This is a genomic window from Arthrobacter sp. 'calajunan' (genome assembly GCF_046940185.1).
Lineage (GTDB): Bacteria > Actinomycetota > Actinomycetes > Actinomycetales > Micrococcaceae > Glutamicibacter > Glutamicibacter soli.
Window position 1 is genome coordinate 57,672 of sequence record NZ_JBKZDY010000005.1, and the last position, 54,306, is coordinate 111,977.

Annotated in this window: 60 protein-coding genes, 1 pseudogene and 1 riboswitch (2 of these 62 running past the window's edge); of the genes and pseudogenes, 23 read left to right on the forward strand and 38 right to left on the reverse strand. The window is 66.3% G+C overall.

Annotated elements, in window-relative coordinates; translation table 11 throughout:
- Positions 1-496 carry the 5' portion of a PHP domain-containing protein gene (locus RF641_RS09360; protein ID WP_424573042.1) on the reverse strand. Its footprint begins 356 nt before the window's first position, so only the first 496 of its 852 coding nucleotides appear in the window; its start codon is at positions 494-496; its stop codon lies beyond the left edge, outside the window.
- 68 nt (positions 497-564) lie between these two features.
- Between RF641_RS09360 and RF641_RS09365 the strand changes: the two genes are divergently transcribed.
- A complete protein-coding gene (locus tag RF641_RS09365) occupies positions 565-2,112 on the forward strand; it encodes an aminopeptidase P family protein (protein WP_424573043.1) in 1,548 nt (515 codons plus the stop codon).
- Between the two features lie 84 nt (positions 2,113-2,196).
- On the opposite strand, the gene RF641_RS09370 is transcribed toward RF641_RS09365, so the two are convergent.
- Positions 2,197-3,096: a general stress protein gene (locus tag RF641_RS09370; RefSeq protein WP_202605319.1), complete on the reverse strand. Its 900-nt coding sequence runs from the start codon at positions 3,094-3,096 to the stop codon at positions 2,197-2,199.
- Between the two features lie 144 nt (positions 3,097-3,240).
- Between RF641_RS09370 and RF641_RS09375 the strand changes: the two genes are divergently transcribed.
- The 3 genes from RF641_RS09375 to RF641_RS09385 all read left to right on the forward strand — a co-directional run bounded on the left by RF641_RS09375 (position 3,241) and on the right by RF641_RS09385 (position 6,279).
- Entirely contained in the window at positions 3,241-4,479 is a 1,239-nt protein-coding gene (locus tag RF641_RS09375; protein WP_424573044.1) for a magnesium transporter MgtE N-terminal domain-containing protein, read from the forward strand.
- A gap of 88 nt (positions 4,480-4,567) precedes the next feature.
- Positions 4,568-5,170 (forward strand): DUF1003 domain-containing protein, encoded by a 603-nt coding sequence (locus RF641_RS09380; protein ID WP_047119558.1) that lies wholly within the window; start codon positions 4,568-4,570, stop codon positions 5,168-5,170.
- Between the two features lie 2 nt (positions 5,171-5,172).
- Complete coding sequence (locus RF641_RS09385) at positions 5,173-6,279, forward strand: Mrp/NBP35 family ATP-binding protein (RefSeq protein ID WP_424573045.1); 1,107 nt, start codon at positions 5,173-5,175, stop codon at positions 6,277-6,279.
- A 140-nt stretch (positions 6,280-6,419) separates the two neighbouring features.
- Here RF641_RS09385 and ltrA read toward each other — a convergent pair whose 3' ends face one another.
- From ltrA to sigE, 3 genes are all read right to left on the reverse strand, one after another.
- Positions 6,420-7,763, reverse strand: a complete 1,344-nt coding sequence (ltrA, locus tag RF641_RS09390) for a group II intron reverse transcriptase/maturase (protein WP_424573046.1) — start codon at positions 7,761-7,763, stop codon at positions 6,420-6,422.
- A 629-nt stretch (positions 7,764-8,392) separates the two neighbouring features.
- Entirely contained in the window at positions 8,393-8,794 is a 402-nt protein-coding gene (locus RF641_RS09395; protein WP_047119560.1) for a sec-independent translocase, read from the reverse strand.
- Positions 8,795-8,859: 65 nt separating this feature from the next.
- On the reverse strand, positions 8,860-9,483 hold the full coding sequence (gene sigE, locus RF641_RS09400; RefSeq protein ID WP_424573047.1) for an RNA polymerase sigma factor SigE: 624 nt from the start codon (positions 9,481-9,483) through the stop codon (positions 8,860-8,862).
- Between the two features lie 148 nt (positions 9,484-9,631).
- Between sigE and RF641_RS09405 the strand changes: the two genes are divergently transcribed.
- Positions 9,632-10,282 (forward strand): O-methyltransferase, encoded by a 651-nt coding sequence (locus RF641_RS09405; protein WP_424573048.1) that lies wholly within the window; start codon positions 9,632-9,634, stop codon positions 10,280-10,282.
- An 81-nt stretch (positions 10,283-10,363) separates the two neighbouring features.
- Here the strand turns inward: RF641_RS09405 and RF641_RS09410 are convergent, their stop codons facing one another.
- The 3 genes from RF641_RS09410 to RF641_RS09420 form a co-directional block, all read right to left on the reverse strand.
- Positions 10,364-10,531 (reverse strand): DUF3117 domain-containing protein, encoded by a 168-nt coding sequence (locus RF641_RS09410; protein ID WP_082123932.1) that lies wholly within the window; start codon positions 10,529-10,531, stop codon positions 10,364-10,366.
- A gap of 123 nt (positions 10,532-10,654) precedes the next feature.
- A complete protein-coding gene (locus RF641_RS09415) occupies positions 10,655-11,005 on the reverse strand; it encodes a DivIVA domain-containing protein (RefSeq protein ID WP_053798454.1) in 351 nt (116 codons plus the stop codon).
- 4 nt (positions 11,006-11,009) lie between these two features.
- Positions 11,010-11,792 carry a TIGR00730 family Rossman fold protein gene (locus RF641_RS09420; RefSeq protein ID WP_053798455.1) on the reverse strand — a complete coding sequence of 261 codons (783 nt, stop codon included), beginning with the start codon at positions 11,790-11,792 and terminating at the stop codon, positions 11,010-11,012.
- A gap of 135 nt (positions 11,793-11,927) precedes the next feature.
- Here RF641_RS09420 and RF641_RS09425 point away from each other — a divergent pair, with 135 nt between their 5' ends.
- The 4 genes from RF641_RS09425 to RF641_RS09440 all read left to right on the forward strand — a co-directional run bounded on the left by RF641_RS09425 (position 11,928) and on the right by RF641_RS09440 (position 15,168).
- A complete protein-coding gene (locus RF641_RS09425; RefSeq protein WP_053798456.1) occupies positions 11,928-12,701 on the forward strand; it encodes an amino acid ABC transporter ATP-binding protein in 774 nt (257 codons plus the stop codon).
- A 29-nt stretch (positions 12,702-12,730) separates the two neighbouring features.
- Complete coding sequence (locus tag RF641_RS09430; protein ID WP_047119565.1) at positions 12,731-13,561, forward strand: glutamate ABC transporter substrate-binding protein; 831 nt, start codon at positions 12,731-12,733, stop codon at positions 13,559-13,561.
- Between the two features lie 102 nt (positions 13,562-13,663).
- Positions 13,664-14,344, forward strand: coding sequence for an amino acid ABC transporter permease (locus tag RF641_RS09435; protein WP_047119566.1), 681 nt, complete (start codon positions 13,664-13,666; stop codon positions 14,342-14,344).
- A complete protein-coding gene (locus tag RF641_RS09440) occupies positions 14,341-15,168 on the forward strand; it encodes an amino acid ABC transporter permease (RefSeq protein ID WP_053798457.1) in 828 nt (275 codons plus the stop codon). The genes RF641_RS09435 and RF641_RS09440 overlap by 4 nt, the downstream gene beginning before the upstream one ends.
- A gap of 75 nt (positions 15,169-15,243) precedes the next feature.
- On the opposite strand, the gene dapE is transcribed toward RF641_RS09440, so the two are convergent.
- The gene (gene dapE / locus RF641_RS09445; protein ID WP_424573049.1) at positions 15,244-16,329 is read right to left on the reverse strand and encodes a succinyl-diaminopimelate desuccinylase; all 1,086 of its coding nucleotides are present in this window, start codon (positions 16,327-16,329) and stop codon (positions 15,244-15,246) included.
- 73 nt (positions 16,330-16,402) lie between these two features.
- Here dapE and dapD point away from each other — a divergent pair, with 73 nt between their 5' ends.
- On the forward strand, positions 16,403-17,359 hold the full coding sequence (gene dapD / locus RF641_RS09450) for a 2,3,4,5-tetrahydropyridine-2,6-dicarboxylate N-succinyltransferase (protein WP_047119569.1): 957 nt from the start codon (positions 16,403-16,405) through the stop codon (positions 17,357-17,359).
- Positions 17,360-17,440: 81 nt separating this feature from the next.
- Here the strand turns inward: dapD and RF641_RS09455 are convergent, their stop codons facing one another.
- From RF641_RS09455 to fdxA, 4 genes are all read right to left on the reverse strand, one after another.
- Positions 17,441-17,992 (reverse strand): hypothetical protein, encoded by a 552-nt coding sequence (locus tag RF641_RS09455; RefSeq protein ID WP_047119570.1) that lies wholly within the window; start codon positions 17,990-17,992, stop codon positions 17,441-17,443.
- Positions 17,993-18,197: 205 nt separating this feature from the next.
- The gene (locus RF641_RS09460; RefSeq protein WP_047119571.1) at positions 18,198-19,478 is read right to left on the reverse strand and encodes a citrate synthase; all 1,281 of its coding nucleotides are present in this window, start codon (positions 19,476-19,478) and stop codon (positions 18,198-18,200) included.
- A gap of 98 nt (positions 19,479-19,576) precedes the next feature.
- Positions 19,577-20,692, reverse strand: a complete 1,116-nt coding sequence (gene dapC, locus RF641_RS09465) for a succinyldiaminopimelate transaminase (RefSeq protein WP_424573050.1) — start codon at positions 20,690-20,692, stop codon at positions 19,577-19,579.
- A gap of 10 nt (positions 20,693-20,702) precedes the next feature.
- Positions 20,703-21,026, reverse strand: a complete 324-nt coding sequence (fdxA, locus tag RF641_RS09470; protein WP_047119573.1) for a ferredoxin — start codon at positions 21,024-21,026, stop codon at positions 20,703-20,705.
- Between the two features lie 211 nt (positions 21,027-21,237).
- Here fdxA and RF641_RS09475 point away from each other — a divergent pair, with 211 nt between their 5' ends.
- From RF641_RS09475 to RF641_RS09485, 3 genes are all read left to right on the forward strand, one after another.
- Positions 21,238-21,486, forward strand: a complete 249-nt coding sequence (locus RF641_RS09475; RefSeq protein WP_047119574.1) for a putative acetyltransferase — start codon at positions 21,238-21,240, stop codon at positions 21,484-21,486.
- A 102-nt stretch (positions 21,487-21,588) separates the two neighbouring features.
- Positions 21,589-22,863, forward strand: coding sequence for a nucleotide disphospho-sugar-binding domain-containing protein (locus RF641_RS09480; RefSeq protein WP_424573051.1), 1,275 nt, complete (start codon positions 21,589-21,591; stop codon positions 22,861-22,863).
- 77 nt (positions 22,864-22,940) lie between these two features.
- A complete protein-coding gene (locus RF641_RS09485) occupies positions 22,941-23,450 on the forward strand; it encodes a helix-turn-helix domain-containing protein (protein WP_053798461.1) in 510 nt (169 codons plus the stop codon).
- A 61-nt stretch (positions 23,451-23,511) separates the two neighbouring features.
- Here the strand turns inward: RF641_RS09485 and RF641_RS09490 are convergent, their stop codons facing one another.
- The 7 genes from RF641_RS09490 to thiO form a co-directional block, all read right to left on the reverse strand.
- The gene (locus RF641_RS09490) at positions 23,512-23,946 is read right to left on the reverse strand and encodes a hypothetical protein (RefSeq protein ID WP_113606502.1); all 435 of its coding nucleotides are present in this window, start codon (positions 23,944-23,946) and stop codon (positions 23,512-23,514) included.
- Entirely contained in the window at positions 23,927-25,834 is a 1,908-nt protein-coding gene (gene typA / locus RF641_RS09495; protein ID WP_047119578.1) for a translational GTPase TypA, read from the reverse strand. Before typA ends, RF641_RS09490 begins: the two co-directional genes overlap by 20 nt.
- Before the next feature lie 154 nt (positions 25,835-25,988).
- Complete coding sequence (locus RF641_RS09500; protein ID WP_424573052.1) at positions 25,989-26,525, reverse strand: GNAT family N-acetyltransferase; 537 nt, start codon at positions 26,523-26,525, stop codon at positions 25,989-25,991.
- A 36-nt stretch (positions 26,526-26,561) separates the two neighbouring features.
- Positions 26,562-27,722: a ThiF family adenylyltransferase gene (locus RF641_RS09505; RefSeq protein WP_424573053.1), complete on the reverse strand. Its 1,161-nt coding sequence runs from the start codon at positions 27,720-27,722 to the stop codon at positions 26,562-26,564.
- The gene (locus RF641_RS09510) at positions 27,719-28,516 is read right to left on the reverse strand and encodes a thiazole synthase (protein WP_047120814.1); all 798 of its coding nucleotides are present in this window, start codon (positions 28,514-28,516) and stop codon (positions 27,719-27,721) included. Before RF641_RS09510 ends, RF641_RS09505 begins: the two co-directional genes overlap by 4 nt.
- Positions 28,517-28,577: 61 nt before the next feature.
- Entirely contained in the window at positions 28,578-28,820 is a 243-nt protein-coding gene (thiS, locus tag RF641_RS09515) for a sulfur carrier protein ThiS (RefSeq protein ID WP_424573054.1), read from the reverse strand.
- The gene (thiO, locus tag RF641_RS09520; RefSeq protein WP_368733661.1) at positions 28,817-30,013 is read right to left on the reverse strand and encodes a glycine oxidase ThiO; all 1,197 of its coding nucleotides are present in this window, start codon (positions 30,011-30,013) and stop codon (positions 28,817-28,819) included. The genes thiS and thiO overlap by 4 nt, the downstream gene beginning before the upstream one ends.
- Positions 30,001-30,105: riboswitch (TPP riboswitch) on the reverse strand. Its footprint overlaps the gene before it by 13 nt.
- Positions 30,106-30,331: 226 nt before the next feature.
- On the opposite strand from thiO, the gene RF641_RS09525 reads away from it, so the two are divergent.
- Positions 30,332-30,628 (forward strand): Fe-S cluster assembly protein HesB, encoded by a 297-nt coding sequence (locus RF641_RS09525; protein ID WP_120989515.1) that lies wholly within the window; start codon positions 30,332-30,334, stop codon positions 30,626-30,628.
- A gap of 200 nt (positions 30,629-30,828) precedes the next feature.
- Here RF641_RS09525 and RF641_RS09530 read toward each other — a convergent pair whose 3' ends face one another.
- The 5 genes from RF641_RS09530 to RF641_RS09550 all read right to left on the reverse strand — a co-directional run bounded on the left by RF641_RS09530 (position 30,829) and on the right by RF641_RS09550 (position 34,310).
- Positions 30,829-31,260 carry an OsmC family protein gene (locus RF641_RS09530; RefSeq protein WP_120989188.1) on the reverse strand — a complete coding sequence of 144 codons (432 nt, stop codon included), beginning with the start codon at positions 31,258-31,260 and terminating at the stop codon, positions 30,829-30,831.
- 4 nt (positions 31,261-31,264) lie between these two features.
- Entirely contained in the window at positions 31,265-31,729 is a 465-nt protein-coding gene (locus RF641_RS09535) for a GNAT family N-acetyltransferase (RefSeq protein ID WP_424573055.1), read from the reverse strand.
- Between the two features lie 145 nt (positions 31,730-31,874).
- Entirely contained in the window at positions 31,875-32,690 is an 816-nt protein-coding gene (locus RF641_RS09540) for an alpha/beta fold hydrolase (protein ID WP_424573056.1), read from the reverse strand.
- Between the two features lie 57 nt (positions 32,691-32,747).
- On the reverse strand, positions 32,748-33,479 hold the full coding sequence (locus RF641_RS09545; protein WP_424573057.1) for a lysoplasmalogenase family protein: 732 nt from the start codon (positions 33,477-33,479) through the stop codon (positions 32,748-32,750).
- Between the two features lie 129 nt (positions 33,480-33,608).
- On the reverse strand, positions 33,609-34,310 hold the full coding sequence (locus tag RF641_RS09550; protein ID WP_424573058.1) for a VOC family protein: 702 nt from the start codon (positions 34,308-34,310) through the stop codon (positions 33,609-33,611).
- A 367-nt stretch (positions 34,311-34,677) separates the two neighbouring features.
- On the opposite strand from RF641_RS09550, the gene RF641_RS09555 reads away from it, so the two are divergent.
- The 3 genes from RF641_RS09555 (at position 34,678) to RF641_RS09565 (ending at position 38,476) form a co-directional block, all read left to right on the forward strand.
- Positions 34,678-36,789: an oxidoreductase gene (locus tag RF641_RS09555; RefSeq protein WP_424573059.1), complete on the forward strand. Its 2,112-nt coding sequence runs from the start codon at positions 34,678-34,680 to the stop codon at positions 36,787-36,789.
- A gap of 286 nt (positions 36,790-37,075) precedes the next feature.
- Positions 37,076-37,918: a DNA/RNA non-specific endonuclease gene (locus RF641_RS09560; protein ID WP_053798471.1), complete on the forward strand. Its 843-nt coding sequence runs from the start codon at positions 37,076-37,078 to the stop codon at positions 37,916-37,918.
- 51 nt (positions 37,919-37,969) lie between these two features.
- A complete protein-coding gene (locus RF641_RS09565; RefSeq protein WP_424573060.1) occupies positions 37,970-38,476 on the forward strand; it encodes a mycothiol transferase in 507 nt (168 codons plus the stop codon).
- Positions 38,477-38,501: 25 nt separating this feature from the next.
- Here the strand turns inward: RF641_RS09565 and RF641_RS09570 are convergent, their stop codons facing one another.
- From RF641_RS09570 to RF641_RS09585, 4 genes are all read right to left on the reverse strand, one after another.
- Positions 38,502-39,587: a tellurite resistance/C4-dicarboxylate transporter family protein gene (locus RF641_RS09570; protein ID WP_120989183.1), complete on the reverse strand. Its 1,086-nt coding sequence runs from the start codon at positions 39,585-39,587 to the stop codon at positions 38,502-38,504.
- Positions 39,588-39,639: 52 nt separating this feature from the next.
- Positions 39,640-39,762, reverse strand: coding sequence for a hypothetical protein (locus RF641_RS09575; protein WP_424573061.1), 123 nt, complete (start codon positions 39,760-39,762; stop codon positions 39,640-39,642).
- A 247-nt stretch (positions 39,763-40,009) separates the two neighbouring features.
- Entirely contained in the window at positions 40,010-41,305 is a 1,296-nt protein-coding gene (locus RF641_RS09580; RefSeq protein ID WP_424573062.1) for a DUF1254 domain-containing protein, read from the reverse strand.
- Positions 41,306-41,393: 88 nt separating this feature from the next.
- Entirely contained in the window at positions 41,394-42,728 is a 1,335-nt protein-coding gene (locus tag RF641_RS09585; RefSeq protein WP_424573063.1) for a condensation domain-containing protein, read from the reverse strand.
- 47 nt (positions 42,729-42,775) lie between these two features.
- Between RF641_RS09585 and RF641_RS09590 the strand changes: the two genes are divergently transcribed.
- The gene (locus RF641_RS09590) at positions 42,776-43,558 is read left to right on the forward strand and encodes an alpha/beta fold hydrolase (RefSeq protein WP_424573064.1); all 783 of its coding nucleotides are present in this window, start codon (positions 42,776-42,778) and stop codon (positions 43,556-43,558) included.
- A 37-nt stretch (positions 43,559-43,595) separates the two neighbouring features.
- Here the strand turns inward: RF641_RS09590 and RF641_RS09595 are convergent, their stop codons facing one another.
- A complete protein-coding gene (locus RF641_RS09595; protein WP_424573065.1) occupies positions 43,596-44,378 on the reverse strand; it encodes an alpha/beta fold hydrolase in 783 nt (260 codons plus the stop codon).
- Between the two features lie 186 nt (positions 44,379-44,564).
- Between RF641_RS09595 and RF641_RS09600 the strand changes: the two genes are divergently transcribed.
- A complete protein-coding gene (locus RF641_RS09600) occupies positions 44,565-44,858 on the forward strand; it encodes a DUF4287 domain-containing protein (RefSeq protein WP_161449800.1) in 294 nt (97 codons plus the stop codon).
- A 24-nt stretch (positions 44,859-44,882) separates the two neighbouring features.
- Here RF641_RS09600 and RF641_RS09605 read toward each other — a convergent pair whose 3' ends face one another.
- On the reverse strand, positions 44,883-45,719 hold the full coding sequence (locus RF641_RS09605; RefSeq protein ID WP_424573066.1) for an MBL fold metallo-hydrolase: 837 nt from the start codon (positions 45,717-45,719) through the stop codon (positions 44,883-44,885).
- Complete coding sequence (locus RF641_RS09610; RefSeq protein ID WP_424573067.1) at positions 45,716-46,561, reverse strand: GNAT family N-acetyltransferase; 846 nt, start codon at positions 46,559-46,561, stop codon at positions 45,716-45,718. The genes RF641_RS09605 and RF641_RS09610 overlap by 4 nt, the downstream gene beginning before the upstream one ends.
- A gap of 93 nt (positions 46,562-46,654) precedes the next feature.
- Here RF641_RS09610 and RF641_RS09615 point away from each other — a divergent pair, with 93 nt between their 5' ends.
- From RF641_RS09615 to RF641_RS09625, 3 genes are all read left to right on the forward strand, one after another.
- Entirely contained in the window at positions 46,655-47,071 is a 417-nt protein-coding gene (locus tag RF641_RS09615; protein WP_424573068.1) for a GNAT family N-acetyltransferase, read from the forward strand.
- Between the two features lie 147 nt (positions 47,072-47,218).
- Positions 47,219-48,187, forward strand: a complete 969-nt coding sequence (locus tag RF641_RS09620; protein ID WP_424573069.1) for a tocopherol cyclase family protein — start codon at positions 47,219-47,221, stop codon at positions 48,185-48,187.
- Positions 48,188-48,954: 767 nt separating this feature from the next.
- Positions 48,955-49,425, forward strand: coding sequence for an FABP family protein (locus RF641_RS09625; RefSeq protein WP_113606515.1), 471 nt, complete (start codon positions 48,955-48,957; stop codon positions 49,423-49,425).
- Between the two features lie 192 nt (positions 49,426-49,617).
- Here the strand turns inward: RF641_RS09625 and RF641_RS09630 are convergent, their stop codons facing one another.
- From RF641_RS09630 to RF641_RS09655, 6 genes and pseudogenes are all read right to left on the reverse strand, one after another.
- A complete protein-coding gene (locus tag RF641_RS09630; RefSeq protein ID WP_342352840.1) occupies positions 49,618-49,866 on the reverse strand; it encodes a YtoQ family protein in 249 nt (82 codons plus the stop codon).
- 103 nt (positions 49,867-49,969) lie between these two features.
- Positions 49,970-50,059 (reverse strand): annotated as a pseudogene (locus RF641_RS09635) (YtoQ family protein); the annotation flags it as partial.
- 150 nt (positions 50,060-50,209) lie between these two features.
- Positions 50,210-51,109 (reverse strand): RluA family pseudouridine synthase, encoded by a 900-nt coding sequence (locus RF641_RS09640; protein ID WP_424573070.1) that lies wholly within the window; start codon positions 51,107-51,109, stop codon positions 50,210-50,212.
- 455 nt (positions 51,110-51,564) lie between these two features.
- Positions 51,565-52,152 (reverse strand): hypothetical protein, encoded by a 588-nt coding sequence (locus RF641_RS09645; protein ID WP_113606517.1) that lies wholly within the window; start codon positions 52,150-52,152, stop codon positions 51,565-51,567.
- Positions 52,145-53,110, reverse strand: a complete 966-nt coding sequence (locus RF641_RS09650) for an endonuclease/exonuclease/phosphatase family protein (RefSeq protein ID WP_424573071.1) — start codon at positions 53,108-53,110, stop codon at positions 52,145-52,147. Before RF641_RS09650 ends, RF641_RS09645 begins: the two co-directional genes overlap by 8 nt.
- Positions 53,013-53,855: a glycosyltransferase gene (locus tag RF641_RS09655; protein ID WP_237562418.1), complete on the reverse strand. Its 843-nt coding sequence runs from the start codon at positions 53,853-53,855 to the stop codon at positions 53,013-53,015. Before RF641_RS09655 ends, RF641_RS09650 begins: the two co-directional genes overlap by 98 nt.
- Before the next feature lie 159 nt (positions 53,856-54,014).
- Between RF641_RS09655 and RF641_RS09660 the strand changes: the two genes are divergently transcribed.
- On the forward strand, positions 54,015-54,306 hold the beginning of the coding sequence (locus tag RF641_RS09660; RefSeq protein ID WP_424573072.1) for an MSMEG_4193 family putative phosphomutase. The gene runs 401 nt beyond the window's last position; only the first 292 of its 693 coding nucleotides appear in the window; the start codon lies at positions 54,015-54,017; its stop codon lies off the right edge, out of view.

Sequence of the window (54,306 nt, forward strand, 5' to 3'; positions counted from 1 at the left end):
ACACGTAGTAGCGCGAGCGCGAGGACAGGATGTTGGCGAACGCCTCGTTCCGATGGGCCACCACCCCTGCGGTCACCAGCGCGTCGGCGATATGCGGTCGGCCCACCGTGGCCCCGGGCTGGCAATGCTCGGTGACCAGCTCCCAGCTGATCGGGTAGTCCTCGGCCAACCGTTCCACGATGCGCTGGGCGCGCACGATCCGCGAATTCAGCGACACGGCCAGCTCGTCGAGCAGCGGCTGGTAGGACGGGTCGTGCAGGTAGGACAGCAGGTGCACGCTGATCCCGTGCGAATCCTGGCAGGTGATCTCCATGCCGGGAATGAACCCGATCCCCAGTTCCTGCGCGGTAACACGTGCCTGGTCCCACCCGCTGGTCTGGTCGTGGTCGGTCAGCGCCACCACGTCCAGCCCCGCCGCGGCCGCCGCGGTGATCAGCTCGGCCGGGGTTTCCGTGCCGTCGGAAACGTTGGAATGGGTGTGCAGGTCGATTCGCATACTCCCTAGAATATCGAAGTGCACACGTTCTTTGGTGGCGCATAGCTGATGGTGACACACTTGAAGTTATGACCAATCAAGTTTCATCGCCTTCGGGCAGCGACCAGCCATTGGAAGACCGCGTGAACAACCGTTCGCAGCGTCCGACCTCCGAATCCTTCAAGCAGTTCATGGCCTCGAACTGGGCCGCCGACACCTCGGCTCTGCCGGACGCCGATCCGTCCGCAGACTACGCGGCCGCCCGCCGCGCCAAGCTCTCCGCCGCCTTCCCGGGCGAGCGCCTGGTCATCCCCGCCGGCCCGCTGAAGGTCCGCTCGAATGACACCGACTACCGCTTCCGCCCGCACTCGGCCTTCGCCCACCTCACCGGCCTGGGCGTCGACCACGAGCCGGACGCAGTGCTGATCCTGGAGCCGACCGACGACGGCGCCGGCGACAACGGCAGCAACCACTCAGCCACCTTGTACTTCGCCCCGATGGCGGGCCGCGATTCCTCGGACTTCTACCTGGATTCGCGTTCCGGCGAGTTCTGGGTGGGCCCGCGCCCGACCCTGAGCACCATGTCCGCCCGCACCGGCATGCCCACCGATTCGCTGGAGCAGCTGGAACTGGCGATCACCAAGAACTCCGGCCCGCAGGCCATGGGCGGCATCCGCATCCGCCTGGTGCGCCAGGTGGACCTGAACGTCGAGGCGCTGGTGGACACCAGCCGCATCAACACCTCGCAGGATCTGGAAGCCTCCGACGCGCTGGACAACGAGCTGGCCGAGTTCGTCTCCGAGCTGCGCCTGGTCAAGGACGACTACGAGATCGCCGAACTGCGCAAGTCGGTGGCGGCGACCATCAACGGCTTCGAGGACGTGGTGCGCAACCTGGATTCGGCCATCGCCCACGAACGCGGCGAACGCATCGTCGAAGGCTCGTTCTTCGCCCGCGCCCGCCTGGAAGGCAACGACCTGGGCTACGACACCATCGCCGCCTGTGGCAACAACGCCACCATCCTGCACTGGATCCGCAACAACGGCGCCGTGAACGAGGGCGAGGTGCTGCTGCTGGACGCCGGCGTCGAAGCCGACTCGCTGTACACCGCGGACATCACCCGCTCCCTGCCGGTCTCCGGCAAGTACACGGACGTCCAGCGCCGCGTCTACGAGGCGGTGCTTGACGCCGCCGACGCCGCCTTCGCCGCGGTCAAGCCGGGCCTGAAGTTCCGCGACCTGCACCAGATCGCCACCCGCGTGCTGGCCGAGCGCCTGGCCGACTGGGGCATCCTGCCGGTCTCCGTGGACGAGGCCATGAGCCCCGAGGGGCAGCAGCACCGCCGTTGGATGCCGCACGGCACCAGCCACCACCTGGGACTGGACGTGCACGACTGCGCCCAAGCCCGCGCGGAACTGTACCTGGATGCCGAGCTGGAAGAGGGCATGGTCTTCACCATCGAGCCTGGCCTGTACTTCAAGAACGAGGACCTGGCGATCCCGCAGGAGTACCGCGGCATCGGCGTGCGCATCGAGGACGACATCCTGGTCACCGCCACCGGCGGCGAGTCGCTGAGCGCCTCGCTGCCGCGCACCGCCGACGACGTCGAGGCCTGGATGGCCAAGCTGCGCGGCTAAGCACCCCGGCTTAAAGACCGCTGGCCTTCATCCGCCCCGAGGGGCTGGCTGAAGGCCAGCGGTCTTTCGTGTTGCCGCTTGCGGCTAGGAGTTCTTGTCCTGGCGGGTTTCCTCCGGCGCGTCCGCAGCAGAGTGCTGCTGCGCTGGCTCATCCGTGCCGTCCTGATCGGAGGCCTGGTCCTGGTCCTTGCGGCGGCCGATCTCAACCGTCGGCTCGACCTCGGACAGGTTCTGGGCCGGGGAGGCAGGCTGGGCCTGCTGGGTTGCTGCCGGCTGCCCGGTTGCCGGCGGGGTCGGCTGCACGCGTACGCCGTAGCGCGGGCGTCCATCCGGAAGGTCCGGGAACTGGCCGCTCGGGGCGTCGGCGGAAGCCGGGGCCGGCTGCTGGGCTGCGCCCGGAGCCTGCACGGTCGCCGGAGCCGCCGGCTGGACAGGGGCGGTCGGCTGCATTTGCTGCCCTGGAAGATTCGAGCCCGGGATGTTCGGGGCCGGAGCGTGCGGACGCATCGGCAGCTTGGAGGCGAGCTGGCGGGCGGCCTGCGCGTTCTCGAAGTCGACGACCACGTCGAAGCTGGTGGCCACGAACTGGCTGGAGGAGGCGAAGTCGCGCTTGCCGCGGCGGGTCGAGTAGCTGATCACCCCGGCGATCATCCAGATGGCCATGCCCAGGCCGATGGCGGACAGGATCTGGTAGATGCCGTTGCCGCCGCCGAACAGCGAGAGCAGCAGGCCCACGAACAGACCCATCATGGCACCCTGCGCGGCGCCGGCCAACGCGACCTTCGGGTAGGACAGCTTGGCGGTCACGCGCTCAACGGTGCGCACGTCGTTGCCCACGATGGTCACGGAGGCCACCGGGAAGTCGTTGTCGGCCAGGTAGTCCACGAGCTTCTGGGCGTCGAGATAGCTGGTGTAACGCCCCAGCAGCTCGCCGCGCGGCAAGCCGTTGGTGCTGATCGAATTTACTCCTTGTGGCGAGGTCATATCTATATTGTGCACGGTGATGCTGTGTTTGCACCCAGTAGTGAAGCGGGGATCACTGAGGGCGAAAGAATCCGCGCCGCGGGTGTGTCACCGCGCACCGCGCGAAGGCACCGGGCACGATAACCTAGAAGGGTGAGCTCACAAGTGTCTAAAATCTTCGTCGCCCGGCTGCTCGGGCTGGACGTCTTCGACCCCCTGGGCGACCGCCTGGGACGCTTGCGAGACGTCGTCGTGGTCTCCCGCGGACCCAAGAAGCCGCCGGCCTGCGTCGGCGTCGTGGTCGAGGTCCCCGGCAAGCGCCGCGTCTTCGTGCCCATGACCCGCATCCAGTCCATGGAATCCACGCAGATCATCTGCTCGGGCCTGGTCAACATGCGCCGCTTCCAGCAGCGCGGCCAGGAGCTGCTGGTCGTGGCCGAGCTGTTCGACCGCACCATCACCTTCACCGACGGCTCAGGCCGCGGCGTCATCGAGGACATCGGCCTGGCCCAGACCCGCCGCGGCGACTGGGAAATCAACCAGTACTACGTGCAGCGCGGCGTGGCAGCGCCAGGACTGCTGGGGCTGCGCAGCCGCAAGCGCGACAAGGTGCTGGTCTCCTGGGAGGACATCCGCCACGGCAACCAGAGCGAGCCGCAGTCAGCCGACACCTTCGTGGCCACGCACGACGACATGAAGGCCGCCGACTTCGCCGACGCGCTGCATGAGATGAACGAGAAGCGCCGCCTGGAAATCGCCGCGCACCTGCAGGACGAGCGCCTGGCCGACGTGCTGCAGGAGCTGCCTGACCGCGAGCAGGTGGAGATCCTCTCCGCGCTGGGCCTGGAGCGCGCAGCCGACGTGCTGGAGGAAATGGACCCGGACGACGCCGCCGACCTGCTCTCCGAGGTCTCCGAGGAAACCAAGCACCAGCTGCTGGAACTCATGAACGAGGAGGAGGCCAAGGACGTGCGCCGCCTGCTGGCCTACCCGGAAGGCACCGCCGGCTCGGTGATGACCCCGGTTCCGGTGATCCTCACCCCCGAATCCACCGTCGCCGAGGCGCTGGCCTCGGTGCGCATGGAGGAGCTCTCCCCCGCCCTGGCCTCCACCGTGTACGTGGTGCGCCCGCCGCTGGAGACCCCCACCGGCCGCTACCTGGGCCAGGTGCACATCCAGGCGCTGCTGCGCGCCGCCCCGCCCGAACCGCTGGGCGACATCCTGGACACCGAGCTGGAGCCGATGTCCGACCTGGCGAACATCTCAGAGGTCGTGCGCCACCTGGCCACCTACAACCTGACCAGCGTCGGGGTGACCAACAAGGAGGGCCGCCTGGTCGGGGCGATCACCGTGGACGACGTGCTCGACCACATCCTGCCCGACGACTGGCGTTCGCAGGACTAAGAACTTTGGAACCGGCTCGCCGGTTCACCCGGCCCCGGCGCAGCCCGGAGCCGAACGACACAGATCAGTAGCAAAGGAGTTCACCACCATGGCTGAACAGCGCAAGACCAGTGGCCTGGACACTCCCCTTGCAGCCCGCAAACGCTTCTGGCCGAAGTTCTCCCCGGACCCCGACGCGTTCGGCTCCACGACGGAGAAGTTCGCGCGCTTCATGGGCACCCCGCAGTTCCTGCTCTACATGACGATCTTCTGCGCCTTCTGGCTGATCTGGAACTCCGTGGCCCCGGCGGCCTGGCGCTTCGACGACGCCTCCATCGGCTTCACCGCGCTGACTCTGATGCTCTCGCTGCAGGCCTCCTATGCCGCGCCGCTGCTGCTGCTGGCGCAGAACCGCCAGGACGACCGCGACCGTGTGTCGCTGTCCGAAGACCGGGCGCGGGCCGAACGCAACCTCTACGACACCGAGTACCTCACCCGCGAGCTGGCCAGCCTGCGCCTGGCGCTGCGCGATGTCGCCACGCGCGACTACGTGCGCTCGGAGCTGCGCAACGTGCTGGAGGAGCTGCTGGAGACCGCCGACGGCGAAGAGCTGAACCTGCGCGCCAAGCGCAAGTCCAAGGGCGGCAACCCGCAGACCGGCCTCATCGACACGGTGCAGCCGGGCCAGAATTCCAACCGAAAGAACATCTAGTCGTGAGTTCGAACGAAGCACTGTTCACGGCGCTGGCCACGGTCATCGACCCGGAACTGCGCCGGCCCATCACCGAGCTGGGCATGGTGGGCGGCGCTCGGTTGGACGGCACCCGCGCCGAGGTTACCATCCTGCTGACCATCGCCGGCTGCCCGCTGCGCTCCACCATCGAGGCCGACGTGCGCGCGGCCCTGCTGCCGCTGCCGGGCGTGGACCAGGTCGAGGTGGTCCTGGACGTGATGGATCCGCAGCAGCGCGCGGCCCTGCGCGAGCAGCTGGCCAGCCGCCGCACCCCGTTCTCCGATCCCGCCTCGCTGACCCGCGTCATCGCGGTGGCCAGCGGCAAGGGCGGGGTGGGCAAGTCCTCCATCACCGCCAACCTGTCCACCGCGTTGGCCGCCCGAGGCTTCAAGGTCGGGCTGATCGACGCCGACGTGCACGGCTTCTCCATCCCGTCGCTGATGGGCATCAACCAGAACCCCACGCGGGTGGATGACATGATCCTGCCGCCGGTGGCCCACGGGGTGAAGGTCATTTCCATCGGCATGTTCCTGGATTCGAACCAGCCGGTGATCTGGCGCGGGCCCATGCTGCACCGCGCGCTGGAGCAGTTCCTGTCCGACGTCTACTTCGGGGATCTGGACTTCCTGTTCCTGGACCTGCCGCCGGGCACCGGGGATATCGCGATCTCCGTGTCCCAGCTGCTGCCCAACAGCGAACTGATGGTCATCACCACCCCGCAGTCAACCGCCACCGAGGTGGCCGAGCGCGCCGGCACCATTGCCTTGCAGACCAAGCAGAAGGTCATCGGCGTGGTGGAGAACATGAGCCACCTGCAAATGCCCGACGGCAGCAGGATGGAAATCTTCGGCTCCGGCGGCGGCGCCAAGCTCAGCGAATCGCTGAGCGACCAGCTGGGCTACCCGGTGCCGCTGCTGGCGCAGCTGCCCCTGGAGGAAGCCCTGCGCGAAGGCTCGGACCAGGGCACCCCGGTGGTGCTCTCCGCCCCGCAATCCCAGAGCGCCATCGAGCTGTCCGCGCTGGCCGAATCGTTGGGCCAGCGTCCCCGCGGCTTGGCCGGGCGCAGCCTGCCGATGTCAATCCAGTAGCGACCGGCGGATATTCCAGCGCTGTCCGCGCGAAACGCGCCGGAGCCTGGCGAATAGGGCAAAATCGAGTAGGTGGGGGTGTCTAACCCCCACCTCTCACACCACCGGACATGCGGGCCCGCATCCGGCGGTTCGCCAAGTCATTGAAACCGATCCCACGCCCGGCGAAAGAACACCACACCCAGATCCTCCCAATAAGTGGTAGGCAAGGCACGATGGAGAATCGGGGACTTCGCCACACGCCAATACGCGCGCGAACTTTCCCCCCACTGATAGGCCATATCCTTCACAATCCCGAGGCGACGAAGATTCGCCACCCGAGTGCGAGGAAGCTTCCATTCCTTCCAGCGAATCTGACGCAACCGACGCCTGAACCATTTGTCCAGGACGGTGAACCTCTTGCTAGTCATCGCCAGCCGGAAATAGCCCATCCAACCCCGAACACATTTGTTCAGTTCACCGATGCGGTAGCCCATCGACACACTCCACCGCCGAGACGTCAGATCACGGATCCGTCTCTTCATGCGCAACCACGCCTTCGGAGCAACCCGAATCCCGACCTTCCGTCCTTTGACGAAGTAGAAACCAAAACCCAGCAAAGTAGCTACATTCGCCGGATTGATCACTGATTTCTGCCGATTCACCCTCAGCTTCAAGCGCTGTTCAAGGACTTTCGTCGCCTGATCCAGCACCCGTTCGGCAGCACGCTTCGACTTCACGAACACCCTAATATCGTCCGCATAACGGACAAAACGGTGCCCCCGAGAGGCGAATTCCTGATCAAAGTCATCCAGCATGATATTCGAGAGCAACGGCGATAACGGAGACCCCTGCGGGGTACCCTCGCTCGTTTCCCTCCGAACACCCTGGGCCATGATTCCGGCCTTCAAATACTTCCGGACCAGCTTCAGGACTCGCTTGTCTTTCACCTTCCGCGCAACCCTGGACATGAGCACGTCATGATTCACCCGATCAAAGAATGCATCAAGGTCAACCTCGACCACCCACCGATAGCCCTGCTCAATGACCGTACGAGCCACGACCACGGCTTGATGGGCGCTCTTGCCCGGCCGGAATCCATAGGCCACCGGCACGAACCCCTCATCGAAAATCGGGGACAAGACTTGCGCGAGAGCTTGCTGGATCAACCGATCCAGCACGGACGGAACGCCCAGCATCCGTTGACCGCCGTCAGGCTTCGGAATCATCACCTGACGCACCGGCAACGGCGCATACGTTCCTGCATCAAGCGACTTCCGGGTCTCTATCCAGTGCTCATGGCACCATTGGCGCAGTTCATGCGCTTGGAGTCCATCGACACCGGCAGCACCTTTATTCCGCTCAACACGTTTCAATGCAACCAGCAAGTTGCCCCGCGAGAACACCTGCTCCCACAAGTCAACTCCCTGATCCCTGAGCTCCTCCCCACCGACCACCGGTTCACTACTACGCACAGAAGAAGACGAAGAGACCAAAGGTTCCATCGAGCACTCCTAAATTTCTTCCGCCCCACGAAAAATGGGCGACTGCGATTACAGCAATGAACACGAGCATCAATGCTTCAGATACTCAATTCCCAGCGTTCAGCCCTTCCCTGCCTCCGTCATCGACCACAACAGGTCTCGGGCTTACGCTCGGGCTCCTCGCCCGAAGTGAATTCCCAGACAGGTACTATGACCTCTGCTGACTTCTGTCCCATCAATCCCGCCCTCACGGACAAGATCGCTTCACCAGCATTGCTGATAACGCACTGGGACAGACCTCCCCAGATAAGAACATCCACTTTCCCCCTGCGCCTGCCACATTTACACATCCGCCGTTTGTTGATGGAACAAAACCGATGGGACGGGCTTCACCATCTTTTGCTGGCTTACCCCGACGAACATGCCTTCTATGTGGTTCGTGTTCCTCAGTGCAGAGTTTTGCCTCCAGCTTCCTTCCCACCCCACCTCGCGGTGACGCAGTTGCCATTGGCTAGGCCTTAAACCATCTTCCCGGCCAGAGGACTTTCACCTCCAAGTAGATGCCCATGCTGGGCGTACAAAATCCCCGGTCCTGCAGTTCGAGAACTGCAGGACCGGAGATCTTCTGCCGTCTATGGTGGCTTGCTGGTCTAGGTGGCTTCGTCGTCGAATGGGGCGCTCTCGTTCACGCCCAGCGGAGCCTGGGTGGCGGTATGGGTGGCCACGGGGGTGCGCACCGGGGCTGCCTCGACCGAGGAAGGCTTGCCCTTGGCCACGTTGACCGCGTCGTCGAATTCGTCGATGAGCGCTTCCTTGATGATGCGCCGAGGGTCGTATTGGCGCGGATCCAGCTTGCGCCAGTCCATGTCGGCAACTTCGTCGCCGACTTCCTCGCGCAACTGCTCCTTGGCTCCGTTGGCCATGCGGCGAATTTCCTTGACGAGGTTCGCCAGCTTTTTGGCGTATTCAGGAAGCTTCTCGGGGCCGAGCACGACGACCGCGATAATGGCGAGAATAACGAACTCGCCGCCATTGATACCTAGAAAATCCACAACACCAAGATTACCTTGTCCGAGACCAACTCACTAAGCCACCGGCGTTGCGGCCGAAAGGTGTCCTAGCCCTGCGCTGCAGTGCGGCGGCCCAACGGAATGCGCGGCAGCGACATGGTCTTGGCCGGCTTGTTGGACGGGTTGCGGTGCGCCAGGGCATCGCGCAGCATCGCCCGTCCGCGGTGGATGCGTGAACGCACGGTGCCAAGCTTCACGTCCAGGATGCGGGAAACTTCTTCGTACGAAAACCCTTCCATGTCACATAGGACGATTGCTGCCCTGAATTCCGGGGTCAACGCCTTCAGCGCCGCTTGAACATCCACGTCGAGATTGTGGAATTCAAAGTAGCGCTCCGGGGAGAGCACCTCTCCTGGAAGCCGGTCCTCGGAGCCTTCGGCAAACCGGTCAAAGCGAATCTTGCTCTTCCGGCGCGCCTGGTCGAGGAACAGGTTGGTGGTAATGCGGTGGAGCCAGCCGCCCATGGTGCCCGGGGTGTACTTGTCCAGGGCCTTGAACGCACGGACGAATGCCTCCTGCGAAAGGTCCTCGGCATCCTGGCGGTTTCCGGTGAGCCGGTAGGCCAGCCGGAAGACGCGCTCACCATGCTCGTGAACCATCTGATCCCAGGACGGAACCACAGTCTCGGGGACTGCCAGGGTGGCTGTTGAGTCATTTTGTGCATCATTCACACTTAAAGTATGTGCGCCGAAGCTGAGCTACAGCTAAGAATCGCCTGCGCGGAGGATATCAAGTTCTGCGGGGCAATGCCGGTCGTGTGGGTAACATTGGTGTTGTCCCGATACGCACGATCCCTAGGACTTGTCCCCGATGCCTTCCATGAATCCAGAACTTCTTGCGAGCTGGAGCTATGCCCAGACCCAGGTCCACGAGAAGGAGCACGTGGCGCTGGTTCGCGAGCGCTCTGCCGATCTGGGGGTGCGCTGCATCGATCCTGCCGGTCGCTCGATGCTGCAGGTGATCTGTTCCCTGCGCCAGCCGCGCAACCTCGTGGAGATCGGCCCCGGTGTCGGTGTGGCGTCGCTGGCGATGCTCGAGGTCCTCGGACCGGAGAGCACCCTGACTGCGATCGAGTCCAACCTTGAGCACGCCAATGCGATGCGCCAGTCGCTGCGCGAGGCCGGAGTTCCATCGGCCCACGCCCGCATCATCAACGAGCGGGCCGAGAACGTGCTCTCACGCCTGGCGGACCACGCCTACGACCTGGTGCTGATCGACGCAGGTGCCGAGCTGCTGCTGGAATACGTGGCCGAAGCCAAGCGGCTCGTCGGCCCGCGCGGGGTCATCATCATCAACAACGCGTTCGACGAGCACCGGCTGTCCAAGCCGGCCGTGCGCCGCCCGTCCACCGTAGCCACCCGCGACGCGCTGCGTTTGCTGCGTGAGGACCCGAAGATCCAGACCCATTTGCTGCCCAGCGAGCAGGGGCTGTTCGTCGCTTCGGTGCTGCCGGCGGCCCGGGTGCGCTAGGAATCTTCCGCAACCACAAAAAGGACCGACAGATTGTCGGTCCTTACTTGTTTCGGCCGGCTTGCGAACCGGCGGCTCTAGCTATTCGGTGACATCAACCAGGCAGTTGCGCAGCTCAGTTGCTTCATCGTTGTTCAGCTCGACAACGAGGCGTCCACCGCCGTCAATAGGCAGCCGCAGGATCAGGCTTCGCCCCTCCTTGGTGACTTCCATCGGACCGTCACCGGTGCGTGGCTTCATCGCAGCCATGTAAGCAATTCCCTTCGTCCGTGGCTGGTACGGGGCGGCAAGTTCATTCGCCGTCCGCACAACCGCATGCCTGGCCCATCTTCAGGTGTAATTCATCTCTGATTAGGGGCCACTTGTCTCCTATTATTGCGAATTTTCCGCCGTGTCGCTAATCACACGCCGTGACTCGATGTCACGAATCACATTTTCCAGCCGGGTGATTTCCGCCGCGAGGACATCCAGGGTGTCGTCCACCTGGTCGCAGCGATAGCCGCGAAGACCCAGCGAGAAGCGCACCTTGTCGACATCGGTGGCCCGCGGATGCTCGGGCAGCAGCACCGGCGGCAGCGAGGCTTCCGGCTCCGCCAAACCCACGATGGGTTCGGGAACCGCTTCGAAATGACGCCCCGCATCGGCGGCCCGACGACGCCCGGAAAGCAACAGGGCGGTCCCGCCGACGACTAGCAGCGCAAGGAAAACCAGTACAAGCGGCATCCAGCTAGCTCCTGTCCATTGACGGGCGCTTGGATGCCGCACGCCCTGCGTTCAGCACGATCTGCACCGCCTCGTCCGGATCATCGGTCACCGTGAACAGGTCGAGGTCGGTTTCCGAAATGCAGCGCTCCCTGGCCACCGTGTCCTTGAGCCACTGCACCAGGCCGCCCCAGTACTCGGTGCCCAGCAGGACGATCGGGAAACTAGTGATCTTCTGCGTCTGGACCAGCGTGAGCGCCTCGAATAGTTCATCCAAGGTGCCGAAACCGCCGGGCAGGACGATGAAGCCCTGCGAGTACTTGACGAACATGGTCTTGCGCACGAAGAAGTAGCGGAAGTTGATGCCCTTGTTCACCCAAGCGTTCAGCCCGGTTTCAAAGGGCAGTTCGATTCCCAGACCGATGGAAATGCCTTCGGCGTCAGCCGAGCCCATATTCGCGGCTTCCATGGTTCCCGGACCGCCGCCGGTAATCGTGGTGACGCCGGCCTTCGCCAGCAGCTCCCCCACGCGGTAGGCCTGTTTGTAGTAAGGACTGTCGGGATCCGTGCGCGCCGAACCGAACACGGCAACGGCAGGGCCGGTGCTGGACAGGGTGCCGAAACCGCTGACGAACTCGGACTGGATGCGCAACACGCGCCACACATCGGTATGCGTTACATCCGGTTGCGGGCTCTCAAGCAGGTAGCGGTCAAGCTGCTCTTCGGACTTCTTGCCAGGCCAGCTCGCCTCGACGTGCCTCCGTCCGCCAGCACGAGCACTCTCTTCACTCTTACGCTTATGAACCATAGCTTCACTCTATCTGCTGCGTGTCGCGTTCCACGTCAACCTTGGGGACGGTATTTAAGAACAGTTTGATAACAACTTGGTGTGACCTGAACGAATAGTCGCGTAGGGTGCGTCACATCGAGTAATGTCGAGAACATGAAAAGCGATCATCAGGCTCAAGCTTCTTCTGATGGCCCCATTGTCCGTCTGGTTGGGGTCAATAAGCACTTCGGTGCGCTGCACGTCTTGAATGACATCAACCTGGATGTCGTGAAGGGCGAGGTTGTCGTGATCCTCGGCCCTTCGGGCTCCGGCAAGTCAACCCTGTGCCGCGCCATCAATCGTTTGGAGACGATCGACGACGGCACCATCACCATCGACGGGAAGAAGCTTCCCGAAGAAGGCAAGGCGCTGGCCCGGCTGCGGGCCGATGTCGGCATGGTGTTCCAGTCCTTCAACCTCTTCGCGCACAAGACCATCCTTGAGAACGTGACCCTCGGGCCGATCAAGGTCAAGGGCATGAAGAAATCCGCGGCGGACAAGCTGGCCATGCAGCTGCTCGAACGCGTCGGCGTCGCCAACCAGGCAGCCAAGCTGCCGGCTCAGCTCTCCGGCGGCCAGCAACAGCGTGTAGCCATCGCGCGCGCCTTGGCCATGCGGCCGAAGGTGATGCTGTTCGACGAACCGACCAGCGCGCTGGACCCGGAAATGATCAACGAGGTCCTGGACACCATGGTCTCGCTCGCCCGTGAAGGCATGACCATGCTGGTGGTGACCCACGAGATGGGTTTCGCCCGCAAGGCCGCGGACCGCGTGATTTTCATGGCAGACGGGCAGATCGTCGAACAGGCCACCCCGGAAGAATTCTTCACCAATCCCCAGAGTGCGCGAGCCAAGGACTTCCTCGGCAAGCTCATCACCAACCACTAGCTCTCATCACCCACTCACCAGGAGGAACAATGCGGAAAAATCGTTTTGGCGCAATTGCTGCAATGGCGGCCGTCGCGGCTCTGACCCTGACCGCCTGCGGCGGCTCTGACAACGCCGGCGACGAAGGCGGCGACAAGGTTCGCATCGGCATTAAGTTCGACCAGCCGGGCCTCGGCTTCCAAGACGGCAGCTCCTACACCGGCTTCGACGTCGATGTCGCCAAGTACGTGGCCAACGAGCTGGGCTACTCGGAAGACAAGATCGAATTCGTCTCGGCCCCGTCGGCCAACCGCGAAACCCTGCTGGAGACCAACCAGGTCGACATGATCTTCGCGACCTACACCATCAACGACAAGCGCAAGGAACGCGTCGCGTTCGCCGGCCCGTACTTCATCGCCGGCCAGGATCTGCTGGTCCGCGCCGATGACAGCTCGATCACCGGCAAGGACTCGCTGAACGGCAAGAAGCTGTGCTCGGTCACCGGCTCGACCTCGGCCGAGAACGTCAAGAAGGACGTACCCGGTGTGAGCTTGGTTGAGCAGCAGGGTTACGCAGACTGCTTGGGCCTGCTGGAGACCGGCAGCATCGACGCCATCACCACCGACGACATCATTCTCGCCGGCCTGGCAGCGACCTCCGCCAACAAGGGCAAGTTCAAGGTTGTCGGCAACCCATTCTCCGAGGAGCCGTACGGCGTGGGTCTGAACAAGACCAACGACAAGTGCGAGTCCATCAACACGGCGATCAAGAAGATGATCGATTCCGGCGAGTGGCAGAAGGCCTTGGACAAGAACACCGAGGGCACCGGCTACAAGGCCTCGGATCTGAACCCGCCAACCAAGTTCGAAGCCTGCAGCTAACTTCTTAGCTAGACCCCCGACCTGCGGTGCTGCACCGGACTGCGAAGCCCGGGTGCAGCACCGCAGGCAACCAGCTCATCCATCTACCAAGGAGAACAAGCCGTGCAAGGCTATTTGAGTCTTTGGGATGAATACGGTGCGCGCATCATGGAGTCCTTCTGGGCCAACCTGCAGCTCACCTTCTGGGCGTTTATTGCCTGCGCAATCCTGGGCACGATTCTCGCAATCATGCGAATTTCGCCAATCCCCAGCCTGCGAGCATTCGGCACCGCCTATGTAAACATCTTCCGAAACACCCCGCTGACCATCATCATGACCTTCGGCGTCCTGGTCTTGTTCGGCGTCTTCCAGCTCCAGCTGTCCGATGATTTCAATTTCAACTTCTTCCAGATCGCCATCATCGGCCTGACCATCTACCATGCGGCGTTCTTCTGCGAAGCCATCCGCTCGGGCGTGAACACCGTTCCGCTGGGCCAGGCCGAAGCCGCCCGCGCCATCGGCTTGGGCTTCCTGCCGGCCGCGCGGCTGGTCATTCTCCCGCAGGCATTCCGCGGGGCCATCGTTCCCATGGGCAACGTGCTCATCGCATTGATCAAGAACACCACGGTCGCCCTGGCAGGCTCCGTGGCCGAGATCTCGGGCCTCATGAAGACCATGATCGAGTACCGGGCCGATCAGGGCATCCTGATCTTCCTGACCATCGCCCTCATGTTCGTGGTCATCGTGGTGCCGATCGGCATACTGGTGACCTGGCTGTCCAAGAAGCTGGCGGTGGCACGATGAGCGCGGCAAAGCAGTCGGTCCTCTTCGACGCCCCGGGGCCCAAGGCCAAGCGGCGCATCCTGCTGATCAACATCCTCGGTGTGCTCGCCCTGCTGGGGTTGCTCGTCTATCTGGTCCTCGGCCTGAACTCCGCAGGACAACTGGCACCGGAGAAATGGAATGTCTTCCTCAAGGGCGGGGTCTGGAGCAACTTCATCCTGCCGGGTCTGCTCAAGACCCTGCAGGCGGCCGCGATCTCCATCGTGACCTCGTTGATCTTCGGCTTCATCTTCGGCATGGGGCGCCTGTCCCACAACAAGGTGATCGACTGGATCAGCACGATCGTCGTCGAGTTCTTCCGTGCGGTCCCGGTCCTGCTGATGATGCTGTTCCTGTGGATCATGCTCGCCCGCTCCGGCTGGGTGGAACCGCAGGATTCGCCGTTCTACGCGGTGGTCATCGGCCTGACACTGTACAACGGTTCCGTCATTGCCGAGCTGATCCGCTCGGGCGTGCATGGGCTGCCGCGGGGGCAGCGCGAGGCGGGCATCGCCATCGGCCTGACCCGCAGCCAGAGCTTGCGCCTGATCGAGATCCCGCAGGCGTTGACCGCCATGCTGCCGGCCTTGATCAGCCAGTTCATCGTGATCCTGAAGGACTCCGCGCTGGGCTACATCATCAATTTCAACGAGCTGCTGTTCAACGGCAAGCTGGTGGGTACCGGCAACTCGAACATGTTCCAGTCGCTGGTCATCGTTGCGGCGATCTTCATCATCCTGAACTTCGCCCTGTCCAAGCTGGCTTCCGTGGTGTCCTCGCGGCTCAGCTCGCGTGGCCAGCTCTGATTCCTCGCCGACAGCACAAAGACCTCGGGTCGCGTTCCCTTGCGGAACGTGACCCGAGGTCTTTAATCTTCGCGCCTAGCCGAGCCAAGAGCGCAGCGAGGACAGGCAGTCCCGGATCGCCTGCTGCGGCACGTGTTCATCGTCCGAGTGCGCCAGCAGCGCATCCCCGGGGCCGAAGTTCACCGCGGGAACGCCGAGGGCGGAGAAGCGGGCGACATCGGTCCAGCCGTACTTCGGCTTGGGCTCCTGGCCCAGGATGGAGATCAGCTCGGCGGCGATCTGTTGGTCCAGGCCCGGGCGGGCGCCGTTGGAGCCGTCGGTGCGTTCGATGTCGAAGCCGTCGAACAGCTCCAGCACCACGGCTTCGGCCTGCTCCAGGGTCTTGTCCGGGGCGAAGCGGTAGTTCACCTCCACCTCGCAGTGGTCCGGGATCACATTGCCGGCCACTCCCCCGGCGATGCGCACCGCGTTCATGCCCTCGCGGAATTCCAGGCCTTCGACGTTGATGGTCTGCGGCTGATACTCGGCCAGCCGGCGCAGCACCTGAGAGGCATCGTGGATCGCGTTGTGCCCCATCCAGGCGCGGGCCGAATGCGCGGCGGTGCCGTGGGTGCGGATCACGAAGCGGCTGGTGCCGTTGCATCCGCCTTCCACCGTGCCGTTGGTGGGCTCGAGCAGTATCGCAAAGTCGGCGGCCAGCAGCTGGGGGCTGTTGCGGGCCAGGCGTCCCAGGCCGGACTTGGATGCGGCGACTTCCTCGTGGTCGTAGAAGATGTAGGTGATGTCGTGCTTCGGCTCGGTGAGCTCGGCGGCCAGCGCCAGCTGCACTGCGACCCCGCCCTTCATGTCGGTGGCGCCCCGCCCGTAGAGCACCCCGTCGATCACCTGCGCCGGGACGGTGCCCCTGGCTCCGTCGGTGCGTGGCAAGGGCACGGTGTCCAGGTGTCCGGCCAACACGACGCGGCGGTCGCGGCCCAGGTTGGTGCGGGCGACGATCGAGTCCCCATCACGATGCACCTGGAGGTGGTCGAATTCCAGCAGCGCGGCGTGCACCTTGTCGGCCAGTTCCTGCTCATCGCCGGAGACCGAATTGATGTTCATGAGCTGCTCAGTCAGCACTGCAACGTCCTGCCGCAGGTCTAGGTCGTTCACGGTATTCATGGTCCTACAATCATCGCTTCACTAGCTTGTCATCTAACAACGTTACCTTTCCCATCAGCGATACGATCAGTGTATGACTTCAGAACCTGTGACCTCATCCAGCGAATCCTCCGTACGATTGGCATCAGGCCACGGCCTTGCCACCATCGCCGCCGACGGCACCGTCCTGGACGTGTGGTACCCGGCACCTACGCTCGGTGAACTCGCAGCAGCAGAACAGCTCGCCGGCGAACTGGCCGCCGCCGCGGCCGACGATGCCGCCCGCGGCACCACGCAGAAGGTCGTGTCCCTGACCATCAACCTGGACGTCGCCCCGGCGGATACCGCCGATGTGTGGCTGCGCCTACACCTGCTTTCGCACCGTTTGGTGCAGCCGAACACCATCAACCTGGACGGCATCTTCGGCCACCTGGCCAACGTGGCGTGGACCAACTTCGGCCCGTGCCAGGTCGAGAACTTCGAAATGACCCGGCTGAAGCTGCGCAGCCGCGGCAACGTCGACGTGTACGGCGTGGACAAGTTCCCACGCATGGTCGACTACGTCATGCCATCGGGTGTGCGCATCGCCGACGCTGACCGCGTCCGCCTCGGCGCGCATCTGGCCGCGGGCACCACCGTGATGCACGAGGGCTTCGTGAACTTCAATGCCGGAACCCTGGGCGCTTCCATGGTCGAGGGCCGCATTTCCGCCTCGGTCGTCGTGGGCGACGGCTCGGACGTGGGCGGCGGCGCGTCCATCATGGGCACACTCTCCGGCGGCGGCAAGGAGCGCATCGTCATCGGCGAACGTGTGCTGCTCGGAGCCAATGCAGGCGTGGGTATTTCCATCGGCGACGACTCGGTAGTGGAGGCCGGCCTGTACGTCACCGCCGGCACCCGTATCGCCCTCGGCGGGAAAACCGTCAAGGCCCTGGAGCTTTCCGGCGTGCCGAATCTGCTCTTCCGCCGCAACTCGATTTCCGGAGCCGTCGAGGCCCTGCCGCGCGCAGGCCAGACTGTGGAGCTGAACGACGCGCTGCACGCCAACTAGGCTGGCGCTGCACCGAATATCGAGGCCGGAAAACCCCACCATGCGGGTTCTCCGGCCTCTTTTCTCCTGCAGCGCATTCCGCTAAATCGGAAAGATGATGGTGACCATGGGCTGGAGAAAACCCTGGAATGCCGTTGAGTCGCGCAGGAGCGCCGAACTGGCCAGGATCGTGGATCCTCCGGTCAGCCAGGCCCTCGGCTCCTTCAGGGGCACCTCAATCACGTTGATCTGCTTTTCTTCCGCAACCGGCGCATGCTCGATGCCCCGTTCGATCAGCAGCTGTTCAATTTCGTCCATGCGGTCCGGGATGTAGTCCTGGCTGCGCCGCTCGAAGTCTTCGGCATGCTGGTGGGCGAACAACGTTGCCTGGCCGTAGTGCGGCCGGGCCAGCCGGGCTAGCTCGGGATACCCGTTGACCTCAAGCCACTCCAAGAGATTATCAGGAACCTGGACCGGAGTTTGCGGGGAGGTATCGCGAGTTGTCAGCGAATCCCACCATGAGCTCCATTCCTGCTTGATCTGCCCATGCTCTGAATGCGAACCGGTGCGTTCCTTCACGTCCGGTTCGAGTCTGCAGTTCGGACCTACCTCGGCGGGATTCACGCCTGCCAGCTCCCGCAGATACAGGGCCATCAGCAGATGAGGATCTGTATATATGCTCAGCGACCAGTTATTACCACGACGAAAATACATCCAAACCACCTGACATGCCGACGTGTCGAAAGCATCCCCATAACGACACAATACGCCTGATTCCGGGGTTAAAACAGCGTTGGGCCGGGACCCCATTGCGGATGGAGTCCCGGCCCAACGGCTGGGTACAGGCTACCTGGCGGTCTTAGACGCCCGGGTAGTTGCGGGCGGTTTCGCCCATATACAGCTGGCGCGGACGGCCGATCTTGGTTTCCGGATCGCTGATCATTTCGCGCCACTGGGCAATCCAGCCCGGCAGGCGGCCGATGGCGAACAGCACGGTGAACATCTTCTCCGGGAAGCCCATCGCGGTGTAGATCAACCCGGTGTAGAAGTCCACGTTCGGGTAGAGCTTGCGCGAGATGAAGTAATCGTCGTTCAGTGCCTTCTCTTCAAGGCTCATCGCGATATCGAGCAGCTCGTTGTTGCCCTGCTTGGCCAGCAGGTCGTGGGCGGTCTGCTTGATGATCTTCGCGCGCGGATCGTAGTTCTTGTACACGCGGTGGCCGAAGCCCATCAGGCGGACGCCGTCTTCCTTGTTCTTGACCTTCTCCATGAAGGTCTCAGGAGCGATGCCCTGGGCCTTGATGTCGCGCAGCATGCGCAGCACTGCCTCATTGGCGCCGCCGTGGGCGGGGCCGGACAGGGCGTGGATGCCTGCGGACACCGAAGCGAACAGGTTGGCGTCCGAGGAGCCGACCAGGCGAACGGTGGAGGTAGAGCAGTTCTGCTCGTGGTCTGCGTGCAGGATCAGCAGCAGGTCAAGTGCCTTGACCATTTCCGGATCCAGCTCGTATGGCTCGGCGGCGGTGCCGAAGCACAGGCGCAGGAAGTTCTCGACCATGTTCATCGAGTTGTCCGGGTACAGCAGAGCCTGACCGATGGACTTCTTGTGGGCGTAGGCCGCCAGCACCGGCAGCTTGGCCAGCAGGCGCAGGGTCGAACGCTCAACCTGTTCGTTGTCTGATGGGTCCAGCGAATCCTGGTACCAGGTCGACAGGGCCGAAACGGCCGAGGACAGCACCGGCATCGGGTGTGCATCGCGCGGGAAGCCGCCGAAGAAGCCCTTGAGCTCTTCATGCAGCAGGGTGTGGCGGCGCAGGCTGCCATCGAAGTTTGCCAGCTGCTCAGGGGTCGGCAGTTCACCGTTGATCAGCAGGTAGGAGACCTCGGTGAAGCTGGAGTGCTCTGCCAGCTGCTCGATCGGGTATCCGCGGTAACGCAGGATGCCGGCATCGCCATCGATGTAAGTAATTGCGGACTTGGTAGCCGCGGTGTTCATGAAGCCAGGGTCGTAAGTGACGTTACCGGTGGTCTTCAAAAGTGGTGCTACGTTGAATCCATTGTTGCCCTCGGTAGCCGGGATAACCGGCAGTTCGAGATTGGACCCGTTGAATTGTAGCTGTGCAGACGTCGTGTCTGTCATTGCATCTCCTAACCGGAAAGCGTGTAGTTCCGAAAGGTCAGTCGTCATCCTAGAACATACCGTGATATGTCCCCATGGCGCTAATCAGGGTGTCATGTTCAGCGGTTGACGGAAGAATTCAAGCGCTCAACGGCAGCGGCGATCCTCTCATCGCTGGCCGTCAGTGCGACGCGTACGTGCTGCTCGCCGGCGGTGCCGTAGAAAACACCGGGACCTGCGACAATTCCCAACTCAGCCAGGCGCTGGATGGTTTCGAAGCTTGGCCGTTGCTCGGTGCACCAGAGGTACAGGCCGGCGACCGAATCATCAATCTGCAGTCCGAAGTTCCGCAGCGCCGGCGCCAGCGCTTCGCGGCGCGCCCGATAGATATCGTATTGCACCCTGACATGCTCTTCATCGCCCAGGGCGACGACCATTGCGTGCTGGATCGGGCCCGGGACGATCATCCCGGTATGCTTGCGGCTGTTGACCAGCTCAGGCATGAGATTCGGCGCACCGGCGATGAAGGCCGCGCGGTAGCCGGCAAGATTCGACTGCTTGGACAGCGAGTACAGGGCGAACAGGTTATCGAGGTTTCCCCCATTGACGCGAGGGTCAAGGATGCTCGGCACCTGGCCGCGGACGTCGTCCCAGCCCAGTTCGGCGTAGCATTCGTCCGAGGCCACCACGGCGCCCAGCTCGCGGGCCTGCCGGACGATGTCGGCCAAATCCTGCACATCGCGGACCTTACCGGTCGGGTTGCCCGGGGAGTTCACCCAGATGAGCTTGACCTTGGCCAGCTGCTCGTCGGTCAGTTCAGACAGGTCGTCGGTCGCGACGGGGGTGGCGCCCACCAGCTGCGCGCCGATGTCGTAGGTCGGGTACGCGATCTTCGGACGCACCACGATGTCGCCGGCCCCGAGGCCTAGGAACAACGGCAGCCAGGCCACCATTTCCTTGGAGCCCACGGTGGGCATCACGTCGTCCAGTCCCAGCCCGGTCACGTTGCGGCGGCGGGCGAACCAGTCGACAATCGCCTGGCGGACTTCGGTGGTTCCGTGGGTCGTCGGGTAGCCGTGGGAATTCGCGGCCGAGGCCAGCGCGTCCTGGATGATCTGCGGCGTGTCGTCGATCGGCGTGCCGATGGACAGATCCACGACCCCGCCTGGGTGTTGCGCCGCCAGCTCGCGGTATGGCGCGAGCTGGTTCCAGGGGTAATCGGGGAGCTGAAGCATGAAGCGAAACCTAGCCTTGGTTCTGTGGTGGCAAGGCGCCGATCAGCGGGTGATCGGTGCCGGTGTTTCCAATCTTAGCGGCGCCGCCCGGCGAGCCAAGCTCGTCGAAAAATTCGACGTTTGCCTTGTAATAGTCGGCCCACTCGTCCGGCACGTCGTCTTCGTAGTAGATGGCCTCCACCGGGCACACCGGCTCGCAGGCGCCGCAGTCCACGCATTCGTCCGGGTGGATGTAAAGCGAACGGTCGCCTTCGTAAATGCAATCAACCGGGCATTCTTCGACGCACGCCTTGTCTTTAACGTCGACGCACGGCTGAGCGATGATGTAAGTCACGGGAGCTGCGACCTTTCCTTGCACAAAGTGGTTTCAACAAAAGCCTGTTGGATCACAAGATGCTCATTGAATCCGGGACAAGCTCAAACTACAGTCTAGTCCTGTTGCCAAGACAACCAAGACCCCCTCGTTCACCTGTGACGTAACCGACGATTCACATTTCGGCTAGCATCGCGGTAGATGAATTCTTTTTACGGATCGTGACTCCAAAATGCTGAATTTCAACGAGTTGACCACCGACGATCGCATTGTGCTGCGCTACCGGCTCGCAACGCAGACCGATGCGGGAGAGTCGCTGACCGACGCCTTGGGAACGGTCCTGCAGGTCTCCGACACCCAGATCGTCCTGCAGACCCGCAGTGGCCCGGTCGCTGTGCGGCGTTCAGCCATCACGCACGCCAAGCGCATTCCGCCGGCTCCGGTGCGGCGCAGCCGCTCGCCCAGGACTCCCGGAGCCTAGCAACCCTCCGAGCTCCGCGGTACCCTGTGATTCCAGCGGGAGCCCGGCGCAGCGCCTCCAGCTCCTTGCCGCCATCCAGGATCCGGAGGCCGAAAGCAGAGCATGGCGCATATCCTCGTGGCGTCCTCGCCGTTCGCCGGACATGTCCGCCCCGCCCTCGCAGTAGCCGAGGCGCTGCTCCTGCGCGGGCACCGGGTCACCGCCTATACCGGACGGCGCTACGCCCGGGACTTCGAAGCGCTGGGCTGCCGCATCCTGCCCTGGCAGTCGGCCACCGACTACGACGAGCGCAACCTCGCCGCGTCCTTTCCCCAGCTGCCATCCACCGGCCGCAGAGCGGTGTTCGCCAATCTGGAGCACGTGTTCATCGGCAATGCCCCTGGCCAGCTCGACGATCTGCGACGGGCCCACGCCGCGAGCCCCTTCGACATCCTGGTCAGCGAGCAGATGATGCTGGGCGCCGGAATGCTGGCGGAACTCCAGTCCCTGCCGTGGGCCAGCCTCTCGGTGCTTCCCCTGTCGCTGCCCAGCCGGAACCTGCCGCCGTCGGGGTTGGGCTTGCAGCCGTTGCCCGGAGCCCTTGGCCATGCCAGGGATGCGCTCGTGCGCCGGGTCACCCGCCGGGTGATGCGCCCGTTGGACGCCGCCCTGGCCGAAGTGCGCAAGCAAGCCGGGCTGCCGGAGCGCCAGCTGTTCGAACAGGCAGGATTCTCCACGCAGCTGACGATCGCCCATGGAGCGCCCGGCATCGACTTCCCCCGCCCGGATCTTCCCGGGTACGTGCACTACGCGGGGCTGCTGGCCCGGCCGATAGTTTACGCCGGCCCCGAGCCGGACTGGCTGCGGGAAGTCCGGTCCTTCAAGGGGCCCGTGGTGCTGGTGGCCCAGGGGACGCTGAACACCGACCCGCAAGAGCTGCTGCAACCGGCCCTGGACGCGCTGCGGGACGAGGACCTGCTGGTGGTGGCCAGTTCGGCGGGCCGGAGCGTGCAGCGGATCCCGCCGAACGCCCGGGTCCACGAGTTCCTGCCGTTCGGTGACCTGCTGCCGCTGGCATCCTGCGCCGTCACCAACGGCGGGTGGGGCGGGGTGCTGCAGATGGCCGCCGCGGGCGTGCCGATGGTGGTGGCCGGCGGCACCCTGGACAAGCCCGAGGTCGCAGCCCGCGTCGCCTGTGCTGGCCTGGGTCTCGACTTGCGCACCGGAACTCCCACGCCGCGGAAGATCCTGAGGGTGGTGCGCTCGATTCTCGCCGAACCAGGCTTCCGGACCAGGACCGCCGCCGTGGGCGACCAGCTGCATCGGCTGGGCGGGGCGCCGAGGGCCGCAGGGCTGATCGAGTCGCTCGCGCCGGGCGCATCCCCGCGGGTACCGTAGGCCGCAGGCTTGGCCCGCTGCGCGACATGTGATTTGAAACTGCCAATCACTGAGCGGTTTTCGCGTATGCTGGCATCATGCCAACCGATGAGCTTGTCCAGGCCCGTGCACGCGCGCTCAGTTCCCCGCTGAGACTGCGGATCCTGCGCCTGTGCCTGCACGAGTCGCGGACCAACAAGGAAATCGCGGACCTCCTCGAACTGAATCCGGCGACCTCGCTGCACCATGTGCGCACGCTGGTGAGCAACGGCTTCCTGGAAGCCGAGGAGCCGCGCAAGGGCAACCGCGGCGCCAAGGAAGTCCCCTACCGCAGCACCAAGCTTTCCTGGGGCACCCGCATCCCGGACGCGGCCCCGCTGCTGGTGGATACGTTCCTGCAGGAAATCAACGGCCTGACCCCGCAGGAGATGCAGGTGGTCCGCGTGGGGCTGAAGCTCGGCGAGAAGTCTCAGAAGGAAATGATGGCCCGGCTGCGCGCGGTCATCGAGGACTACGCGATGCGCGAGCCAGAAGAAGACGGTGTGCCCACCTCGCTCTTCCTGGCCCATCACCTGGATCTGACGGGCAACAGCCGCACCGAGAATTAGACGCGGATTAGCCGCCAAAAAGAAAAATGGTGTTCCTCCCGAGGGAAGGAACACCATTTTTCTATGCCTTGCGGTTGGCTTTGCGCAGCACCCGCAGCGCGCTCATCAGGGCGATGACCGCAGGGATGACCATGCCGTACATCCACAGCAGCGACGCGAGCGTCGGGCCCGGCAGGAACTTGAAGTATCCCGCGCTGAGCAGCATCTGGTCGTTGCCGACGTAGGAGATCACTCCCACCGTGACATAGCAGCCGATGAATGCCACCGCTCCGGCCCACATCTTGCCCGAGGCCACGACGGCCCAGTAGACCAGCAGCCCCAGCAGCAGCCAGGCCAGGCCGACACCCCAGATGATCGGGGTGTCGCCCGCGTAGAACAGCGAGGCGTGGATGCCGGTGCCGAACAAGCCGGCCGCGAGGGCGGCAACCACCGCGCGCCACAGCGCGCCGAGGCTGCCGCCAGTGGCAGGTCGCTTGCTAGGCGCGAGCGCGGGCACGGGATGCCTTGGCGCGATCGTTCGCGTTCAGCAGCACCTTGCGGATGCGGATGGCCTCCGGGGTGACCTCGACGCACTCGTCTTCGCGGGCGAATTCGAGCGACTCTTCAAGGGTCAGGGTCTGCGGCGGGGTCAGGTTCTCGAACGAGTCCGAGGAAGCCGCACGCATGTTGGTGAGCTTCTTTTCCTTGGTGATGTTCACGTCCATGTCATCGGCGCGCGAGTTCTCGCCCACGATCATGCCCTCGTAGACCTCTTCGGTCGGCTTCACGAAGAAGCTCATGCGCTCCTGCAGGTTGATCATGGCGAACGGAGTCACCACGCCGGCGCGGTCGGCGACGATCGAGCCGTTGATGCGGTACTCGATCGGGCCTGCCCATGGCTCATAGCCTTCGGCCAGGGAGGAGGCGATGCCTGCGCCGCGGGTTTCGGTCATGAAGCGGGTGCGGAAGCCGATCAGGCCGCGGGCTGGAACCATGAATTCCATGCGGACCCAGCCGGTGCCGTGGTTGGCCATGTTGGTCATGCGGCCCTTGCGCGAAGCCATCAGCTGGGTGATGGCGCCCAGGTACTCTTCCGGCACGTCGATGGTCATGTGCTCCATCGGCTCGTGGACCTTGCCGTCGATCATCTTGGTGACAACCTGCGGCTTGCCCACGGTCAGCTCGAAGCCTTCGCGGCGCATCTGCTCCACGAGGATGGCCAGGGCCAGTTCGCCACGGCCCTGGACTTCCCAGGCATCCGGACGCTCGGTCGGCAGGATGTTCAGCGATACGTTGCCGATCAGTTCCTTGTCGAGGCGGTCCTTGACCTGGCGTGCGGTGACCTTGGCGCCCTTGACCTTGCCGGCCAGCGGCGAGGTGTTGATACCGATGGTCATGGAGATTGCCGGCGGGTCGACGGTGATCAGCGGCAGCGGCTTCGGGTTCTCCAGATCGGTGAGGGTCTCGCCGATCATGATGTCCTCGATGCCGGCGACTGCGACGATCTCGCCCGGGCCGGCCGATTCGGCTGGAACGCGGGTCAGGCCCTTGGTGGCCAGCAGCTCGGTGATCTTGACCTGCTTCTGGGTGCCGTCCTGGCGGGCCCAGGCAACCTGCTGGCCCTTGCGCAGGGTGCCGTTGAAGATGCGCAGCAGTGCCAGGCGGCCGAGGAACGGCGAGGCGTCCAGGTTGGTCACGTGGGCCTGCAGCACTTCGCCCTCGGTGTAGGTCGGGGCAGGAACGTGCTTGATGATGGTCTCGAACAATGGCTCGAGGTCCTCGTTGTCCGGCAGCGAGCCGTCGGCTGGCTGGTTCATCGAGGCGTAGCCGGCCTTGCCCGAGGCGAAGACGACTGGGACGTTCAAGATGGCGTCCAGGTCCAGGTCAGGTGCTTCGTCGGCCAGGTCGGAGGCCAGGCCCAGCAGCAGGTCCATGGAGTCGGAGATGACGCCGTCGATGCGGGCATCCGGGCGGTCGGTCTTGTTGACCACGATGATCACCGGAAGGTTTGCGGCCAGGGCCTTGCGCAGCACGAAGCGGGTCTGCGGCAGCGGGCCCTCGGAAGCGTCAACCAGCAGCACCACGCCGTCAACCATGGACAGGCCGCGCTCGACCTCGCCGCCGAAGTCGGCGTGGCCCGGGGTGTCGATGATGTTCATGGTCATCTGCTTGCCGTTGGCGGCCGGGCCGCTGTAGAACACGGTGGTGTTCTTGGCGAGGATGGTGATGCCCTTTTCGCGCTCCAGCTCGCCCGAGTCCATCACGCGGTCTTCGGTTTCACCGTGGCTGTCGAAAGCGCCGGTCTGCTGAAGCATTGCGTTGACCATGGTGGTCTTGCCGTGGTCGACGTGCGCAACGATTGCTACGTTGCGCAGTTCTTCGCGGCTCGTGATGTTATCTGACATGCGTGAAGGCTCACTTCTGCTCGAGTTAAGGGTCAATGGAGTCGGGGCCAAAGTCGACCCAGCTATTTATTCTACGCTCTCATGGCAAGCCAACCGGCGAGGTGTGTCAAAACATACAGAAAAAAGTACGCAACATCCGGGTGAACCCGCGGGTTCAGGCGGTCGGCACCCAGAATCGCAGCTGGGCGGTTCCGTCCCCGTCAACGACTTGAGGGCGTTGCGCGTCGGGAACTCCCCCGCAGCGCAGGATGGTGGCGCGCGATCCGGCGTTGCCGGCGGCGCAGGTGATCAGCGCCCTCTGGACCCCGGCCGCGAGCAGCTCGTCCAGCCCGAAACGGCACAGCGCCCCGGCGACTCCCTGCCGGCGCGCCTCGGGCAGCACCCCGTAGCCGAGGTGCCCGCCCAGATTCTCCAGGGAGGAGTTCAATGCGTAGCGCACCGATACCCGTCCCAGGAGCCAGCCGTCCTGGTCCACCGCGACGAACAGGGCCGAGCGGACCCAGCCCTCGGGAACGTGCTCCCCGCGCCGCCCGGCATTCATCCGGTACACGTAGTCAGCCCAGTTTCCCTTCTCCGTCCAGGAGGGCAGGAATTCAAAGTCGTCGGCCAGCAGCGCGTGGTGCGCGTCGATGGCCTGCTGCTCGTCGGCGTCGGTGAGTTCGCGAAACGCCAGTTCGCCCAATACGTCCATGGATCCAGTATCCCAGCCGGCCGCTGGCCCGCGTCGTCAGTAGGCCAGCGCCTCGCCGCGCACCTGCTGGTACCATTCCAGGGTGCCGCCGGACAGGTTCAACACCTGCGCCCCGGCCGGCTGCGGGCCCAGCGCCTGGGCGGCGCGCAGCGAACGGGCCCCGCTCTTGCAGGCGAGCACCACGTGGGTGGCGCCCTGGGCGGGGATCGCGTCCCAGCCGCGGGAGAGCACCTGATCCAGCGGCACGTGCACACTGCCGGTGATGGCGGCGATTTGCCGTTCCCAGTCCTCGCGCACGTCGATGACCAGCACCCGGCCCGGCGCCGTTTGGCTGCCTCGCAGGGTTTCCAGCTCTGCCGCGCCCAACTGGCCAACGGCCGGGGCCAGGGCGCAGGATTCCTGCGCGTAGTTCTCCAGCTTGCGCACCCGGGCACGCCGCGGGTCGCGTTCGAAGGACAGGGTGCGCACCCCGGCGCTCAGCGCGTCGTAGAGCCAGAGCTTGCCGGAGAGGGTTTCACCGGTTCCGGTGATCAGCTTCAGCGCCTCGACGGCCATGATCGAGCCGACCACCCCGCACAGGGCGCCGAACACGCCGCCCTCGGCGCAGCTGGGTACCGAGTCCGCGTCCGGGATCTCCGGGAACAGGTCGCGCAGCATCGGCCCGGTGCGCGGGTCGAACACCGAGACCTGGCCGGAGAACTGGAACAGCGTGCCCCACACCAGCGGGGTTCCGGTCAGCTCGGCGGCGTCGTTTGACAGGTAGCGGGTGGCGAAGTTGTCGCTGCCGTCGATCACCAGGTCGTAGCCGGCGAACAGCTCCAGCGCGTTGTCCGGGGTCAGCCGCTGCCCCAGGGGAACCACCAGGACCTGGTCGTTCAGCTGCGCCGCCAGCCGGGGCACCGAGTCGACCTTGCGCGCCCCGACGTCCGACTGGCGGTGCATGATCTGGCGCTGCAGGTTGGACAGCTCCACGGTGTCGTCGTCCATGACCGCCAGCGTGCCCACGCCGGCGGCGATCAGGTAGCTGGAGATCGGGCTGCCCAGTCCCCCGGCGCCGATGACCAGCACGCGCGCGGCGGCGATGCGGCGCTGGCCTTCCTCCCCGACCCCGGGCAGGGTCAGGTGCCGGGAATAGCGGGCCAGCTGGGCAAGGTCCAGCGCGGTGCGCGGTGCGACCAGCGGTGCGCGGCCGCTCACGAGAAGTCCCCGATCAGCGCCTGCATCATTCCCTCGCCCGGGGAGGAGGCCAGCGCGGTGTCGCGCACCGGGATGCGCCCCGCCAGCCGGGCGGCGCGTCCGGCGCGCACGGCGTCGCGCATCGCGGCGGCCATCAGCGGGGCGTTGTGGGCGCGGGTCACGGCGCTGGCCAGCAGCACCGCGTCGCAGCCCAGCTCCATCGCCTTCGCGGCGTCGGAAGCGGTACCCACCCCGGCATCCAGGATCACCGGGACGGTGGCGCGGGAGACGATGGTGGCGATGTTGTGCGGGTTCAGGATGCCCAGCCCGGAGCCGATGGGCGCCCCGGCCGGCATGACCGCCGCGACCCCGGCGTCCTGCAGCCGGGCGGCCAGCGCAGGGTCGTCGTTGGTGTAGGCGAAGACCTCGAAGCCGTCGGCGACCAGCTGCTCGGCGGCGGCGAACAGCTCCAGCGGGTCGGGCAGCAGGGTGTGCTCGTCGGCGATCACCTCCAGCTTCACCCAGTTCGTTTCCAGCGCCTCGCGCGCCAGATGGGCGGTGAGGATCGCGTCGCGGGCGGTGAAGCAGCCAGCGGTATTCGGCAGCGCGGCGATGCCGTGGCGCTGCAGCAGCTCGTACACGCTGGCCGAGCCGCCGGCCGAGTAGTGCCGGATGGACACCGTGGTCAATTCGGTGCCAGAGAGCGCGAGCGCCTGCTCCAGGGTGCTCAGCGAGGTGGCCCCGCCGGTGCCCAGGATCAGCCGGGAGCCGAAGCTGCGCCCTGCCACTTCGAAGGCGTCGTTGACGGCATCCAGCTCGGTGAGGTCCGCGGCGGTGGTGGTTTCAGTGGTGTTCTGCGTGCTGCTCTGCACTGGTTCAGCCTCCCTGGGCGGCGGTGACGAGTTCGACGGTGTGGCCGGCGGCCAATTCCCGCTGCGCCCAGGCGCTGCGCGGGACCACCGCGCCGTTCACGGCGACGGCCAGGCCCAGCTTGGTGCCGTCGGCGGCCTGGCCCTGTTCGTCAAGTTCGCGGCCCAGGTGCGCGGAGACCAGATCGCGCAGGGTGGAACCCTGCTGGATCGTGGTGGGGGTTGAGTTCAGCGTGATGTCGATGGTCATCGGTGCAGCTCCATTCGGGTCGGTGCAAGTCGTGAAGGGTCGGTTCGGGAAGTTTCAGCTCGGGAAAGTCCTGCCGGGTCCGGCGCACTCCCGCCGCTGAAGCGCGCGGGGTCCACGGCCCGGGCGTGCTCCGCGTGCGGCGGCTGGCCCAGGACCAGGTCCGCGGTCAGCGAGGAGCCGAACGGGGTGAGCAGCACCCCGTGGCGGGAATAGCCGGTGGAGAGCACCATTCCGTCATCCAGCCGCCCGATCAGCGGCCGGTCGTCGGGAGTGCCGGGCCTGGCGCGGGCGATGACCTCGTTCAGCGAGCAGTCGACGATCCCGGGCACCAGGCGGCGGGCGTTGTCCAGCAGCTTGTGCATCTGCCCGATGTTGACCGCCTCGTTGCCGTCCTCGCGGCTGCTGGCGCCCAGCACCAGCGAGCCGTCCGCGCGCGGCACCAGGTAGACCGGGTCGCGATGCACGATCCCGCGCACCGTGTGCGTGAGCAGCCGCGGGCCCGCAGGGCCCTGCAGCCGGAAGATGTCCCCGTAGACCGGGCGCAGCGGAAGTTCCGGCGTCCCGGCTACGGTGCCCAGGCCCGCGGCGAGCACCACCTGGTCCGCCTCGATGATCCGGCCGCTGCCGGTGCGCACCGCGTGGGTGGTCCCGGCACGCTGCAGCAGCTCGACGGCCGGTTCGCGGACCAGCTGGGCGTCCAGGTGCCCGGCCAGGATCGCCACCACGGAGCGCGGGTCGATCTGGTGGTCCCCGGCGCAGCGCACCGCGCCGGCGATGTTGCTGGCCAGCGCCGGTTCCAGCCGGCGGGCGGCGCTGGGCAGCAGGGTCTGCGCGCTGAAGCCCAGGGACGTCTGCAGCTGCACCAGCTCGTGCAGGGCGTCGCGGTCGGCCGGTTCGGCGGCGACCACCAGGGTCGCATTCTCCAGGTAGTCCGGGCGCCGTCCGGTGGCCTGCTCGATGCGCTGCACGAAATCCGGGTAGGCCTGGTTCGAGGCGCCGAGCAGTTCATGCAGGATTCCGTGGCCCCAGGTGGTTTCGGCGGCCGGGGCGAGCATGCCGGCGGCGGCGCGGCTGGCCCCCTGCCCGGGGTCGGGGTCGATGACGGTGACTTCGCAGCCGCGCCAACGCAGTTCGAAGGCGGTGGACAGGCCGATGATCCCGGCCCCGATGATGGCAACGTGCAACGAAGGCACTTCCTTCCTACGGCGGCATGACCCGCATCAGGTGTAGCGGTCGGCTCGGTGCCCTCTCAGCCTGGTCGGTTCAGGCTCCCGCGGAGTTGAAGCGATTATAGGCATGAGCTGCACCACAAATGCCAACTGTGCGCCGCGGGCGCGTCATCTTTGCGCGCGGCGGCGGCGGTCCGGGGGTCCTGGGCGCGTCGTTCCAAGGTGCCGGATGGGTAAATCCTCAAAGATCCATGAATTCATTTGCCCGCGCCCCGGCCCGTAGGGAAGCGTGGCGTGAAGGCGCCCGGAACCGGGCGGCACCGCAACCGGAAGGAGAACACAGTGCTGACACTGACCGATCAGGCCGATGCGATCGTGACCTCGCTGGTCACCAACCAGACGGAGGACACCGAGGCGGGGCTCCGCATCCAGCCCGCCGAGGAGACCGACGGCCAGCAGACCGAGCGTTTCGCCGTGCGGGTCGTCGACGGCCCGCAGCCGGCGGACCAGGTGATCCAGGGCGAGGGCAGCCCCGTCTTCCTCGACGAGCTGGTCACCGACGCCCTGGATGACAAGGTGCTCGACGCGAACGTGGATGCCGAGGGAACCATCACCTTCCAGGTCCTGGCCCAGCGTTAGGCTTGCGCCATCCGCAACCTGGGGCTGGTCCCCGGCGCGGCGGCGCACGCGCAACTGCCCGGGCAGCGCTCGTGCGGATCCGGTCTTCCCGAATCCGCATCCAGAGCCGCTGCACCGGGCAGTTGCATGTTGGCTATGTTGTGATGCGGCGTAGTGACGCGCCGGCTCCCTGCCGGCTTCCCGCCGCGGTTGGATGTCCGCTAGTCGACGATCTCGCTGGCGACCTTGGCCCCCAGCTCTACGGTGCGCGAGACCGTGCAGTACTTGTCATGGGAGAGCTTCACGATGCGCTCGACCATGCCGGCGGCCTTGCGGCCCTCGTCGGTGTCGGGGAACTTCAGGTCGAAAGACATCGTGATGTCGTCCATGCGCCCGGCGCCGTCCTCATTTAGCTTGTAGCCGCTGGCGGCGACCTCGAACTTCTCCGGTTCGCTGCGCCGGGTGGTGGCCACGTCGACGTCAATGGCCGAGCAGCCGGCGATGGCCGCCAGCAGCAGCTCCACCGGGGTCAGCAGCCCCTCGCCCTGGCCGAACTCCAAACTGGCGCCGCTCTCGGCGCTGGTCGCCCGGTACTTCCTGGACTCGACTCGTTCGACTTTGACTTCACGCAGTTCACGGGTGTTTTCGCTCATGGATCTATCGTGACACGTCCGGGGCGGAAAGCTGGACATGGCGCAGCTGGATCCGGGCCAGCGGGTCGGTGTGCTCGGCTTCCCTTTCAACCTCGAAACCGTGGTCGAGGAAAAACGACAGGGTGCTCGCGTTCTGCCCATTGATCTGGATGCAGGTCGCCGGGCACAGCGTGAGGATGTCCTTCAGCAGCGCGCTGCCCACGCCGTGGTGGCGGTCGTGGTGGCGCACCCATAAGAGCTCGATCTGCGTTTGGCTCCAGGCGGCGAAACCGACGATCTCCTGGCCCAGCTGGGCGATCCTCACCGAGACGCGCTGGGAGTAGACCGCTTCGAGGGCGTTGGCGACGGCGTCCACATCGGCGGCCGAGAGGAAGTCGCGTCCTCCCTCCACCGAGTTGCGCCAGACATCCAGGAGTTCAGGGACTTCCTCCACGCTGGTCCAATTGCGAAGAACGAGCATCTCAGACATTGCCACTCCTCCCAGCTGCGGAATACTCCGCGTGTTGTCTCGTTATTTTCTCCTTGTGAGATGCCACAGAGAAGCACGGATAGGTAACAAGTAACGACTCATCTGCGCCGTAAAAGCGGGCCCGGGGATCTCGGACTGTCACAACTCACGACACAGCGAAGGCAGAAACCGCCTTGGCCCAGCCGGTAATTTCCTCTGCCACAATATCTGGTTGGTCAAGGTGCACGTTGTGCCCCGCCGCAGGAACAACAACGATTTCGGCCGATGGATACCTCGCCGCGAGCCTGCGCGGATCGGCGAAACCGGTGACGTGGTCATGTTTCCCGCACAGCATCAGCACCGGGCAGCGCAGCTGTCCGGTGCGCTCGACCGGCAGCTCGTCCAGGAAGTAGCGCTTGGACAGCTTGGCCAGCGAACGCAGGTTCACCGCGCGGATCCCGGGCAGTGCATGGGCGCGGAAGCGTTGCCAGTTCTCCACGGTCTGGAGCACCGACATCTGTTTGTAATGGTCGGCATCCTGCGCCGGCAGCCCGGCCAGCAGCTCGGGATCCTGCAGCAGGATTTCCCGCGGAGGCACGGTCCGCTGCGAATGCGCCAGATACACCAAGGGCGCCAGCATGGCGATGCCCATCACCTGGGCGCCGAAGCGGTCGCCCATCTCCTGGGCCAGCAGCGACCCGAGCGAGTTGCCGATCATCGCGAATGGCCGGTCCCCGCACTGCCGACGGATCAGCTGCTGAAGCCAATCGGCGATCTCCGGCAGGCCGGCGGCGCCATCCAGCGCAGCAGTGCCTCCCATGCCGGGAAGGTCAACGTAGATCCGCTGGAATATGCCGGTCGCCGCCAGCACCTCGTCCAGCGCCAGGAGAATCCGGTGGTCGACCCCGTGCCCGTGAACCAGCACCAACGGGATCCCGTGGCCGGCAACTTTCTGCACGCCGTCAATGTGGTGCTGGTTCATGCTCAGGGGCCATTCCTTCGAGGCTGGGGCGTCATCTCGGCGCGGGCCTCGAACGGATCATCGTCCGGCGGCTTGTTGCCTCGCGGCTCCGATGGCCGCGTTGTCCTTGTCCAAAATAGCGCTCACCAGCAGAAACTGTCCAAGAATGTAGGTGAGCATGATCCAGAAGTCCTGGGCCGGAACATCGATGTCGGTGAACGAGCGCAACGCGATCAGCGAGTCGGAGAAGAAGAAAATTGCCCCGCCCAGGCCGCCCTTCAACCCGGTCCCGGTCGAGAGCACCGCCATCGTCACCAGCGCCAGCCCGTAGACGATTACCGGCACCAGCAGCGCGTCGGCCGACGGGGCGCACAGCACCACCAGCCCAGCGAGCACCAGCAGATACGGCAGCAGCCAGACCGGGCGGCGGAGCACCGAGCTGCGCCACCACCGGCGCAGGAGCACGATATAGAAAACCTGCGCCATCAGGAAGGATCCGACCATGCTCAGGAATCCCGGATCTCCATGAAGCACCCGAGGGATCGAATCCCCAAGCCAGGAGAAGAACACCGCGACCAGCGCCAGCCTGACCAGGCTGCTCCGAGGAGCCGGCGTGCAGCCGAGAACGTACCCGCCGAGCATCGGCATCAGCAGAACCTGAGTGACCTCACCGAGCAGCTGCCCCGGGGCGAGCAGCTGCGACACCAGGTGGATCAGCGAAACCGCCAGCAGCAAGGCCAGGAACACCCGCGCCAATGGGCCGGCGTGCGTGCCATGCCCCGGTCCCAGACGAACCCCGTCGATGCCCATCGCTCCCCCGCTCGTGAAACTGGTTTACGGACCGTCTGTTCACATGCCAAGCACGGCACCGGCCTTGGGGAAGACACTAGCCAGCATGGCTAACCGGAGCAATACCCGGGTTGCCCTCCGCGTGGGGCGTCAATCACTTTCTTCCTGCGCAGCGCCGGGAGCCGGTAGCACGCAGAACTCGTTGCCCGAGGGATCTTGGTAAATGCGCCACGGCAGCGAGCCCCACTGCGAAGGCAGTTCGCGGCCGCCGGCCGCGGCGATCCGTTCCGCAACAACCAGAGGGTCATCACCGGATTCCAGCCGAAGATCGAGGTGCACAGGGTTCTTCTCACCCTTGCCCTTGGCCTCGGATTCGGCAACGAATTCCAGTCGCGGGCCTTGGCCGGTGGGATGGCGCAGCGCCGTCAACTTGCCGGGCTGGTCGATCTGCCACCCGGACAGGCCCGCCCAGAATTGAGTGTCGCGCCCCGGATCGCTCGATTCCAGCCTGATAGTCCGCAGCTGCAGCGGCGCTTCCTGGATTTGCCTCGGGGACCCTCCAGCGAGGGTGAACGTGTTGCCTTCCGGATCACTGTGCACGGTGCCTTCCGCAGCATCACCGGAATCCGGCAGACCTGCAGCCACCAGGCCAAGGACCACACGCTGGCGCGAGCGCCGGACCGGCTCCACGCGCGGGAAACACAAATCGAACACCGGACCGCTGGGGACCGCCCACCTGGTCTCGAAGCCTTCCTCGGTGTCGGTGAGCTGCTCGCATCCCAACAAGTCCTGCCAGTACAGGCCTGCGGCCCTGGGGTCGGCGGCGTCGAAAACGATGTTCTCCAAAAACATGGGTATACCCTATCTGCCCGGCACCGGGCGGCGAGAGAAATCTGAACGAAATTTTTCGGCGGTTGGCGGTCCCGCGACCGGAGACCCAAAACGTCTGGGGATCATTCGGCAAGGGACAGGAAATTCTAAAGAATGTGACCTTAGTCAATGGAAAACAAAGAAATTCCCCTAAATTTCGTTGACTTAGTCAAAGGTAAAACGGTAGTTCTGCAGGACGAAATGCACCCTGCTTATTTCCCTGAATCCGCGCGAACCATCGGCTGACTTGGATCCAAGCATAAAGCGCTGAATTTAATCCGTGTTTTTGGGGTCATTTTTCGGCTTCTGACATGCTTTTTCATGATTAATTCAGTCGTACGATACTTGCATGAGCACCAAGACATTTCCACACCTGATGTCAGAGGGCCGCATCGGTCCGATGACTACCCCGAACCGGATTGTTTTGCCAGCCATGGACATGAACGTGTCCGAGGGCGGCGAGATCGAACAGTCCGAAATCGATCACTACGCATCCCGCGCCGCTGGCGGCGCGGGCCTGATCATCACCGGTGCCTGCGCTATCGCCTTCCCTTACGGCGCCGCGTCGATGAAGGAGCCAGGCCTCTCGGATGACAAGTACATCCCGGGCATCAAGGCGCTGGCCGACGCGATCCACGCAGCCGGCTCCAAGCTGTGCGTCCAGTCCACCCACCACGGCAAGGTCGCGCGCGTGGACACCGCCAACGACCGCCCGGTCTTCGCCCCGAACGAGCCGGACTACCGCTACTCCATGGACGCGCTGGCCGACTGTACCCCGGAGGAGCTCGCCAAGATGGGCGCGGCCACCGCGGGCAAGCAGATCAGCTACCACGAGATGACCAAGGAAGATATCGACTGGCTGATCACCTCCTGGGCCGACGCCGCCGAGCGCGTCGCCAAGGGCGGGGCCGATGCCATCGAGATCCACGTGGCCCACGGCTACATCCTGGGCGTTTTCCTGAACCAGCGCGATAACAAGCGCACCGACGAATACGGCGGCCCGCTGGAGAACCGCGCCCGCTTGGCCTGCGAGGTCATCGCCGCGGTCAAGGAACGCGTGGGCGACAAGATCGCCATCCTGGTCCGCGTGGCCGGCGAGGAATACGGGCAGGACGGCGCGCTGAGCCTTCCGGAGTCCATCGAAGCCTCCAAGATGTTCGAAGCAGCTGGCGCGGACGCCATCCACGTCACCGGCTGGGGTCGCAACCCGTTCGACAACTTCACCGACGGCCCGCTGCCGAACAAGGTCGGCGCCTACCTGGAAAACGCCGCCGAAATCAAGAAGCATGTGTCTATCCCTGTCATCGCCGTGGGCCGCATGCTTCCGGAGATCTCCGAGCAGGCCATCGCCTCCAACAAGGTCGACTTCGCCGCCATGGGCCGCCAGCTGCTGGCCGACCCGGAACTGCCGAACAAGCTGCGCGAAGGCAAGTTCGACCAGGTCCGCCCGTGCATCAACTGCTACCTGTGCGTGGGAGAGAACTTCTTCGACGACACCCCGTTCTGCGCAGTGAACCCTGCGCTGGGCAACGAGAAGCTGCTGCCGTTGAAGCCGGCCAGCGCCGCCAAGCACATCGTGGTTGTCGGCTCGGGCCCATCGGGCATGGAGTCTGCCCGCGTGCTGACCGAACGCGGCCACCGCGTCACCCTGATCGACAAGGCCGACCGCCTGGGCGGCACCATGTGGTTCTCCACCATGACCACCCCGGACAACGAGCGCCTGCTGCGCTGGCTGAAGTCCGAGCTCAAGCGCCTGCGTGTTGCCATCAAGCTGAACACCCCCGCCACCCTGGAAACCATCCGCGCGCTGAACCCGGACCACGTCATCGTCGCCACCGGCGCGGTGCGCCCGAAGCCCGACATGCCAGGCGGCGATCTGCCGAACGTGCAGACCGGCGACACCCTGCGCGCCATGATGCTGGGCACCGCCTCCGCCGCCGAAGCCGGCCTGGTGCTGAGCACCATGGGCAAGATGGGCCGCCTGTCGGGTTTGACCAAGTCCCCTGAGTTCGTCCGCCAGTTCACCAAGTTCTGGCTGCCGATGGGCAAGAACGTTGTGGTCATCGGCGGTTCGCTGGTGGGCCTGGAGCTCGCAGAGTTCCTCGCCGAGCGCGGCCGCAAGGTCACCTTGGTCCATGAGAAGCAGGCGCTGGGCCTGCCGCTGGCCATGCCTCGCCGCTGGACCGCAGTCAAGGACAATCTGGCCCACGGCGTGAAGATCCACCGCAACGCCACCGTGGACCGCATCACCGAGAAGACCGTTGAGTTCACCGTCGCGGGCGAGGCCTTCAGCGCCCCGGCCGACATGGTGGTCTACGCGGACGGCACCACCTCTGCCGCACCGGTCGCCGACGAGCTGCGCGGCGCTGGTTTCAGCGTCGACGTGGTCGGCGATGCAGGCGCCGTGAACTACATCCATGGCGCCATGCACTCGGCCTGGGAAGCCACCGTTTCCCTCTAGGCCCGGCACCCGGAGCAGCACGCGAGAACCCGTCGCGGCAGATGCCGCGGCGGGTTTTCCCGTTCCCCCGGACCGGCCGGCGGCCGGCCGCGAGATCCCCCGCCGCGACCGGGTATACCAACCGACGGCACCCCGGCTCGCAAGCGCGGAATCCCTGCGCCATTTCCCCGCCTCACCACAGGCCAGGAACGGGTTAAATGACCCTCTGGAGTCATTGGCGATGCGGGTTTAACCTGTAGCTACCACGTGCTGCAACAGCACCTGATACCCCGTGCAGGAGGAGACCATGGATGCCACCCAGACCCGCGCAAGCGCCGTTGCTTCGCGCTCGGGATTCAGCCGCACGTTCCTCGCCACGCGCATCGACTACCCGACAACGAAACCCGAGATCCCCGCTGATTCCGTCGAGGTCAACGGGTCTCCGGTCATCAATTACACGCACTTCTCGCTGACGCTGAGCGGCACGCAGAAACTTGCCCGCTGGGTCGCGTGGAATATCGACGGCACCAAGATCAAGCTGCTCTCGCGCACCGGGATCAGCTTCGCCAAGGACCCACGAGTCCCCGAGGAGTTCCAGGCCGGCAACGACCTGTATACGGACAACCACCTGGACCGCGGCCACCTCGCCCGGCGCGCCGACCTCACCTGGGGCACGAAGCGCGAAGCGACCCAGGCCAACAAGGACTCCTTCTACTTCACGAACATCACCCCGCAGATGGACGACTTCAACCAGTCGCGGCAGGCAGGGCTCTGGGGCCGGTTGGAGAACGCGCTCTACGAGGACGTCGAGCTGGACAAGCTGCGCTGCAGCGTATTCGGCGGCCCGGTCTTCGCCGCCACCGGCCAGCGCTACCGCGGCTACCAGATCCCCACCGAGTACTGGAAGCTGATCCTCTTCGAGCACGAGGGGCAGCTCAAGGCCAGGGCTTTCATGCTCACCCAAGACCTGGACCGGCTGCGCGTATTCATGGCGCTGGACGAATTCCGGGTCTACCAGATCTCCGTCGCCGAGCTGGAGGAGCGCACCGGGCTCGATTTCCCGGCCGCCGTGCACCAGGCCGACGACCTGGTCCTGGCGGAAGCTGAGCACCGGGCCCCGCTCGACTCGGTGTCCGGCATCCGGTGGTGACTTGCCCCGGGGGCTGGCACGGGGGCGGGTGCATCAAGCAGAATGGCGAGCATGAACATCAACGAGATCCTCACCGGCATGGCCCACCGTCCCATCGACGCCGCCCGCAGCCTGCCGGCGCTGAGCGTCGAGCAGCTGAACGCGCATCCCGGCGGCCACCCCAACTCGGTGGCCTGGCTGCTGTGGCACACCGGGCGCGAGGTGGACATCCAGCTGGCGGCGCTGTCGGGCAAGGAGCAGCTGTGGCACCGCTACCGCGACCGCTTCAACCTCGGCGAGGCCGGCGACGGCATGGGCTACGGCCACACCCCCGCCCAGGCGCAGGCCATCCGGGTGGATGACCAGGAGCTGCTGCTGGAATACGTGGACGCCTCGCTGACCGCGCTGGGCGACTACGCGGAGCGCTTGGGCGCCGAGGAGCTCGACGAGATCGTGGACTGGCGCTGGACTCCGGAGGTCACCCGCGGGGTGCGGCTGGTGTCCATCGTGGACGACGCCATCGCCCACGTCGGGCAGGCGGCCTACGCGGCCGGTGCGCTCACCGCAGACCAAGCCTGACGCCGCGAGGCTTGACGGCACGAGGCTAGGCGGCGCGCCGGCTCCCGCGGATCCATACCAGCAGCAGGTGGCGGAGCATCGCGGTGAACACCAGCGCCCAGACGATCACCGCGACCGCCAGCGCGCCGTGCCCGATCGCCTCCACCATTGGCAGCTGGTCCACGCGGCCAAGGTTCAGCGAGGCCACCGCGAACATTCCCACCGGGAACACGATGGACCACAGCGCCGGCGTGTAGCCCAGCGGCACCTTGCGCACCAGGTGGCGCCAGACCCCGGCGCCGATCAGCATCGGGATCAGCCACAGGCAGAAGCTCCAGAACACCGCCACGGTGGAGGCGATCAGCACCCGGGTCGCGTCGATCATCGGGGTGGAGTCCATCTGCACGATCTTGGTGCCGGCCACCACCGCGATCGCCATCGCGCCCATGGCCACCCAGTAGGGCGGCTCGAACTGCTGCGGGGTGATGCCGAAGTGCACAATGCGCAGCAGCACCAGCACCGCGATCCCCGCGTACAGCGCCACGCCCACCGACCAGGACAGCACCGCCAGCAGCCCGACGACGTCCCCGGGCACCCCGGCGGCCGGTTCGACCACGCTCAGGCCGATCGCCAGCGACTGGCTGGCCACTGCCCAGATGAACCAGGTGCCGTTGGTGCGCGCCAGGATCGGCTCGCCGTCGCGGGTCATCAGCACCTGCCAGGGCAGCACGTAGCCGAACACGAACCACAGCGCCGCGGCGAAGAGCACCAGCGGAGCGGCGACCCGCAGCAGCCCCTCGGCGGCCAGCCGCACCGCCAGCACGTCGGTGCCCGCCACCACGGTGAAGTAGGCGAAGGCCGCTTCGGGGCTGCGCAGATCGTGCAGCATGGCCGTGCGGCAGGCCGCCGCCCGCCAGATGTACAGCACCCAGAGCACCGCGTAGGATGCCGCGGCGATCACCAGCAGCACCAGCGACGGCACCCGGGCCCCGACCTCGTGCAGGCCGATCGAGACGATGCCGGTGCCCATGACCAGCGCGAAGTATCCCGGGGCGAGGTGCTCCAGTGCGCCGCCCGCACCCGGGGTCCGGGGCCGGTGCCTGGTCGATTCTGCCGCTGCGTCGGGACTCATGAGCCCAGCCTACGACGCGCACGCCCCGCGCAACAGAGCCTTTTCGAGCCCGCTAGCGCCGGTGCCGCAGCGGCGCGGCGGAGAGCTCCTCCAGCCGCCCGGATGCGTGCTGCCGGGCGAGGTCGGCGGCGCGTTCCTCAACCGTCGGCAGGGTGCCGCCTTTCGACAACAACATTCCGGGCCAGCGTCTTGAAGCGCGTGCCGTCCTCCTGGCGCACCGTGAGGGTGAGCGCACCGGTCTTGCTGGTGTTCAGGTCCTCCACGGTTCCGCTTTTCCCTTGTGGGTTCCGGCCGCGACCCGGCACCGGTCGCCGTTGCCGGGCTGCGCGTCCCCCGCAGGGTGTGCATTCTCGCTCATGGGTGCCAGTTTAAGCCGGGGGCGCCAAGGAGGCGAGCCCCCGGCGGGCATCCTGGATGCGCTCCTAGCCGATCCGGGTGATCGCCGGGAACACGTAGTCCTGCTTCAGGATCCGCGGATCCGGCTCGTACATGCGCAGCACCGGTCGGAAGGCGCCGGCCGGCGTCGGCAGCCAGTTGGCGCGATCCCTCGCATCGGCCGGCTCCCGGTGGGAGAGGTGGATGACCAGCGACCCGTCCGGCTCGAATTGCAGCCCTTCGGTGCGGTCGCCCAGCGAGTAGCGGTCGATGGGGTTTTCCACCAGGAAGTAGTTGGGCACGTCGTACATGGTCAGCGACCAGAAGGCGCCCACCGGCGGGGTCGGGTCCAGGTGCAGCCGGTAGCTGTGCGCACCGGTGAGCGGCTGGTCGTCCTGGTCCACGTAGGTGGCCGTGTAGGCGGCCTCGAAGGCCTGGTTGCCCCACAGCCCGCCCAACGCGGCTCCCGCGCGCTGGGCGATGCGGCGCTGCGGATCGGCGATTTTGTAGCGGTCCTCGTCCAGCGAACCGACTTCGAAGTAGTCAAGGTTGTAGTCGAAGGAATGGTAGGCCAGGTTCCAGCCGTTGACCACCGCGTTTCCGCCCCCGGAGGCCAGCAGCTCATCCAGCGCGGCACGGCCGGCGGCGAAGGCCTGCTCCAGCTGCTCCTCCCCGGCCTCGGCCAGCTGCAGGGCGCCGCGCTGCAGCTGCCCATCGCGCGGCGCCGGGGCGAACTCCCGGCTCCAGGCGCGGAACTTCGCCCAGAAGTCCAGCGCCGGCGCACCGGTCTCGGGGACCGGGGGCAGCCCGGCCGGCACCGCGGCGGCATCCAGCGGCGTAAGCGTCGTGGCATCCTGCAGCGCATGCGCTGCGGGAAGATCCGCCTCGTTGTCCACCGCCCAGCGTCCGACGATGCTGGCGACGCGCGTGGGCACCCGCACCACCACCGCGTCGTCCGGGGCCTGGCCCTCCCAGCCCGGGGGCACCAGCAGGTAGCGCCCGGCGCCGGTTCCGGTGGCGCGGTGCCCGACATACGCGAAGTTGTCAGTCCAGGCGCTGACGAACTGCAGCACGTAGTAGCGGCCGGCGGCCTCCGGCACCTGAAGCAGGATCGGTCCGACGCCCAGGTCCAGCTGCGCCATGGAGTAGATCGTGTCGTTGTTGATGGTCACGAAGGTGTCCTCGGGACCGGCCAGCGACCGGGCGTGGCTGAAGGTGTTCCACGGCGCGGCGGGATTCTTGCCGACGCCGGTGGCCACATAGCGGGCCACCTGCTCCAGGTTGAAGACCAGCGGGAAGGCGTAAAGGTAGGAAGCGAGCAGTTCCTCACGGCGTGGGCTCATGGGAGCGGTCCTTTCAGGCGGCGCGCCGGACCCGCGGTCCGGCATCATTGCCCCCCCAGTCTGCCCCGCCGGGCGCCCGGGCGCATCCTCAATCGTTGATGATTGGCGGTGCTGCGCCCGGCATTGCGGCCCGGCGGCGCATGCGCGCGACCAGGTCGTCCAGCCAGGCGCCCACGTTCCTCCGGGCCTGGCCGGTATCCGGGTAGCGGCAGCGCAGGTGCACCCCGGCCTCGTCCAGGATGAACCAGAGCATCACCGAGTCGGTGCGGATCGCGGCGCTGACATACTGCGGCTCCAGCACGGTGGCCGGCAGCTGCACCGGCAGCCTGCGCAGGTCCAGCCAGGACACCGCGAACATGCCCGGCGCCTGCGGCATCCCGCCGAAGGGTTCCATCAGCGGCGCCAGCGGCCAGGAGCCCAGCGCGATGGCCTCCTTCACCGCGGCGGCGCAGGCGCGCGGGTCCGGGTCCGCGGATTCAAGCACCGAGTTGGTGATGAACCAGCCCACCGCATCGAACCAGCGCGGCTCGGTGCGGCTGTGCACCGGGAACACCGCGCGCAGCGGTTCCCCGGCCAGCGCGGCGGTGGTCTCGGTCATCATCGCCACGCTGAGCGCCAGCGTTGACACCCCGGCCGCCTTGGCCTGCGCGGAGAAGTCGGCCAGGGCCGCGGTGCCGAGCACGTCGCGCACCTCCACGCGTTCGGGCTGCGGACTCGGATCCCCCAGCGGAAGCCCGAAGCGCGGCATGGCCCCGCCGCCGGCCTCGATCAGCTGCGCCCAGCGCCGGCGCACCCCGTCCGGGGCGGGGGCCTGCCGCGCCAGGGACCGGGTGTGGTCGGTGAAATCCGGGGCCGGTTCCACCCTGGGCTCCGCCCCCGCGCCGATGGCTTCCAGCGCGGCGACCAGGTCCCGTGCGAGCACGAGCATGGACCACATGTCCACGTGGGAGTGGTCCGATCCGATCACCAGCGCCGGGCCGTCCGCGGTCTCGATCAGGCACAACCGGTGCGCGGGCCGCTCGAAGGGCGCGCAGCTGGCATCCAGCACCCGCTGCACCGCTGCATGCATGGTTTCGCCGGGCTCCACCCGGTGCTCGATCCACGCGCCGGGCCCGAACCGCACCTGGTGCAGCTGCGCGCCGGCGGGATCGGCGTCTCCGCTGGGCCCGGGGGTGAAGACCGTGCGCAGCGTCCCGTGCCGGGCCACGACATGCTCCCAGGCGGCCGCGAGCTCGCCGCGCGGCACGGGTCCGGGCAGCCGGAAGGACAGCGCCATCCACGAGCCCGGCCGGTCGCCTTCCCCCACGTGCCGGGCCTGGTCGAAAGACACCGGCAGCCGGTCCCCCACCGCGCCCACGTCCAGGTCGTAGCTGAGCAGCGGGCCGAACGGCAGGCGCAGATACTGGATGTGGGTCAGTCGCATACCACGTATCATATTCGCTAAGCCACCGGAACAGAGCGGAGCCGCGGATGCATGAATTCCACGTGCCGAATGCGCGGATCGCCTGGGCGTTCAGCGACGAGGCCGGTCACCCCGTGGTGCAGCTGCACGGCCTGACCTCCAGCCGCTCCCATGACCGGCTGCTGAACCTGGATTTGGGCCGGGCCCTGTCCGGCACGCGGCTGCTGCGCTACGACGCCCGCGGCCACGGCCATTCCACCGGGCGCCCGGTGCCGGAGGACTACCTGTGGCCGGCGCTGGCCGATGACCTGCTGCGCCTGCTGGACTATTGGTTTCCCGGCGAACAGGTCCACGGGGTCGGCCCCTCCATGGGCACCGGCACCCTGCTGCATGCGGCGGTGCGCCAACCGGAGCGCTTCAGCGGATTCACGCTGATGCTCCCGCCCACGGCCTGGCAGACCCGTCCCGCGCAGGCCGAATCCTACCGGCGCACGGCCGAGGGCATCGAGGCGCTGGGGCTGCAGGAGTATTTTGCGCGCGGCCCTGAATCCCCGCGGCCGCCGGCCGCGGCGGACAACCCGCAGGTGCTCCCCCACGTGGCCGAGGAGCTGCTGCCCTCGATCTACCGCGGCGCCGCCCTGAGCGACCTGCCGTCGGCCGCGCAGCTGGCGCGGGTCGCGGTCCCGACCACGATCCTGGCCTGGACCGGCGACCCGGGACATCCGCTGTCCACCGCGCAGGCGCTGGCGGGCATCCTGCCCCATGCCGAGCTGCAGGTGGTCGCGACACCGCAACAGGTGGCGGACTGGCCCCAGCTGCTGGCGCGGGACGTCGCCCGGCGGGCCGGCTGAACGCCGGCGGTCCATGCCGCGTCGCACGGGTCCCGGATCAGCCTGCGCCGCGCCGTGTCCGGGCAAGCCAGTCAACCAGCAGCGCCCGCAGCAGCAGCGGCTGTTCATGGGGCAGGGCGTGCCCGGCCCCATCGAGAACCGCCAGCGTGGAGTTCGGAAAATCCGCGGCGGCGCGCATCGTGCCGGCGAACCCGACGGTCGAATCCTGCCGCCCGGCCACCAGCAACGTCGGCGGCTCGTAGGTGGAAGGCGCCGCAGCGACCAGCTCCCAATGCCGGCCGATCCGTTCCATGGCCTGCGCATCGGCCAGTTGCGTTCCGGGCGCCACGAAGCGCTCATAGCGTTCCAGCATGCCGCGGGTGTGGAGGACGAAATACTGCGTGAAACCTCGGTCTTCGCTCTGGACCCCGGGCACCAGGACCCGGTGCTCGGGAACCTCGGCATCGCCCGGCAGCAACGGGCAGACCAGAGCCAATCCAGCGACCCGCTGCGGCGCGGCCAACGCCATCGCCCGCGCGTAGTAGGCCCCGGCGGAATGGCCGGCCAGCAGGTAGGGGGCCCCGCCGCTGGCCCGGTCCGCGAAGTCGAGCAGGACCTCCAGCACATCCTCGGCGCCCCCGATTTCCGGCCCGGCTGCGGTTCGCCCCATCCCGGGCAGGTCAGGATAGATGCGCCGATACCCCGGCACGCCGTCGAAGGCCGGCTCGAAGCAGGCCTGCGGTTCGCGGTGGTCGACGCCGCCGCCGTGGAGAACGAGCACCGGCACCCCGGATCCGTGTTCGGCGTAGTGCACCACGGTGGTTCGCGTGGGAATATCCATTGGCCCATGGTGCGCCCGCCGGCCGCCGTGGACAACGGCCGTCCGCCGTTCTTCGGCCGCCGTCCAGCCTCCGGCCTTGGGCCAGCCGGAGGGAGCTGCCGGAGGGAGCTGCCGCGGCCGCTTGCCGAAGGGCCCGACCCGCGTGCAAAATGTGACCATCAGCCACTTCGTTCAAAGGATCAGCGCATGTCGTTCCAGGCCTATTTGGACACCATCGAGAAAAAGACCGGGCTCACTCCCCGGCAGCTCGTCGAGCTCGCCGCGGCCAAGGGCCTGGACCAGCCGGGGGTGAAGGCCGGCGAGATCCTGGCGTGGCTCAAGGACGAGTACCAGCTGGGACGGGGCCACGGGATGGCGCTGGTCTACGTCATCCAGAACGGCCCGACGATCAGCTCCAAACACGTCGGCTCGGATTCGGTGCACCGCGACGACTCCGAGACGCTCTGGCTGGACGGCATCGCCACCAAGCCGGAAGGCTGACGGCCGCGCCGCCACCGGCCCCGGCTAGGAACCCGACAATTGCCGATACGCGTCGGCGGCGGCTTCCTTCAGGAATTCCTCCGGCCAGTAGCCCCTCAGGGCTTGGCCGAACTCGATCTCCTGCAGCGTCGCACCCGCGGCGTGCGCCTGCGACAACACCGCCGCCAATGCGCTGAATCTGCCAGCCTGGTCGACCAGGAATGCGCGGTCCACGGGCGCCCCGTGCCCGGGCACCAGCACCTCGGTGTCCTGGATGCGTTCGGCCAGAGATTCCAGCACCAGCGGCCAGCCCAAGGGATAGGATCCCGAGCCGAACATCGGCGGCCCGGATTCCTCGATGACGTCCCCCAGAAACCACACCCCGGCATCCGGAATGCGGATGGCAAGGTCGGTATCGGTATGCCCCGGGCCCAGCGGCAGCAGCTCTAGTTCGCGTCCCCCTGGACGCACGACCTGCGCGGAGTCCAGCAGCGCGGTGGGCGGAGTCAGTTCCACCTGGCTCCAGGACATCTCCGGCTCGAGGTCGGGCCGCTCGCGCACGAGGTCCAGCCGGGGCCCTTCAAACTGCTCGAAGTGCCGCGGGATCAGGTAGTGGCCGTAGATCGGGATGCCGGCCCGGGCGAAGACCTGGTTGCCGAAGGTGTGGTCGTAGTGCGCATGGGTGTTCACCACCGCCACGACCGGCTGCCCGAAGCGCCGCGCGACGTCGTGCATGATTTCCCGCGCCTCGGCGGGATTGTTGCGGGTATCGATGAGCGTCGCCCCGTGCGGCCCGAGGACCGCTCCTACCGAGACATCCAGCGGGTCGTAGCGCCGCTGGAAGACCCCGGGGCCGACCTCCCACCAGCCACCGCCGCTCATGCTTCCTCGCTGAAGGCCAGTCCGGCAACGCCCGGCCAGGGGTCGGTGGCCAATCGGCCGTAGGTGGCCACGTCGATGCGCCGCCCGTCGATGGGGAACTTGGCCCGTTCGGTTCCCTCGCGGATGAATCCGGCGGCCCGGGCCACGCCGCCGGAAGCCGGGTTGTCCACCCTATGGCCCAGCTCCAGCCGTTCAAGCTCCAGGGCGGTCAACGCCCAGTTCGCGACGGCCGCCGCGGCCCGGCTGGTCCACCCGCGGCCGCGTGTTTCGGAAGCCATCCAGTACCAGAACCAGCCGCTGCGATTGGCCGCATCGGCGTTCACGCACACCAGGCCCACCAGCCGGTCCTGGAGAACGACGGCCCACGGATGCCGGTTCGAGCCCGGTTCCAGCAGCGCCGCCACATAGCGCTCAGCTTCCCGGAGCGAGCCCACGGACCCCTGCCGTTCCATGCCCGTGCCCGCTGCGAAGGCACGCAGCACGTCCCCCGCGTCGGAGGCCCGCAGCCGCCGCAGGCTAGCCTGCGCCTCCCCCGCGGGATCCTGCCCGGCCCCGCCGCGTCCGCTGCCTGGCGCTTCTGCCTGCGGCGCCGCGGCCACCAGCACCGGCTCCGCGCCGGTCAGGTCCAGGATCGGCAGGTCCTCCCGCAGCACGTCGGCGTACATCAGCCGCAGGTCGTGCCGCAGTTCCTGCAAGGTTTCCCCGAACGGTCCCATGGCGTTGGCGGTGTACGCCGGAGGCTTGCCGGGGTCGGACTCGTACAGCTCGCGGACGTTCCAGCTGATGTTCCCCTCGCCGTCGGCATTCCGCGACGCCGCGTATCTCCACGACTGCATGCTCATGGCCCCAGCCTACCGATGCCCCCGGCCCTTGTCTGCCGCCGCCCTGCGTGCCCTTCGGTGGCGCCACGGGAGTCGGCCGGCGAGGATGGGACCATGACGATCACCTACGAATCCGGCCGGCTGCCGGCGCGCGATGAACTGCTGGCCCTGTACGACGCGGTCGGATGGACCTCCTACACGCAGGACCCGCAACGGCTCGAAGCGGCGATCGCCGCATCGCTGTCGGTGGTCACCGCGCGCGCGGCGGGCCGCCTGGTCGGCCTGGCGCGCATCGTCGGCGACGGACTGACCATCGCCTACCTGCAGGACCTGTTGGTGGCGCCGGAGTACCAGCGCGCCGGGGTTGGCAGCGAGCTGTTCCGCCTGGCGTTCCTTCCCTACGAGGAGGTCCGGCAGAAGTTCCTGATCACCGACGACGAACCGCGCCAGCTGGCTTTCTACCGGTCCATGGGCTTCAGCGAAATCCGCGACCTGGAACATCCCACCAGGGCGTTCGTCAGGTTCGGCTGACCGCCGCCGGCATGGCCGCGACAACATTGCGTCGACAGCTGCGATGCGGCTGTGTTGTACTGGGCCATGGGCCTGCTTCGCCGGTACCGCTCCACGGGAGCCGATCCGCTGTTCGGACATCCCCTCCGTGCGCACCACGGTGTCGCGATGGAGGGCTATTTCTGGCGCATCACCGACCCGGACACCGGGCGCGTGGTCATCGCGCTGTGCGGAGCCAACCAGGGGCCCGACGGGCCGTGGGCCACCCTGGGCCTGGCGGCCTGGCCCAGCGGATTCCTGCGGACCGCCGCCATCGACGGGGCCTGGACCGCTCCGGACCGGCTGGGCGTCCGGGCCGGCGCGGACCTGCGGGCTTTCAACGCCACCGGTCAGCGCCTGCACCTCGATCTGGGCCCCGGCGCCGGACTCGACATGGAGATCCGCGATCCGCTGCCCTGGCCGCACCGTGCGCTGGGCGGTTCCAGCGTATTCCAGATGGTGCCGGGCCTGAACCAGTACTGGCACCCGTGGCTGCTGGGCGGCAGGGCCTGCGGCACCGCGGCTCTGGGCGATTCCGTGTGGGAGTTCGAGAATGCGCAGGTGTACGCGGAGAAGAACTGGGGGCGCGAAGGCTTCCCGGACTCCTGGTGGTGGGGCCAGACCCAGGGCTTCGCGGATCCGCTGGCCTGCGTCGCGTTCGCCGGAGGCCTGGTCACCGCCGGGCCGCTGCGCACCGAGGTCACCGGACTGGTTGTCCGCTTGCCCGATGCCCGGGTCATCCGCCTGGGCAACCCGCTGATCAGCCCGGTGGCCACGCGCACCGGCGACGAGCATTGGCAGCTGTCCGGCCGCGGCTACGGTTGGCGCATCGATATCGAAGCCTCCGCCCCGCTCGATGCGGCGTTCGTGCTGCCCGTGCCGCTGCCCAGCGAGCACCGCAATGTCCCCGGAGACCTGGTGCATCTGGCCGGTGAGCTGAAAGTGACCGTGCGCCGCCATGGGCTGCTGGTCTGGGAAGGCAGCACCGCGCTGGCCGCGCTGGAACATGGCGGGCTGGCACGGGCCCGGCAGGAACTTCGCCGGCGCGGGCTGGACGATACGCTCCCCTCAGCTCCGCCTGTGCAGCGCGAGCGGTGACTCCCCGCGGGCCGAGGCGCCTGTGCTCGTGACGGTGCACGGAACCCCAGCCGGGGATAGTGCGACCGGGCACCAGGTGCCGTCGTTGGAGAGCCGGCAGCAGCCGGCCGGTGGCGGACCTGGCAACGCTGATCGGCGCCGACGCGCCAACTCTTCGGCAGCGCCCGCAGCCAACCCAGAATCATCCTGAGCTGAACAACGCCTGCAGCGCACAGGATCGCGACAAAGATCCAATGTGTGCCTCCGTCGGGAAAACGATCGCTGCCGACGAATCCGGCCACGCGTGCGGCTGTTGCGGCAAAGACAAGAAACCCGCTGCTGAGCATGCTGCCCCGCTTGAAGCGATGGCGGGTCAGCGGCCGTGGAAACGAGACGAGAGACCACAGCGCATACAGCCCCACCGGAATCCAGGCCATCCACAGTGCGGATCGATGCTCGGGAAGGTTCCGTCGTCGGCTATCCCGCCTCCGGCGGGGTATTCACCGGTGACAATGCCGATCGTCAAGGCTGAAACCCCCAGAATGAGAAGTGGAAGCAGATCGAAGACGACGGCGAGAAGCACTCCTGTGGAGAGGAACCCGGCCAAAGGTATCCAAGATAGCGCGCGCTGGCCGCGGTTCCTGGCCGGTCTGCATCATGTCCTGCCTTCCAATCTCGATGCTGAAAACCTATCGGACCGGCAAATCCTAGATCTGTTCTGCGGCAACACGCAAAAGATCCTGAGACGGTAATGTGCAAAGTACTAATCATCTGGAGAGGAACCAGCAATGACACTGCACCCTGGTCTGTCGGCAGTCGCCGGTCTCATCGGCACGTGGCGAGGCGAAGGGGCTGGCGAATACCCGACTATCGACCCCTTTGCGTACACCGAAGAAGTGACGTTCTCGGACGTGGGAAAGCCGTTCCTCCACTACATGCAACGCACCTGGTCCCCCGCCGGTGCGCCCATGCACACCGAAACCGGGTACCTGCGCCTTGTCGACGGATCCTCCGTGGAGTTCGTGCTGGCACAGCCCACCGGGCAGGCAGAGCTGGCCGAAGGCCCCCTCGCGGCGACGGCCGACGGATTCACCTGCGAGCTGGCATCACGAGTCTCCAACTCGGCGAGCGCCAAGCAGGTAGATGGCACCGAACGGCGGATCGAACTCGCCGGCGACGTCCTGACCACCCATTTCGCGATGGCGGCGGTTGGCGTGCCCATGACGCACCACTTGAAATCCGTGATGCACCGGGTCTGACAGGGTCCGCCCGGCTTCAGGAGCTGTTGCCGGCTCATGCTTGCGTGGCCAGGTGTCCGCTGTCCCCGGGGAATTCCGCGGGGAGGGCGGGCACTTGGTTTGCGGTGCCCCAGTGATGGCGGGATGCCGCTGCATCGGCGTCATCGCGTGGAAGCTGCCGTGGAAACCGCTGCTTCGGGCCTTCGTGAAGGCCTAAGCCTGCAGCACGTAGCGCAGGGTCTCCACGACCTGGCCGGTGGTCTTGCACCATCCCTGGGCGCCGGCGTCGACCTCCTTGAGCGGGTGCACGATGTCTTCATCGTGCAAGGCCACATAGGGCTTGCCCAGCGCGGCGCAATACCCGGCGTCGAAGGCCGCGTTCCACTGCTTGTACTTGTCTCCGAAGCGCACCACCACGAAGTCGCTCTTCTCGATCAGGGTGCGGGTACGGATGGCGTTGATCTTGGATGACTGATGGTCGCGCCAGAACTAGCTGGAGGTCTCCCCCCAGGTGGTCGCCGGCGGCGTCGCTGGCCGGGTGGTCCGTGACCGGAGCGGTGAAAACGATGTCCAGGCCTGCGGCCTCGGCGCCGCGCTGGATCTCATCACGCCAATCGGTGTGGATCTCTCCCGACAGATAAACAGTGAAACTCATGGCCGACGGCTCCTTCGCTGGGACAGACGGACCCGGTTGGTCCTCGAATCCCTCATCCTATGGGCCGCATCCGCTATTTCCGCTTCGGGGCCACAGCGCTCCTTAACAATCTCAGCGGCCCGGGCGGCGGCTGCCTCGGCCGTGCGCCGGCTACAGTCCCGAGGCCAGCAACTGCCGCCATCGCTGCGGCATGGGCGCGTCGATGGACAGCGTGGACCCGTCGGGCTTGGGAATGGTCATTGTGGCCGCATGCAGGTAGAGCCCGTTGCCGCCCGCTGCTGCGACCTTGCGGTTGAAGGCCTTGCTCCCGTAACGGTCATCCCCCGCGATCGGGTGTCCCGAATGCTGCAGGTGCACCCTGATCTGGTGCTTCCGACCCGTCAGCAACTGGACCTGGAGCAAGCTGGCGTTCCTGCCGATACGGCGCTGCACCTTCACCCGGGTCTCGGCCCGCTGGCCGGACGGCGCCACAACCACCTTGTCCTCCCGGCGTTGCAGCGGCGCATGTATCACGGTGGCCTTGCTGTCCCAGCTGCCGGCGACGACGGCCAGGTAGTGCCGCTCAATCTCCGCTTCCCTGTCGCGCAACAAATCATGCAGGTAACGCAGCATGCTCGGGGTCTTGGCCAGGACCAGCACCCCCGAGGTATCCCGATCCAGCCGGTGGCTCAGTTCAAGCTGCGGCAGCTCGGGGCGCAGCTGGCGGAAGGCCTCGATCACTCCGGCCGCGACGTCGGTGCCCTTGTGCACCGCTACGCCGGCTGGCTTGTCGACAACCAACAGGTCCCTGTCCTCGAACAGCACCGCATTGCCCAGGCTCTTGAGCAATGCGGTAGGAACCTGCGGCGCCCGGGCTTCTGCCGGCGCCGCGTCCAGGACCGGCATCTGGATGGTGTCTCCTTGGGCCAAGCGGTACGTCTGGTCGATCTTGCGTCCGTTGATACGCAACTTGCCGGTACGCAGCAGCTTGAACAGCTGGCCCGCGGGCACGTGCTTGAACTGGGAGCGGAGGTACTTGTCCAATCGTCGGCCAGCGTGCTCGCTGTCCACGACGATCCTCTGGTTCCCTGATCCGCGCGGTGTCATGAGTTGGGGCTGCAAAGCTGTCCCAGGCAAACAATCACTCCATATGCTGGTCCCGTTGGTTCTCGGGGCTCGGCGGTGCCGTTATCGGCGGGTCATTCGCTGGCGGCATCCGAGCGGTTGCGGCCATGCAGCAAGGCTCGAAAAGGCCAACTTTCATGGTACCGCGTTCAACTACGGACATCAGAATCCTCTGGTTCTCGAAGGCCGTGCTGGGTCCGCTGAAGCTGGTGCGCCACCCCGAGGCCCCGGCGACAGTTCCCCGTGTGCGGCCAGGCCCATCCACACCGATGACCGCAGGACCACTGCGTCCCGCCCATGACGCACCATTGGGGCTCGCCGTTGCGGTGAAGTTCACCGCTTCCGCCGTACCGCGCCGCCTGCCGTGGCCATCGCGCTCGGAGGGATAACGGCCACGGGATTCATGCTCTGGTGGCCTCGGGATGCAGCAGCGGGCAGCAAGCCAGCAGTGCTCCCCCGACCACGGAGCCCAAGCCGCCTACGGCCATGTCCGAGAGAGTGTCTTCATACGCGATATAGATCTCGTTGCTGGCGAGTTCGCGGCCTATCCATTCGATCATTTCCCAGAGGGCGCCGGCTGAAAGCCCCAGAGCGGTCACCAGCGTGACACCCATGCGCGGGGAAAATGCCGGCGAACGAGGATCGGGCAACACCTTGGCATGGGTCAACGCCAGATAGAGCATGACGGCAATTGATCCGTTGCCCAGAAAGTGCACGGCCAGATCCCACCACGCTATCCGCACATACAGGTCGAGCACGTTGCTCCACGCGGCGGCCTGCAGGATCACCACGATCGCGGCGTCGGCGATCGGCCGCATTCCAAGGAACCTCGGTGCCACGCATCCGGGCAGCGCGAAGGCCAGGATTGCCGCGTCGGTGGGTCCGTACACCACCGCCGCCACCACGACGCCCAGTGCAGCAAGGCACCTGAGGACATCCGCGCCAACGGCCGCCGGGCCATGGAGCCGGCGCAGGAAGTTCTCAATCATTCCACCGCTCCTGTTCCGGCAGCCGGAGCACCGCCTGCACGGGCAGATGGTCCGACCCCCATCCCCCGTGGTAGCGCAGACCGTTGACGCCTGCCGCGGTGACCAGAATCCCGGGCGAGACAAGAATCCAATCCAGCTTGCGGCCCTCGGTCCGCGGAACACGATACGACCCCAGCGTCCCCCACGCCGCGCCCAGGGAGCTCCGTGCCCTGCCTGATGCGTCGAGCAGAGCGTAGGTGCGCGACAGCTCTTGCATTTCCGCGGCATCCAGCCCCGCATTAAAATCACCGGTCACCAAAACCGGAACCGGACTCTGCGCGACCAGCTGGCCGATGCAGTGCACGGAGCGTCGTCGCGAGCCCGACGACAAGTGGTCCAGGTGGGTGTTGACCATCTGGACGCAATGTCCAGTGCGCCGATCCCGGAAGCTCGCTTGAACGAGTATCCGCGGCAGGAGGTTTCCCCAGGAGATCGAGCCGGGACGGTCGGGGCGCGCCGACAGGGCACGTTGTTCCCAGCAAAGCAGTTCCAGGCGCTGCGCATCGAAGATGATCGGGCAGCGTTCTCCGCGCCCCCGGCGGCTCCGTCCGTAGCCCACCGACCGGTAGGCGGAGCCGAGCGCCGACAGGACGAAGTCCACCTGGGAAGGAAGGGCTTCCTGCAGGCCGAGCAGGCTCGGGCGCTCGGACTGCAGCAGGGACTTGATCCTAGGAGCCCTCACATCCCATCGATCCGCTGTCCGGCCCAGTGCATAACGGGTACGGCGCCTGATGTTCCAACTCATGACATGGATATCCGCCACACCGATCTCCCCGGCGAATGGCCTGCTGGCAGGGCGGGGCCCGGAGCCGCGTCCGCGCTCAGGCGACGCGGGAACCACTGGCGTTCCTCGTGTCCCGAGGGTGATTTCCACGGTCGACGCCGAGCAGCCTTTTCCAGCGTCGGGGCGGGAATTCATCGGGCCAATGCACTAGAACGGTTCGGAAGCCGCGGCGCAGGCGTTTTGCGAAGGCGCGGGCGTCGAAGAATGGGCGCATCGACACCCCCATCATCGACGACTTCACATAGCCGACTTTGTGGTTCGCTCCAAGATGGAAGGCAAGATCCAGATCGTCATGAAGCTCGGGATCCCGGCGATGGGCCGCAGTGCGAATCTGCGCCCAGGCTTCCCGACGCAGCCCCATATTGGATCCGAACAGCGGACGATGGCCCAAGGCAGGTGCCGTGGCCAGCACGTACACCCCCAGGTAGACCGCGGCCAAGGGAGCGCGAAGCGCCCGGGGGCCGTCGGTGAAACGCGCGGGTCCGGTCAAGGCCGCGGTGCCCGGGTTCCGGGCAAATGCGTCCACCATGTCCTCCACCCAGGTCGCCGGAGGCACGCAGTCGGCATCCAGGCGCAGGATAATCTCGCAGCGGGCATGGTCATACCCCGCTGCGCTGGCCGCGGGGATACCGGGCTCTGGACACGCCACCACTGCTGCACCGGCGTCGCGCGCCACCTGCGCGGAATCATCGGTCGACGCGTTGTCCACGACGACGATCTCGTCGGCGGCGCGGGTCTGGGCCTTGAGTGCAGCAAGGCACCGGGCCAGCAGGGGGCCGTCGTTTTTCACGGGAATGACTATCGAGACCGTGGACCGCCCCGCCGGTCCGGCCTGGCGACCCGTGATCTCATAGTCCATATCCTGTGGCACTGTGTTCATGGAGCCTAGGCTATCGTCTCCGCGATCCGGCGCCGCCCAAACTGGATGCCAGCAGAAAAGGCAGACTGCGGCAATCCGGCCGGAAGCCTCGCGCCGACGCGCTGCACGGAAATTCTGTCGAAACCTGGCGTAGCGACGCCGGGATACTAGGCTGAAAGCATGGCAACCGTTATTCTCGTGCGGCACGGCCGCTCCACCGCAAATACCGCCGGCGTGCTGGCGGGCCGCGCCGACGGCGTCAGCCTGGACGAGGTGGGCCGGGAGCAGGCGTCACGGGCCGGAGAGCGGCTGGCCGCCGTCCCCCTGGTCGGGGTGGTCTCCAGCCCGCTGGAGCGCTGCCTGCAGACCGCCCAATTCATCATCGACCGCCAGCCCCAAGCGCCCTTCGCGCCCATGGACTCCGACCTGGTCGAATGCGACTACGGCCAGTGGCAGGGCAGGACGCTCAAGG

Bases quoted from the DNA above. Each gene is read 5' to 3' on its own strand.
- RF641_RS09365 (WP_424573043.1), top strand. From the start codon at position 565: ATGACCAATCAAGTTTCATCGCCTTCGGGCAGCGACCAGCCATTGGAA.
- RF641_RS09370 (WP_202605319.1), bottom strand. From the start codon at position 3,096: ATGACCTCGCCACAAGGAGTAAATTCGATCAGCACCAACGGCTTGCCG.
- RF641_RS09380 (WP_047119558.1), top strand. From the start codon at position 4,568: ATGGCTGAACAGCGCAAGACCAGTGGCCTGGACACTCCCCTTGCAGCC.
- ltrA (WP_424573046.1), bottom strand. From the start codon at position 7,763: ATGGAACCTTTGGTCTCTTCGTCTTCTTCTGTGCGTAGTAGTGAACCG.
- RF641_RS09405 (WP_424573048.1), top strand. From the start codon at position 9,632: ATGAATCCAGAACTTCTTGCGAGCTGGAGCTATGCCCAGACCCAGGTC.
- RF641_RS09410 (WP_082123932.1), bottom strand. From the start codon at position 10,531: ATGGCTGCGATGAAGCCACGCACCGGTGACGGTCCGATGGAAGTCACC.
- RF641_RS09415 (WP_053798454.1), bottom strand. From the start codon at position 11,005: ATGCCGCTTGTACTGGTTTTCCTTGCGCTGCTAGTCGTCGGCGGGACC.
- RF641_RS09420 (WP_053798455.1), bottom strand. From the start codon at position 11,792: ATGGTTCATAAGCGTAAGAGTGAAGAGAGTGCTCGTGCTGGCGGACGG.
- RF641_RS09425 (WP_053798456.1), top strand. From the start codon at position 11,928: ATGAAAAGCGATCATCAGGCTCAAGCTTCTTCTGATGGCCCCATTGTC.
- RF641_RS09430 (WP_047119565.1), top strand. From the start codon at position 12,731: ATGCGGAAAAATCGTTTTGGCGCAATTGCTGCAATGGCGGCCGTCGCG.
- RF641_RS09440 (WP_053798457.1), top strand. From the start codon at position 14,341: ATGAGCGCGGCAAAGCAGTCGGTCCTCTTCGACGCCCCGGGGCCCAAG.
- dapE (WP_424573049.1), bottom strand. From the start codon at position 16,329: ATGAATACCGTGAACGACCTAGACCTGCGGCAGGACGTTGCAGTGCTG.
- dapD (WP_047119569.1), top strand. From the start codon at position 16,403: ATGACTTCAGAACCTGTGACCTCATCCAGCGAATCCTCCGTACGATTG.
- RF641_RS09455 (WP_047119570.1), bottom strand. From the start codon at position 17,992: ATGGCCCTGTATCTGCGGGAGCTGGCAGGCGTGAATCCCGCCGAGGTA.
- RF641_RS09460 (WP_047119571.1), bottom strand. From the start codon at position 19,478: ATGACAGACACGACGTCTGCACAGCTACAATTCAACGGGTCCAATCTC.
- dapC (WP_424573050.1), bottom strand. From the start codon at position 20,692: ATGCTTCAGCTCCCCGATTACCCCTGGAACCAGCTCGCGCCATACCGC.
- RF641_RS09475 (WP_047119574.1), top strand. From the start codon at position 21,238: ATGCTGAATTTCAACGAGTTGACCACCGACGATCGCATTGTGCTGCGC.
- RF641_RS09480 (WP_424573051.1), top strand. From the start codon at position 21,589: ATGGCGCATATCCTCGTGGCGTCCTCGCCGTTCGCCGGACATGTCCGC.
- RF641_RS09485 (WP_053798461.1), top strand. From the start codon at position 22,941: ATGCCAACCGATGAGCTTGTCCAGGCCCGTGCACGCGCGCTCAGTTCC.
- typA (WP_047119578.1), bottom strand. From the start codon at position 25,834: ATGTCAGATAACATCACGAGCCGCGAAGAACTGCGCAACGTAGCAATC.
- RF641_RS09500 (WP_424573052.1), bottom strand. From the start codon at position 26,525: ATGGACGTATTGGGCGAACTGGCGTTTCGCGAACTCACCGACGCCGAC.
- thiS (WP_424573054.1), bottom strand. From the start codon at position 28,820: ATGACCATCGACATCACGCTGAACTCAACCCCCACCACGATCCAGCAG.
- RF641_RS09530 (WP_120989188.1), bottom strand. From the start codon at position 31,260: ATGAGCGAAAACACCCGTGAACTGCGTGAAGTCAAAGTCGAACGAGTC.
- RF641_RS09535 (WP_424573055.1), bottom strand. From the start codon at position 31,729: ATGTCTGAGATGCTCGTTCTTCGCAATTGGACCAGCGTGGAGGAAGTC.
- RF641_RS09540 (WP_424573056.1), bottom strand. From the start codon at position 32,690: ATGAACCAGCACCACATTGACGGCGTGCAGAAAGTTGCCGGCCACGGG.
- RF641_RS09545 (WP_424573057.1), bottom strand. From the start codon at position 33,479: ATGGGCATCGACGGGGTTCGTCTGGGACCGGGGCATGGCACGCACGCC.
- RF641_RS09550 (WP_424573058.1), bottom strand. From the start codon at position 34,310: ATGTTTTTGGAGAACATCGTTTTCGACGCCGCCGACCCCAGGGCCGCA.
- RF641_RS09555 (WP_424573059.1), top strand. From the start codon at position 34,678: ATGAGCACCAAGACATTTCCACACCTGATGTCAGAGGGCCGCATCGGT.
- RF641_RS09560 (WP_053798471.1), top strand. From the start codon at position 37,076: ATGGATGCCACCCAGACCCGCGCAAGCGCCGTTGCTTCGCGCTCGGGA.
- RF641_RS09565 (WP_424573060.1), top strand. From the start codon at position 37,970: ATGAACATCAACGAGATCCTCACCGGCATGGCCCACCGTCCCATCGAC.
- RF641_RS09570 (WP_120989183.1), bottom strand. From the start codon at position 39,587: ATGAGTCCCGACGCAGCGGCAGAATCGACCAGGCACCGGCCCCGGACC.
- RF641_RS09575 (WP_424573061.1), bottom strand. From the start codon at position 39,762: ATGTTGTTGTCGAAAGGCGGCACCCTGCCGACGGTTGAGGAACGCGCC.
- RF641_RS09580 (WP_424573062.1), bottom strand. From the start codon at position 41,305: ATGAGCCCACGCCGTGAGGAACTGCTCGCTTCCTACCTTTACGCCTTC.
- RF641_RS09585 (WP_424573063.1), bottom strand. From the start codon at position 42,728: ATGCGACTGACCCACATCCAGTATCTGCGCCTGCCGTTCGGCCCGCTG.
- RF641_RS09590 (WP_424573064.1), top strand. From the start codon at position 42,776: ATGCATGAATTCCACGTGCCGAATGCGCGGATCGCCTGGGCGTTCAGC.
- RF641_RS09595 (WP_424573065.1), bottom strand. From the start codon at position 44,378: ATGGATATTCCCACGCGAACCACCGTGGTGCACTACGCCGAACACGGA.
- RF641_RS09600 (WP_161449800.1), top strand. From the start codon at position 44,565: ATGTCGTTCCAGGCCTATTTGGACACCATCGAGAAAAAGACCGGGCTC.
- RF641_RS09605 (WP_424573066.1), bottom strand. From the start codon at position 45,719: ATGAGCGGCGGTGGCTGGTGGGAGGTCGGCCCCGGGGTCTTCCAGCGG.
- RF641_RS09610 (WP_424573067.1), bottom strand. From the start codon at position 46,561: ATGAGCATGCAGTCGTGGAGATACGCGGCGTCGCGGAATGCCGACGGC.
- RF641_RS09615 (WP_424573068.1), top strand. From the start codon at position 46,655: ATGACGATCACCTACGAATCCGGCCGGCTGCCGGCGCGCGATGAACTG.
- RF641_RS09620 (WP_424573069.1), top strand. From the start codon at position 47,219: ATGGAGGGCTATTTCTGGCGCATCACCGACCCGGACACCGGGCGCGTG.
- RF641_RS09625 (WP_113606515.1), top strand. From the start codon at position 48,955: ATGACACTGCACCCTGGTCTGTCGGCAGTCGCCGGTCTCATCGGCACG.
- RF641_RS09645 (WP_113606517.1), bottom strand. From the start codon at position 52,152: ATGATTGAGAACTTCCTGCGCCGGCTCCATGGCCCGGCGGCCGTTGGC.
- RF641_RS09650 (WP_424573071.1), bottom strand. From the start codon at position 53,110: ATGAATTCCCGCCCCGACGCTGGAAAAGGCTGCTCGGCGTCGACCGTG.
- RF641_RS09655 (WP_237562418.1), bottom strand. From the start codon at position 53,855: ATGAACACAGTGCCACAGGATATGGACTATGAGATCACGGGTCGCCAG.